52 protein-coding genes, 1 tRNA gene and 1 pseudogene (1 of these 54 only partly in view) are annotated in these 57,503 nt (G+C 74.8%); 38 read left to right on the plus strand and 16 right to left on the minus strand.

Features of this window, described 5'->3' with window-relative positions; translation table 11 throughout:
• Positions 1–38: 38 nt before the first annotated feature.
• Both KOV94_RS07555 and KOV94_RS07560 read right to left on the minus strand, forming a co-directional pair.
• Positions 39–767: a GNAT family N-acetyltransferase gene (locus KOV94_RS07555; protein WP_218051706.1), complete on the minus strand. Its 729-nt coding sequence runs from the start codon at positions 765–767 to the stop codon at positions 39–41.
• Positions 768–784: 17 nt separating this feature from the next.
• Positions 785–1,543 carry a class I SAM-dependent methyltransferase gene (locus KOV94_RS07560; protein WP_218051707.1) on the minus strand — a complete coding sequence of 253 codons (759 nt, stop codon included), beginning with the start codon at positions 1,541–1,543 and terminating at the stop codon, positions 785–787.
• Positions 1,544–1,736: 193 nt separating this feature from the next.
• Here KOV94_RS07560 and KOV94_RS07565 point away from each other — a divergent pair, with 193 nt between their 5' ends.
• Complete coding sequence (locus tag KOV94_RS07565) at positions 1,737–2,348, plus strand: hypothetical protein (RefSeq protein WP_218051708.1); 612 nt, start codon at positions 1,737–1,739, stop codon at positions 2,346–2,348.
• Between the two features lie 115 nt (positions 2,349–2,463).
• Here KOV94_RS07565 and KOV94_RS07570 read toward each other — a convergent pair whose 3' ends face one another.
• Positions 2,464–3,162 carry a class I SAM-dependent methyltransferase gene (locus tag KOV94_RS07570; RefSeq protein ID WP_218051709.1) on the minus strand — a complete coding sequence of 233 codons (699 nt, stop codon included), beginning with the start codon at positions 3,160–3,162 and terminating at the stop codon, positions 2,464–2,466.
• A 107-nt stretch (positions 3,163–3,269) separates the two neighbouring features.
• Here KOV94_RS07570 and KOV94_RS07575 point away from each other — a divergent pair, with 107 nt between their 5' ends.
• Positions 3,270–4,223, plus strand: coding sequence for an AraC family transcriptional regulator (locus KOV94_RS07575; protein ID WP_124344390.1), 954 nt, complete (start codon positions 3,270–3,272; stop codon positions 4,221–4,223).
• Positions 4,224–4,311: 88 nt separating this feature from the next.
• Here KOV94_RS07575 and KOV94_RS07580 read toward each other — a convergent pair whose 3' ends face one another.
• The 4 genes from KOV94_RS07580 to KOV94_RS07595 form a co-directional block, all read right to left on the minus strand.
• Complete coding sequence (locus KOV94_RS07580; protein WP_218051710.1) at positions 4,312–4,704, minus strand: hypothetical protein; 393 nt, start codon at positions 4,702–4,704, stop codon at positions 4,312–4,314.
• Between the two features lie 16 nt (positions 4,705–4,720).
• Positions 4,721–6,223 (minus strand): MDR family MFS transporter, encoded by a 1,503-nt coding sequence (locus tag KOV94_RS07585; RefSeq protein ID WP_124342183.1) that lies wholly within the window; start codon positions 6,221–6,223, stop codon positions 4,721–4,723.
• A gap of 282 nt (positions 6,224–6,505) precedes the next feature.
• Positions 6,506–7,075: a hypothetical protein gene (locus tag KOV94_RS07590; RefSeq protein ID WP_218051711.1), complete on the minus strand. Its 570-nt coding sequence runs from the start codon at positions 7,073–7,075 to the stop codon at positions 6,506–6,508.
• A gap of 16 nt (positions 7,076–7,091) precedes the next feature.
• On the minus strand, positions 7,092–8,240 hold the full coding sequence (locus KOV94_RS07595; protein WP_218051712.1) for a zinc-dependent alcohol dehydrogenase: 1,149 nt from the start codon (positions 8,238–8,240) through the stop codon (positions 7,092–7,094).
• A gap of 176 nt (positions 8,241–8,416) precedes the next feature.
• Here KOV94_RS07595 and KOV94_RS07600 point away from each other — a divergent pair, with 176 nt between their 5' ends.
• The 7 genes from KOV94_RS07600 to KOV94_RS07630 all read left to right on the plus strand — a co-directional run bounded on the left by KOV94_RS07600 (position 8,417) and on the right by KOV94_RS07630 (position 22,048).
• A complete protein-coding gene (locus tag KOV94_RS07600; protein WP_124342180.1) occupies positions 8,417–12,130 on the plus strand; it encodes a nitrate reductase subunit alpha in 3,714 nt (1,237 codons plus the stop codon).
• Between the two features lie 37 nt (positions 12,131–12,167).
• Positions 12,168–13,910, plus strand: a complete 1,743-nt coding sequence (gene narH, locus KOV94_RS07605; protein WP_218051713.1) for a nitrate reductase subunit beta — start codon at positions 12,168–12,170, stop codon at positions 13,908–13,910.
• On the plus strand, positions 13,907–14,614 hold the full coding sequence (narJ, locus tag KOV94_RS07610; protein ID WP_308160425.1) for a nitrate reductase molybdenum cofactor assembly chaperone: 708 nt from the start codon (positions 13,907–13,909) through the stop codon (positions 14,612–14,614). Before narH ends, narJ begins: the two co-directional genes overlap by 4 nt.
• A complete protein-coding gene (gene narI / locus KOV94_RS07615; RefSeq protein WP_124342178.1) occupies positions 14,614–15,375 on the plus strand; it encodes a respiratory nitrate reductase subunit gamma in 762 nt (253 codons plus the stop codon). Before narJ ends, narI begins: the two co-directional genes overlap by 1 nt.
• Positions 15,372–16,580 carry an MFS transporter gene (locus tag KOV94_RS07620; RefSeq protein ID WP_225916285.1) on the plus strand — a complete coding sequence of 403 codons (1,209 nt, stop codon included), beginning with the start codon at positions 15,372–15,374 and terminating at the stop codon, positions 16,578–16,580. The genes narI and KOV94_RS07620 overlap by 4 nt, the downstream gene beginning before the upstream one ends.
• 364 nt (positions 16,581–16,944) lie before the next feature.
• Positions 16,945–21,633, plus strand: coding sequence for a PDDEXK-like endonuclease domain-containing protein (locus tag KOV94_RS07625; protein ID WP_308160427.1), 4,689 nt, complete (start codon positions 16,945–16,947; stop codon positions 21,631–21,633).
• Between the two features lie 49 nt (positions 21,634–21,682).
• On the plus strand, positions 21,683–22,048 hold the full coding sequence (locus KOV94_RS07630; RefSeq protein ID WP_218051715.1) for a hypothetical protein: 366 nt from the start codon (positions 21,683–21,685) through the stop codon (positions 22,046–22,048).
• A gap of 195 nt (positions 22,049–22,243) precedes the next feature.
• On the opposite strand, the gene mscL is transcribed toward KOV94_RS07630, so the two are convergent.
• On the minus strand, positions 22,244–22,804 hold the full coding sequence (gene mscL / locus KOV94_RS07635) for a large conductance mechanosensitive channel protein MscL (RefSeq protein ID WP_218051716.1): 561 nt from the start codon (positions 22,802–22,804) through the stop codon (positions 22,244–22,246).
• Positions 22,805–22,872: 68 nt separating this feature from the next.
• Positions 22,873–23,565 (minus strand): SAF domain-containing protein, encoded by a 693-nt coding sequence (locus KOV94_RS07640; RefSeq protein WP_218051717.1) that lies wholly within the window; start codon positions 23,563–23,565, stop codon positions 22,873–22,875.
• Between the two features lie 325 nt (positions 23,566–23,890).
• Here KOV94_RS07640 and KOV94_RS21205 point away from each other — a divergent pair, with 325 nt between their 5' ends.
• Positions 23,891–24,052: a hypothetical protein gene (locus KOV94_RS21205; RefSeq protein ID WP_307720288.1), complete on the plus strand. Its 162-nt coding sequence runs from the start codon at positions 23,891–23,893 to the stop codon at positions 24,050–24,052.
• Positions 24,053–24,066: 14 nt separating this feature from the next.
• On the opposite strand, the pseudogene KOV94_RS21210 reads toward KOV94_RS21205, so the two are convergent.
• Positions 24,067–24,207, minus strand: a pseudogene (locus KOV94_RS21210) (FmdB family zinc ribbon protein); the annotation flags it as partial.
• A 209-nt stretch (positions 24,208–24,416) separates the two neighbouring features.
• Between KOV94_RS21210 and KOV94_RS07650 the strand changes: the two are divergent.
• The gene (locus tag KOV94_RS07650; RefSeq protein ID WP_218051718.1) at positions 24,417–26,990 is read left to right on the plus strand and encodes a penicillin acylase family protein; all 2,574 of its coding nucleotides are present in this window, start codon (positions 24,417–24,419) and stop codon (positions 26,988–26,990) included.
• 124 nt (positions 26,991–27,114) lie between these two features.
• On the opposite strand, the gene KOV94_RS07655 is transcribed toward KOV94_RS07650, so the two are convergent.
• On the minus strand, positions 27,115–27,762 hold the full coding sequence (locus KOV94_RS07655; RefSeq protein WP_218051719.1) for a 5-formyltetrahydrofolate cyclo-ligase: 648 nt from the start codon (positions 27,760–27,762) through the stop codon (positions 27,115–27,117).
• Between the two features lie 167 nt (positions 27,763–27,929).
• Here KOV94_RS07655 and KOV94_RS07660 point away from each other — a divergent pair, with 167 nt between their 5' ends.
• From KOV94_RS07660 to KOV94_RS07690, 7 genes are all read left to right on the plus strand, one after another.
• Positions 27,930–29,318, plus strand: coding sequence for a UTP--glucose-1-phosphate uridylyltransferase (locus tag KOV94_RS07660; protein WP_218051720.1), 1,389 nt, complete (start codon positions 27,930–27,932; stop codon positions 29,316–29,318).
• A 245-nt stretch (positions 29,319–29,563) separates the two neighbouring features.
• Entirely contained in the window at positions 29,564–30,802 is a 1,239-nt protein-coding gene (locus KOV94_RS07665; protein WP_218051721.1) for a molybdopterin molybdotransferase MoeA, read from the plus strand.
• A 128-nt stretch (positions 30,803–30,930) separates the two neighbouring features.
• A complete protein-coding gene (locus KOV94_RS07670) occupies positions 30,931–31,539 on the plus strand; it encodes a GNAT family N-acetyltransferase (protein ID WP_124342139.1) in 609 nt (202 codons plus the stop codon).
• 63 nt (positions 31,540–31,602) lie between these two features.
• Positions 31,603–32,913, plus strand: coding sequence for a SepX/GlpR family protein (locus tag KOV94_RS07675; protein WP_218051722.1), 1,311 nt, complete (start codon positions 31,603–31,605; stop codon positions 32,911–32,913).
• 50 nt (positions 32,914–32,963) lie between these two features.
• A tRNA-Ala gene (locus KOV94_RS07680) sits at positions 32,964–33,036 on the plus strand.
• Between the two features lie 149 nt (positions 33,037–33,185).
• The gene (locus tag KOV94_RS07685) at positions 33,186–33,527 is read left to right on the plus strand and encodes a PadR family transcriptional regulator (protein WP_160142843.1); all 342 of its coding nucleotides are present in this window, start codon (positions 33,186–33,188) and stop codon (positions 33,525–33,527) included.
• Positions 33,524–33,976 carry an HAAS signaling domain-containing protein gene (locus tag KOV94_RS07690; protein WP_218051723.1) on the plus strand — a complete coding sequence of 151 codons (453 nt, stop codon included), beginning with the start codon at positions 33,524–33,526 and terminating at the stop codon, positions 33,974–33,976. Before KOV94_RS07685 ends, KOV94_RS07690 begins: the two co-directional genes overlap by 4 nt.
• Positions 33,977–34,110: 134 nt before the next feature.
• Here KOV94_RS07690 and KOV94_RS07695 read toward each other — a convergent pair whose 3' ends face one another.
• Together KOV94_RS07695 and KOV94_RS07700 are read right to left on the minus strand one after the other, a co-directional pair.
• A complete protein-coding gene (locus KOV94_RS07695) occupies positions 34,111–34,557 on the minus strand; it encodes a hypothetical protein (protein WP_124342135.1) in 447 nt (148 codons plus the stop codon).
• A complete protein-coding gene (locus tag KOV94_RS07700) occupies positions 34,554–35,108 on the minus strand; it encodes an RNA polymerase sigma factor (protein ID WP_200829654.1) in 555 nt (184 codons plus the stop codon). The genes KOV94_RS07695 and KOV94_RS07700 overlap by 4 nt, the downstream gene beginning before the upstream one ends.
• Positions 35,109–35,261: 153 nt before the next feature.
• Here KOV94_RS07700 and KOV94_RS07705 point away from each other — a divergent pair, with 153 nt between their 5' ends.
• The 6 genes from KOV94_RS07705 to KOV94_RS07730 are packed head-to-tail and all read left to right on the plus strand — an operon-like array spanning position 35,262 to position 37,817.
• Positions 35,262–35,720: an Asp23/Gls24 family envelope stress response protein gene (locus KOV94_RS07705; RefSeq protein ID WP_218051724.1), complete on the plus strand. Its 459-nt coding sequence runs from the start codon at positions 35,262–35,264 to the stop codon at positions 35,718–35,720.
• On the plus strand, positions 35,717–36,106 hold the full coding sequence (locus tag KOV94_RS07710) for a hypothetical protein (RefSeq protein ID WP_225916287.1): 390 nt from the start codon (positions 35,717–35,719) through the stop codon (positions 36,104–36,106). Before KOV94_RS07705 ends, KOV94_RS07710 begins: the two co-directional genes overlap by 4 nt.
• Positions 36,107–36,108: 2 nt before the next feature.
• Positions 36,109–36,288, plus strand: a complete 180-nt coding sequence (locus KOV94_RS07715; protein ID WP_218051725.1) for a DUF2273 domain-containing protein — start codon at positions 36,109–36,111, stop codon at positions 36,286–36,288.
• Positions 36,281–36,649 (plus strand): Asp23/Gls24 family envelope stress response protein, encoded by a 369-nt coding sequence (locus tag KOV94_RS07720; protein WP_218051726.1) that lies wholly within the window; start codon positions 36,281–36,283, stop codon positions 36,647–36,649. The genes KOV94_RS07715 and KOV94_RS07720 overlap by 8 nt, the downstream gene beginning before the upstream one ends.
• A complete protein-coding gene (locus KOV94_RS07725) occupies positions 36,646–37,242 on the plus strand; it encodes a hypothetical protein (RefSeq protein ID WP_218051727.1) in 597 nt (198 codons plus the stop codon). The genes KOV94_RS07720 and KOV94_RS07725 overlap by 4 nt, the downstream gene beginning before the upstream one ends.
• Positions 37,239–37,817 carry a hypothetical protein gene (locus KOV94_RS07730; protein ID WP_124342129.1) on the plus strand — a complete coding sequence of 193 codons (579 nt, stop codon included), beginning with the start codon at positions 37,239–37,241 and terminating at the stop codon, positions 37,815–37,817. Before KOV94_RS07725 ends, KOV94_RS07730 begins: the two co-directional genes overlap by 4 nt.
• 214 nt (positions 37,818–38,031) lie before the next feature.
• On the opposite strand, the gene KOV94_RS07735 is transcribed toward KOV94_RS07730, so the two are convergent.
• On the minus strand, positions 38,032–38,307 hold the full coding sequence (locus tag KOV94_RS07735) for a GlsB/YeaQ/YmgE family stress response membrane protein (RefSeq protein WP_124342128.1): 276 nt from the start codon (positions 38,305–38,307) through the stop codon (positions 38,032–38,034).
• A 189-nt stretch (positions 38,308–38,496) separates the two neighbouring features.
• Here KOV94_RS07735 and KOV94_RS07740 point away from each other — a divergent pair, with 189 nt between their 5' ends.
• Entirely contained in the window at positions 38,497–39,480 is a 984-nt protein-coding gene (locus tag KOV94_RS07740) for a bile acid:sodium symporter family protein (protein WP_307720287.1), read from the plus strand.
• Positions 39,481–39,529: 49 nt separating this feature from the next.
• Positions 39,530–41,008 (plus strand): beta-N-acetylhexosaminidase, encoded by a 1,479-nt coding sequence (locus tag KOV94_RS07745; protein ID WP_124342127.1) that lies wholly within the window; start codon positions 39,530–39,532, stop codon positions 41,006–41,008.
• 46 nt (positions 41,009–41,054) lie between these two features.
• On the opposite strand, the gene KOV94_RS07750 is transcribed toward KOV94_RS07745, so the two are convergent.
• A complete protein-coding gene (locus tag KOV94_RS07750; RefSeq protein WP_308160430.1) occupies positions 41,055–42,980 on the minus strand; it encodes a dolichyl-phosphate-mannose--protein mannosyltransferase in 1,926 nt (641 codons plus the stop codon).
• 84 nt (positions 42,981–43,064) lie between these two features.
• Here KOV94_RS07750 and rsmI point away from each other — a divergent pair, with 84 nt between their 5' ends.
• From rsmI to KOV94_RS07765, 3 genes are all read left to right on the plus strand, one after another.
• Positions 43,065–43,973 carry a 16S rRNA (cytidine(1402)-2'-O)-methyltransferase gene (gene rsmI, locus KOV94_RS07755; protein ID WP_372449455.1) on the plus strand — a complete coding sequence of 303 codons (909 nt, stop codon included), beginning with the start codon at positions 43,065–43,067 and terminating at the stop codon, positions 43,971–43,973.
• 153 nt (positions 43,974–44,126) lie between these two features.
• Positions 44,127–45,893: an ABC transporter ATP-binding protein gene (locus KOV94_RS07760; RefSeq protein ID WP_218051728.1), complete on the plus strand. Its 1,767-nt coding sequence runs from the start codon at positions 44,127–44,129 to the stop codon at positions 45,891–45,893.
• Between the two features lie 165 nt (positions 45,894–46,058).
• Entirely contained in the window at positions 46,059–46,493 is a 435-nt protein-coding gene (locus KOV94_RS07765; RefSeq protein WP_124342125.1) for a MarR family winged helix-turn-helix transcriptional regulator, read from the plus strand.
• Positions 46,494–46,604: 111 nt separating this feature from the next.
• Here the strand turns inward: KOV94_RS07765 and KOV94_RS07770 are convergent, their stop codons facing one another.
• Positions 46,605–47,195: an isochorismatase family protein gene (locus KOV94_RS07770; protein ID WP_218051729.1), complete on the minus strand. Its 591-nt coding sequence runs from the start codon at positions 47,193–47,195 to the stop codon at positions 46,605–46,607.
• A gap of 416 nt (positions 47,196–47,611) precedes the next feature.
• Between KOV94_RS07770 and KOV94_RS07775 the strand changes: the two genes are divergently transcribed.
• From KOV94_RS07775 to KOV94_RS07815, 9 genes are all read left to right on the plus strand, one after another.
• A complete protein-coding gene (locus KOV94_RS07775) occupies positions 47,612–48,613 on the plus strand; it encodes a PQQ-dependent sugar dehydrogenase (protein WP_308160431.1) in 1,002 nt (333 codons plus the stop codon).
• A 215-nt stretch (positions 48,614–48,828) separates the two neighbouring features.
• Positions 48,829–48,996, plus strand: a complete 168-nt coding sequence (locus KOV94_RS07780) for a hypothetical protein (protein WP_200829872.1) — start codon at positions 48,829–48,831, stop codon at positions 48,994–48,996.
• Between the two features lie 20 nt (positions 48,997–49,016).
• Positions 49,017–49,934 (plus strand): PH domain-containing protein, encoded by a 918-nt coding sequence (locus KOV94_RS07785; protein ID WP_218051731.1) that lies wholly within the window; start codon positions 49,017–49,019, stop codon positions 49,932–49,934.
• Between the two features lie 55 nt (positions 49,935–49,989).
• The gene (metG, locus tag KOV94_RS07790; protein WP_218051732.1) at positions 49,990–51,774 is read left to right on the plus strand and encodes a methionine--tRNA ligase; all 1,785 of its coding nucleotides are present in this window, start codon (positions 49,990–49,992) and stop codon (positions 51,772–51,774) included.
• A 1-nt stretch (position 51,775) separates the two neighbouring features.
• On the plus strand, positions 51,776–52,726 hold the full coding sequence (locus KOV94_RS07795; protein WP_218051733.1) for a TatD family hydrolase: 951 nt from the start codon (positions 51,776–51,778) through the stop codon (positions 52,724–52,726).
• 181 nt (positions 52,727–52,907) lie between these two features.
• On the plus strand, positions 52,908–54,098 hold the full coding sequence (locus KOV94_RS07800) for a resuscitation-promoting factor (RefSeq protein WP_235843508.1): 1,191 nt from the start codon (positions 52,908–52,910) through the stop codon (positions 54,096–54,098).
• 353 nt (positions 54,099–54,451) lie between these two features.
• The gene (locus KOV94_RS07805; protein ID WP_308160433.1) at positions 54,452–55,708 is read left to right on the plus strand and encodes a resuscitation-promoting factor; all 1,257 of its coding nucleotides are present in this window, start codon (positions 54,452–54,454) and stop codon (positions 55,706–55,708) included.
• Between the two features lie 103 nt (positions 55,709–55,811).
• Complete coding sequence (gene rsmA / locus KOV94_RS07810) at positions 55,812–56,765, plus strand: 16S rRNA (adenine(1518)-N(6)/adenine(1519)-N(6))-dimethyltransferase RsmA (protein ID WP_218051734.1); 954 nt, start codon at positions 55,812–55,814, stop codon at positions 56,763–56,765.
• A protein-coding gene (locus KOV94_RS07815; protein ID WP_218051735.1) for a 4-(cytidine 5'-diphospho)-2-C-methyl-D-erythritol kinase crosses the window boundary here: on the plus strand, positions 56,762–57,503 show its 5' portion. The gene runs 203 nt beyond the window's last position; the window shows 742 of its 945 coding nt (coding positions 1–742); the start codon lies at positions 56,762–56,764; its stop codon lies off the right edge, out of view. The genes rsmA and KOV94_RS07815 overlap by 4 nt, the downstream gene beginning before the upstream one ends.

Genomic DNA, 57,503 nt, shown 5'->3' on the forward strand with positions numbered 1-57,503 from the left:
GTGCGTGACGTCGCGCCCCGCCCCGTCGGCGTCCGTGGTCAGCGGACGACGTCGGCCCACCGGTCGACGGGCCACAGGGCGTCGAGGTCGAGCGCACGGGCCGCGTCCAGCAGCGCCGACACCTGCGGGTCCGCCACCGCCGACGCACCCTCCGACTGCGCGTAGTAGTCGGCCAGGAACGCCGCGAGCGCGTCGCCCGACAGCCCCGGCGTGGTGTCGAGCCGCAGCAGCAGCATCCCGTCGACGCGCGCCGCGCCCGGGCTCAGCGACGGCTGCACGTAGGGGAGCGGGACGAGCCGCGCACCGTGCCGGCCGTAGAACCGCAGCCGCGCGACGGGGTCGCCCTGCGTCGCGTCGGCGGCCCACACACGCGGGTCGTCGACCTCCGCCACGACCAGCGAGCCCGGGGACGTCGCCGCCCACCGCGGCAGCACCTCCCGCATCAGCCGGCCGCCGAGCCCGAGGCCCCGCGCCGACGGGTCGAGCGCCAGGTACGTCAGCAGCAGCGCACGCCGGTCCGCGTACCAGGTGCCGAGCATGACGCCGACGGGCCTGCCGCCCGCGAGCACCACGTCGGACGGCTGCGCGTCCGGTCCCGTGAACGTCGCACGGACCTCGTCGAGCGTCATGAGCTCCTCGGGCCGGAACGTCGGCACGAGCAGCCGCCGGTAGACGTCCTCGACGTCGGCGTCCGTCAGCTCCGCGAGGCTCCGCTCGACGACGTCCGCGACCGTCCCGGCGGGGTCCTGAGCCGTGTCGTCCGTCATGGTCCCGATCCTCGCACTCAGCGCGTGGGCGTCCCCGCGCGACGCAGGACGAGCAGCGGCGTCAGGTAGTGCTCGGTGACACGACCGCCGAGGTCCCGCACCGCGCGTCCGGCCGCCTCGGCCTCGACGTCCGACCACTCGCTGAACGTCGTGAACAGGTCGCGCACCTGGTCGGCACCGAGGTCGACCGACCACCGCAGCTCGTCGACGTGCCGGACCGCGAACCAGCCGCCGGCGGTCAGGCGGCCGACCCACCCGGTCGTGTCGAGCTCCGCGGGCCCCGGCCGCGGCGGAACATCGCCCCGCTCCCGCACGATCTGCGCGACGCGCTCCCGGAACGGCGTGAGCGGCGCCGTCGGGTCACCGAACACGTGCCGCCACACCGCGAGGTGACCGCCGGGGACGAGCGCGCGGTGCAGCCGCGGCAGCACGACGTCGAGGTCCAACCAGTGCACCGCCGTCGCCACCACCGCGAGGTCGAACGCCGCGTCGTCCAGCGGCACGGACTCGGCCGTCCCCTCGACGACCGTCGCCTCCGGGACCCGACGTCGCAGGAGGTCGGCCAGGGCCGGACCGGGCTCGACCGCCGTCACCGCGGCACCGGCCGCGACCATCGGCGCCGTCGCGAGCCCCGACCCGGCGCCGAGCTCGAGCACGCGCGTCCCGCTCCCCAGCACGCCGAGCGCCCCCAGCCGCGACCACAGCGCGTCGGGGTAGGGCGGCCGCGCCCGGTCGTACAGGTCGGCCATGCCGTCGAAGTGCATCGGGTCGGGCACCTTCGCAGCCTAGGCGCGGCGCTGCCCGCCGACCCGGGCGCCGCCTCGCCGCGCGGCGGCCCAGGGCTTCATCGACGGGGGGGCGGCGCGCTCCCAGGACGACGGGCCGCGGCGCGCCGGTCGGGCCGCGTCCGTCCGCACCTGCGGACGCCCGTCGACGCGCGCCCCGAGGCACCCGCGGCGACACTGGGGCGTGCTCGACCGCTACGACGGCCACATCCTGGGGCTCGCGACGGCCGACGGCCGCCGGGTCGTGATCGGTCGCTGGCTCCGCTCGCCGTGGCCGCCGTTCGCGGACGTCATGACGCAGGACGTCGGCGGCCGGCGCACGCTGCTCGCGCCGCACCGCGACGTGGCCGACGAGATCGCCGCGACCTACGTCTTCGACGACGTCGTCCTCACTCCCGTGCGCGTGACCTGCGACGGGACCGCCCGTCGCTGGTTCGTCGACGCCGGCCCGCTGACCGCCGACGTCACGATCGGCGACCGCACGCCGCTCGGTCGGCTCCTCCGCGCGGTCCCGCGACCGCTGGCTCGCTCGCGGACGTTCGCCACCCTCGCCGACCCGGTCGCCCGCGCGCTGCTCCCGGGCGTGCGGACCCGGGGCAGCGCGGGCGCCGGACGACGCGAGTGGTACGGCGCGACCGACCAGCACGCCGTCGTCGACGCGCGCGTCGCCTGGGACGGTCGGCCGTGCGGCGACCTCCTGCCCGCCGTGCCGCCGGTCGCGTTCGGCTTCTCGTCCGTGCCACGCCGCCCGACCGTCACCACGGTCCGCACGACCATCGAGCGCCCGGAGCGGTAGGCGACCGGACGCCACGGGCGTGCACGCGTCCGCCCCACGGGCCGACCACCCGGCCGACGCGGACGGTCGAGCGGTCCCGCCGACCGGCCCCCGCTGCGTCGGGGCCGCCGCGACGTCAGGCCTTGCGGGCGCCCACGAACGTGAGGTCCGCGCCGATCAGCCGCCCGCTCGCGACCTCCCGCGCGTCGACGAGGCCGGCCCCCGCGAGCAGCCGGACGAGCCCGTCGTCGACGTTCGCGCGCAGGCCGTCCGCCGCGGCGGCGCCGAACCGCGGCAGGTGCGACCGCACGAGCGAGTGTCCGCCGTGCCCGTGCCCGCCGAAGTCGAGGATCGTGACGCGGCCGCCGGGCCGCAGCACGCGCGCGACCTCCTCCGCGGTGGCGTCCCGGTCGCCCTCGGGCACGTGGTGCAGCGCGAGCGCGGACACGACGTGGTCGACGCTCGCGTCGGGCAGCGGGATCGCCTGCCCGTACCCGCGCACGAACGTCAGCGGGACGCGCGCCCGCCGGGCCTTGCGGGTGGCGCGGCGCAGCGCGGGCAGGTCGGGGTCGAGCCCCGTGACGACCGTCCCGGGGATCGTGCGCGCGACGAGCAGCGCGACGTTGCCGGTGCCGCACCCGAGGTCGAGGACCCGGTCGCCGGCGCGGATCCCGGCGAGGCCGACGAGCCGCGCGTGGCGGCGCCGCACGCCGGTCACGGCGCTGAGCACGTCGTAGAACGGCAGCAGCGAGACGCGGCCGGTCGGGGGGAGGTAGGGCGTGACGGCGTCGTCGGCGAGGTCGTCGACGAGCGTCACGTCGGGCGTCGTGGACATCGGGCACCACCTGTTCCTGGTCGTCGGCGGCGTGGTAGACCGTCCGCCGGGCTGCAACCAGCGTCCGGCGCGACGGGAGCGCGGACCAGGACGGAAGTGCGGGGAGAATGCGACGTTCTTCGGCTGTCCCGGCGGCGCCGTTCACGCGCGCCCGACGCCGGGCGGACGGTGCCCCGGTCGTCGCCTACGACCGCCGTCCCGGGCGGGTCCCGATCGGCGCGCAGCTGTTCACGGGCGAGCAGATCTCGCCCCGGGCGCTGCCCGGGGGCATGCCGCACGCGCACGACTTCCTGGTGCTCGTGCACGTCGCGCGGGGGAGCGGGTCGCTGCTCGTCGACGGCCACGGCGTGCCGCTGGTCGCCGGGGACGTGTGCCTGGTGTCGCCCGGCCAGGTGGTCGGGGGCGCGACGACGGACGAGCCCGACCAGGCGCGGTCGTGGGTCGTGTTCTTCACGGCGGACGCGGTCGCGGGCGTGACGGCGAACCCGCTCGCGTGGCGGTTCCACCCGCTGCTCGCGGCCTTCGCGGAGTCGGGTACGGGCGGTCCCCGGACGCTGCGCGTGCCCGACGACGACCGTGCCGCGTGGGAGTCCCTGCTGCACGTGCTCGCCCGGGAGGCGCCCGCGCACGACGAGCCGCCGTCGCTCGCGGCCGCCGACCAGGCGGCCACGGCCGCGTTGACGCTGCTGCTCGTGTCGGTCGCGCGGCTCGCGGGACCGCCGGCGCACGGGGGCGGGGACCCGATCGTCGCCGCGGTCCTCGACGCGATCGAGGCCGGGTTCCGGGACCCGATCTCGACGCGGGACGTCGCCCGGTCGCTCGGCTACACGACCGGGCACCTCACGACCGTCGTGCGGGAGCGCACGGGCCGCACGGTCCTCGAGTGGCTCACCGAGCGGCGGATGATCGAGGCGCGCCGCCTGCTGGTCGAGACCGACCTGCCGGTCGCGCTCGTCGCGGAGCGCACGGGCCACCGGGACGCCGCCTACCTGGTGCGACGCTTCCGGGAGCAGCACGGCGTGACCCCGGCCCGCTGGCGCCGCGGCGCGCGCCCGACCTGACGAGGCGTGCGCCGCGGCTGGGGAGGACGCGCGCGACGCTCCCGCGCGCCGGTCCGGCGCGCGGCGGTCGAGCGAGCGGCGGGACGGCTCAGTGCGCGCCGAGGCCGTCGATGACGCCCGGGTCGCCCGCGAACGGGCGCAGCGCCGCCGGTGCCGGGAAGGGCAGGACGTACCGCGTGACGACGGCGTTGACGTCGCCGAAGTCGTCGGTGGTGACGACGACCCGGTCGGCGGCGACCTCGGACATCCGGACCCGCACGACGCGCCCGTCGTCGAGCGTCAGCTGCCACCGGTCGGCGAGCCAGTGCAGGCCGTGGCCGTCGAGCGCCTCCTCGGCGTCGTGCCAGTCGACGACCCCGGTGAGCTCGCGGCCGATCCGGTCGACGGCGACGAAGCCGTCGCCGTCGACGCGGATCCAGCCGAGCAGCTCACGGTCGCCCTCGCGCCGGTGCTCGATCCAGTCGGCCGTGAGCCCGCTCATCGGTGCACGCCCGCCCTCAGTGCCCGCCGCCGTGCGGGCCCTCGACCCGCTCGCGCGGCACCGCGAAGGCGAGCGGGAGCGCGACGAGCGACAGGATCGCGCCGACGAGGAACGCCGAGTGGATGCCGCCCGCGGTGGCCGCGACCTCGCTCGCACCGCCGTCGGCGAGCGCGATCGACTGCGCGGTGAGGACCGTGACGAACAGCGCCGTGCCGGCCGCACCGGCGACCTGCTGGAGCGTCCCGACGACCGCGGACCCGTGCGAGTACCGCTCGGCGGGCAGCGACCCGAGGGCCGAGGTGAACAGCGGCGTGAACATGAGCGCGAGCCCGGCGGACATCGTGAGGTGCGCGGCGAGCAGCATCCACGGCGAGGACTCCGGCTGCAGCAGGACGAAGCCCCACAGCGCGAGGCTCAGCGCGATCGCGCCGGGGACGAGCAGCGGACGCGGCCCGACCTTGTCGTACGCGCGCCCGACCGCGGGTGCGAGCAGGCCCATGAGCAGCCCACCAGGCAGCAGCAGCAGGCCGGTCTGGAGGGTCGTGAGGCCCAGGACGGACTGCGCGTAGATCGGCAGCAGGATGATGACGCCGAACAGCGACACCATGAGGCCCGCGAGCAGCGCGACGGACACCGCGAAGGTGCGCGACGAGAAGACGCGCAGGTCGAGCAGCGCGTCGTCGACGCGGGCGAGCGACCGCTGCCGCAGGACGAACAGGACGAGCGCGACCGCGCCGACGCCGAGCGAGATCCACGTGGTCGTCGCGACGCCGCCGTCGGTGATCTCGCCGAGGCCCGACAGGCCGTAGACGATCCCGCCGAACCCGAGCGCCGACAGGATCACGGACGTCACGTCGACCTTGGCGTACCGGGGCTCGGTCACGTTCGGCAGACGCATCGCGCCGAGCACGATCGCGACGACCGCGATGGGCAGGACCAGCCCGAACATCCAGCGCCAGCTGAGGACCGACAGGATGAGGCCGGAGATCGTCGGGCCGATCGCGGGGGCGACGGAGATGACGACGGAGATGTTGCCCATGGTGCGGCCGCGCGCGGCGGGCGGCGTGACCGTCATGACGGTCGTCATGAGCAGCGGGAGCATGATCGCGGTCCCCGACGCCTGCACGATGCGCCCGGCGAGCAGCACGACGAACCCGGGGGCGAGCGCGCAGATCAGCGTGCCCGTCGCGAACAGCGTCATGGCCAGCAGGAACGCGGGGCGCGTGGTGATGCGCTGCAGCACGAACCCGGTGACGGGGATGACGACGGCCATCGTCAGCATGAAGGCGGTGGTCAGCCACTGGGCGGTCGACGCGGTGATCGACAGGTCCGTCATGAGCCGCGGCAGCGCGACGCCCATGATGGTCTCGTTGAGGATGACGACGAACGTCGAGACGAGCAGGACCGTGACCGCGAGGCGGTCGCGCGGGCTCATCCCGGCGGTGGGGACGGCCGGCGCGGCGGACGACCCGCCCGAGGCGGGTTCGTCGCGGAGCTTGGCGGTGGAGGTCTCGGTCACAGGGGCACCTGGCTTCCGGGGGACGGTCGGGAGTGGTGTCGCACGCGTCGACGCGAGCGGCGTCGACGGCGGAGCGTCCAGTCTTGTCGAGGGGTCTGACACGGTCGACGCAAATACGCCACCGGCAGACGGGCCTCTTCCTGACCGACCGCCCACCACGCCACAACTCATCGGCCACCCCGCTGCTTCCCGCGACCGGCGGGCGAGCAGGCGCCCGCCACGCGTCTGCTGACGCGCGCGGCGGAGGGTCGGCGCGCCGGTCGCGAGGTTCGCGGTCCGGGGTCAGCGCAGGCGACGGCGCAGCGCGTGGACCATGAGGGCGACGCCCGCGGCGGCGAGCACCCACGGCCCGGCGACCAGGACGGGGTCCATCGCCTGGTGGCCCCGGTCGACGCGGTGCCCCTCGGCGCGCGACCGCAGGCCGCGCCGCTCGCCCTCCGCGAGCACGCCCGTCTCCGTCACGGGGTTGTCGGGGTGCGGCGTCGCGAAGGACGCGAGGTGCTGCTCGACGGCGTCCACGCGGTCGGCCGCGATGAGCAGCAGCCAGTGCGCGGCGCGGCCCTCGCTGTAGGCGGCGTACGCGTGCCGGCGGATCGCCCCCGAGAGGCCGTGCAGCGGTTGGGCGGTGCCGAAGACGGGTGTGAGACGCGCGTGCTCGATCGACCGCTCGCGCGGCGCGAGCTCGGCCTGCTGCTCGGGCTCGGTCCAGTGCGCACCGGTCTCGAGGTCGGTGCGCTCGCGGGGGTACGACGGGCGGTCGGCGGGGTTCTTGTCCGCCCCCCAGCCGGGGATGCGGGCGGCGAGCTGCTCGGGGGTCTCGGGCAGCGGGGGCTTGTCCGGGGTGTACGGCACGTCGACCTCCTGGTTGTCAGTCCTGGCCCGGCAGGACGAGCGTCTTGACGCAGCCGTCGAGCTTCGCGGAGAACATGTGGTACCCCTCCGCGATGTCGTCGAGCGGGATGCGGTGCGTGACGATGTCGCTCGGCTTCAGGTAGCCGTTGCGGATGTGCTCGAGCAGCCGCGGCCACTGCCGCTTCACGGGCGCCTGGTTGGTGCGGATGGTGAGGCCCTTGTTGACGGCGTCGCCGAACTTCACGGCCGAGAAGATCGGGCCGTAGGCCCCCATGACGGAGACCGTGCCGCCCTTGCGGACCGAGTCGACGGCCCAGTTGAGCGCGACGGGCGAGCCGCCCTGGAGCTTGAGCTTGGCGCCGGTGACGTGCTGCGTGAGGTTGCCGTCGGCCTCGGCCCCGACGGCGTCGATGACGACGTCCGCACCGAGGTACCCGGTCGCCTTCTTGAGGTGTACGACGAGGTCGTCGACCTCCGCGAAGTTCACGGTCTCCGCGAACGCGAAGGTCCGCGCCTTCTCGAGCCGGTAGTCGACGTGGTCGACGACGATCACGCGGCCCGCGCCCATGAGCCACGCGGACCGGGCCGCGAACAGGCCGACGGGTCCGGCCCCGAGGACCACGACCACGTCGCCTTCGGCGATGTCGCCGAGCTGCGCGCCGAAGTAGCCCGTGGAGCAGGCGTCCGTCAGCAGGACCGCGTCCTCGTCGGGCAGCCAGTCGGGGATCTTCGACGGCCCGACGTCCGCGAACGGGACGCGCACGAGCTCCGCCTGGCCGCCGTCGTACCCGCCCGCGGTGTGCGAGTAGCCGTAGATCCCGCCGACGGCCGTCGCGTTCGGGTTGACGTTGTGGCAGTTCGACCACAGGCCTCGTGCGCAGAAGAAGCACGTGCCGCAGAAGATGTTGAACGGCACCATGACGCGGTCGCCGACGGTCAGGTTCCGGACCGACGAGCCGACCTGCTCGACGACGCCCACGAACTCGTGGCCGAACGTGTGCCCGACGCGGGTGTCGGGCATCATCCCGTGGTAGAGGTGCAGGTCGGAGCCGCAGATCGCGGCGCACGTGACCCGTACGACCGCGTCGTTCGGGTGCTCGATCCGCGGGTCGGGCTTCTCCTCGACACGGACCTTGTACGGACCTCGGTAGACCATCGCGCGCATGGGGGCGTCCTCGGGGGCCGGCGGGGGCGCGCCCGCGGCTCGACGCTCCCGACAGGCTCGCACGGGCCCGTCGAGGTCGCAGCCCGGACGCCCGACACGCGGCGACGGAGGCCGGACGACGTGCCCGGGGGCGACTTCCGGTGGCGGCAACCTGCGGGCTCCGGCATGGTCGGGCCATGGGCGAGGGGGCTCGACTCGACGGACCCGCGACGGATGCGCTCCTGCAGGCAGGGCGCTTCTTCACGCGGTGGGACGAGACCGCCGACAACCGGGCGGTGTTCCGGGAGGGCGGCCGGCGCGGCGACGCGTTCTACCGGGACCGCTGGCGCCACGACAAGGTGGTCCGCTCGACGCACGGCGTGAACTGCACGGGCTCGTGCTCGTGGAAGGTCTACGTCAAGGACGGGATCATCACGTGGGAGGCCCAGCAGACGGACTACCCGTCGCCCGGCCCCGACCGCCCCGACTACGAGCCGCGGGGTTGCCCGCGTGGGGCGGCGTTCTCCTGGTACACGTACTCGCCGACGCGGGTCCGGTACCCGTACGCGCGCGGCGTGCTCGTCGAGATGTACCGCGAGGCGAAGGCGCGGCTCAAGGACCCGGTGCTCGCGTGGGCGGACGTCGTCGGGGATCCCGAGCGCCGGCGGCGGTACCAGCAGGCGCGCGGCAAGGGCGGGCTCGTGCGCGTCGGGTGGGACGAGGCCGTCGAGATGGTCGCCGCGGGCCACGTGCACACCATCAAGACGTACGGCCCGGACCGGTGCGCGGGCTTCTCGCCGATCCCGGCGATGTCGATCGTGTCGCACTGCGTCGGGACGCGGTTCGTGCAGCTCATCGGCGGCGTCATGACGTCGTTCTACGACTGGTACGCGGACCTGCCCGTCGCGAGCCCGCAGATGTTCGGCGACCAGACCGACGTCCCGGAGTCGGGCGACTGGTGGGACGCGACCTACCTGATGATGTGGGGCTCGAACGTCCCGGTGACGCGCACCCCGGACGCGCACTGGATGGCGGAGGTCCGCTACCGCGGCACGAAGGTCGTCACGGTGTCGCCGGACTACGCGGACAACACGAAGTTCGCCGACGAGTGGCTGCCCGCGCAGGCGGGGACGGACGCGGCGCTCGCGATGGCGATGGGACACGTCGTGCTGCGGGAGTTCCTCGTCGACCGCGAGGTGCCGTTCTTCCGGGACTACGTGAAGCAGTACACCGACCTGCCGTTCCTGGTGACGCTCACGCCGCACGCCGAAGGGGGCTACGTCCCGTCGAAGTTCCTGCGCGCGGCCGACCTCCCGGACGCGGTCCCCGGGGCCGAGGGCGACGACTGGAAGACGGTCCTGCTCGACGCGGCGACCGGGCGGCCCGTCGTGCCGAACGGGTCGATGGGCTTCCGCTACACGGAGTCGGGCGAGGGGCGGTGGAACCTCGACCTCGAGGGCGTCGACCCGGCGCTCAGCGCGGCCGACGCGGGCGCGACCGCGGCTGAGCCCGTGCCGGTGCTGCTGCCCGTGTTCGACCAGCCCGACGGCTCGGGCTCGGTGCTGCACCGCGGCGTGCCCGCACGACGCGTCGGCGACCACCTCGTCACGACCGTCTACGACCTCATGCTCGCGCAGTACGGCGTCGGGCGGGACGGGCTCCCGGGGCAGTGGGCGGCGGGCTACGACGACGCCGACACCCCGTACACGCCCGCGTGGCAGGAGGCGATCACGTCGGTCCCCGCGGCGGCGTGCGCGCGGATCGCGCGCGAGTTCGCGGCGAACGCGGAGAAGTCGCGCGGCCGGTCGATGATCATCATGGGCGCGGGCATCTGCCAGTGGTTCCACGGCGACGCGACGTACCGCGCGGTGCTCGCGCTGCTCGCGCTCACGGGGTGCTTCGGGCGCAACGGCGGCGGCTGGGCGCACTACGTCGGCCAGGAGAAGTGCCGCCCGCTGACGGGGTGGCTGTCGCTCGCGAACGCGCTCGACTGGTCGCGCCCGCCGCGCACGATGACCGGCACGTCGTACTGGTACATGCACACGGACCAGTGGCGGTTCGACGGGTACCGCGCGGACGCGCTCGCGTCGCCGCTGGCCGAGGGGCACCTGGCGGGGATGCACACGGCGGACACGATCGCGCAGTCGGCGCGGCTCGGGTGGATGCCGTTCTACCCGCAGTTCGACCGCAACCCGCTGGACCTGGCCGACGAGGTGCGGGCCGCCGCCGACGCCGGGGAGGCGCCCGACGCCACGGCCGCGCTGGTCGAGCGCATCGCGGACCGCCGCGTGCGCTTCGCAATCGAGGACGTCGACGCCCCCGAGAACTGGCCGCGCACGCTGATCCTCTGGCGCGCGAACCTGCTGGGGTCGTCGGCCAAGGGCAACGAGTACTTCCTGCGCTACCTGCTCGGCACGCACTCGAACGTCACGGCCGAGCCTGCCGACGTCCGGCCGCGCGACGTCACGTGGCGCGACGGCGTGCCCGAGGGGAAGCTCGACCTGCTGGTGAGCGCGGACTTCCGCATGACGTCGACGACGCTGCTGTCGGACGTCGTCCTGCCCGCGGCGACCTGGTACGAGAAGTACGACCTGTCGTCGACGGACATGCACCCCTTCGTCCACGCGTTCACCCCGGCCATCGACCCGCCGTGGGAGGCGCGCTCCGACTTCGACGCGTTCCACCTGGTCGCACGCCGGTTCTCCGAGCTCGCGCGCACGCACCTCGGCACGCGGTACGACGTCGTGAGCGTCCCGGTCCAGCACGACACCCCCGGTGAGGCGGCGGGGCACGTCGGGGGCCGGGCGCGGGACTGGGCGGGCGGTGACATCGCGCCGCAGCCCGGCGTGAACCTGCCGCTGCTGCAGGTCGTCGAGCGGGACTACACGGCGGTCGCGGACAAGCTCGGCTCGCTCGGGCCGCTCGCCGACACGCTGGGGTTCACGATCAAGAACGTCACCTACCGGCTCGAGCACGAGGTCGAGCGGCTCGGTCGGCTCAACGGCGTCATGCTCGGCGGCGCGGGCGACGGGCGGCCGGCGCTCGACACCGACGTCAAGCTCGCCGAGGCCATCCTGTCGCTGTCCGGCACCACGAACGGCGAGCTCGCGACGCAGGGCTTCCGGTCGCTCGAACGTCGGGTGGGCAAGCCGCTCGCGGACCTCGCGGAGGGGTCGGAGGAGAAGCGGATCACGTTCGCCGACACCCAGGCCCGCCCCGTGCCCGTCATCACGTCGCCCGAGTGGTCGGGGTCGGAGACGGGCGGCCGCCGGTACGCGCCGTTCACCGTCAACGTCGAGCGGCTCAAGCCGTGGCACACGCTCACCGGCCGCATGCACTTCTTCCTCGACCACGACTGGATGACGGACCTCGGCGAGGCGCTGCCGATCTACCGCCCGCCGCTCGACCTGCACCGGCTGCTCGGCGAGCCACGGCTCGGCCCCGACGGCGACGCGCAGGTCACCGTGCGGTACCTGACCCCGCACAACAAGTGGTCGATCCACTCCGAGTACCAGGACAACCTGCTGATGCTGTCGCTGTCGCGCGGCGGGCCCGTCTGCTGGGTGTCGGTGCAGGACGCGGCGATCATCGGGGCCGCCGACAACGACTGGATCGAGTGCGTCAACGCGAACGGCGTGTTCGTCGCGCGGGCCATCGTGAGCCACCGCCTGCCGCAGGGCGTCGTGTTCGTGCACCACGCGCAGGAACGGACCATCGACGTCCCCAAGTCGGAGAAGACCGGGCGACGCGGCGGCATCCACAACTCCGTGACGCGCCTGCTGGTCAAGCCGACGCACCTCGTCGGCGGCTACGCGCAGCTGTCCTACACGTTCAACTACCTCGGCCCGACCGGCAACCAACGGGACATCGTGGCGACGATCCGCCGCCGCTCGCAGGAGGTGGAGTACTGATGCTCGCCGCACCGGAGGTCCAGGGAGGACCCGGCTCATGAGGGTCATGGCGCAGATGGCGATGGTCATGAACCTCGACAAGTGCCTCGGGTGCCACACGTGCTCGGTCACCTGCAAGCAGGCGTGGACGAACCGCGCGGGCGTCGAGTACGTGTGGTTCAACAACGTCGAGACGCGGCCCGGGCAGGGCTACCCGCGGCGCTACGAGGACCAGGAGCAGTGGCGCGGCGGCTGGACGCTCAACAAGCGCGGCCGGCTCACGCTCAAGGCCGGCGGCCGCGTCAAGAAGCTCCTGACGATCTTCGCGAGCCCGGTCCAGCCGAAGCTCGAGGACTACTACGAGCCGTGGACGTACGACTACGAGAAGCTCATCGACGCGCCGCTCGGCGACGACTTCCCCGTCGCGCGCCCGAAGTCCCTCATCACCGGCGAGGACACCAAGATCCGGTGGTCGGCCAACTGGGACGACAACCTCGGCGGCACCGCCGAGATGGGGCACCTCGACCCGATGGTGGCCAAGGTGCGGGCCGAGTCCGAGGACAGGATCCGGTTCGAGCTCGAGCGCACGTTCATGATGTACCTGCCGCGGATCTGCGAGCACTGCCTCAACCCGTCGTGCATGGCGTCGTGCCCGTCGGGCGCGATCTACAAGCGGGCCGAGGACGGCATCGTCCTCGTCGACCAGGACCGCTGCCGCGGCTGGCGTCAGTGCGTCACCGGCTGCCCGTACAAGAAGATCTACTTCAACCACAAGACCGGCAAGGCCGAGAAGTGCACGTTCTGCTACCCCCGCGTCGAGGTGGGCCTGCCGACGGTCTGCTCGGAGACGTGCGTCGGGCGGCTGCGCTACATCGGCCTCGTCCTCTACGACGCGGACCGCGTCACGGAGGCTGCGTCGGTCCCCGACGACCAGGACCTCTACGAGTCCCAGCTCGACCTCATGCTCGACCCGACCGACCCCGCGGTGATCGCCGCCGCCCGCGAGCAGGGCATCCCCGCCGACTGGCTCGACGCCGCCCGCCGCTCGCCCGTCTACGCCCTCGCCAAGACGTACCGCGTCGCCCTGCCCCTGCACCCCGAGTACCGGACCATGCCGATGGTCTGGTACGTCCCGCCGCTCTCGCCCGTCGTCGACCTGCTGCGCGAGCAGGGACACGACGCCGAGGACCACGGCAACCTGTTCGGCGCGATCGACGCCCTGCGCATCCCCGTCGAGTACCTCGCCTCGCTGTTCACCGCGGGCGACACCGACGTCGTCACCGGCGTCCTGCGGCGGCTCGCGGCCATGCGCGGCTACCTGCGCGGCATCACGCTCGACGAGGACGCCGACGAGCGCATCCCCGCGTCGGTCGGCATGACCGGGCAGCTCATGTACGCGATGTACCGGCTGCTCGCGATCGCCAAGTACGAGGACCGCTACGTCATCCCGAAGGCCCACGAGGAACGCGGGCACGAGCTCGAGGAGCTCGGCTGCTCGCTCGACTACGACGAGGGCCCGGGCATGTACGAGCAGGCGCCGTTCGGCGAGGCGTCCGGCCGGCCCGTGCCCGTCGCGGTCGAGACGTTCCACGCGCTCAAGCAGCGGCAGACGTCCGACCGGCTCGCGACACCGTCCGAGATGCACGGGAGGGTCAACCTGCTCAACTGGGACGGCAAGGGGACACCGCCCGGGCTGTTCCCGTCGTCCGGCGGACGGGCCACACCACCCGGACCGGGCGCGACCGGCGGGGCCGACGACGGGCCGGGCGTCGACCCGGGCGTCACGGGGACGCGGTCGTGAGGGGGCCGGTGGTCCGGGGGCGGCGCGCGTCGACGGCACGCCGGACGTCCGCGCGCGTCGTGCACCAGGCGGCGTCGTGGTGCCTCGCGTACCCCGACGACGACCTCGTCGACCGGCTGCCGCTGCTCGTGGCCGCCGTCGACGAGCTGCCCGCCGGAGCCGCGCGCGACGGGCTCCGCGGCTTCCTCGACCACGCCGCGACCACGCCGCTCGCCGACCTCCAGCGCGCCTACGTCGACGCGTTCGACCTGTCGGGCCGCCAGACGCTCTACCTGTCGTACTGGACCGACGGCGACACCCGCCGCCGCGGCGAGGTGCTCGCCGCCTTCAAGGCCCGGTACCGCGCGTCGGGGATGCTCGTCGACACCCGGGGCGAGCTGCCCGACCACCTGCCGCTCGTGCTCGAGTACGCCGCCGTCGCCGACCCCGTCGACGGGCCTTCGCTGCTCCAGGAGTACCGGCCGAGCCTCGAGCTCGTCCGGCTCGCGCTCGTCGAGGCCGGCAGCCCGTGGGCCGGCGTCCTCACCGCGGTGTGCGCGACGCTGCCCGGCGAGTCGCCGCGCGACCGCGCCGCGGTGCACGCGATGGCGGCGGCCGGGCCGCCGCGCGAGTCCGTCGGGCTCGACGCCGCCGACCCTCGGCTGCTGCCGCTCGCGGGGTCTGTCCCGGCGGGTGCTGACGGGCCGACCGGAGGAGGGCGCTGATGGACGTGCTGCTGTGGGGCGTCGTGCCGTACCTCGCGATCGTCACGCTCGTCGGCGGGACGATCTGGCGGTACCGCTACGACCAGTTCGGCTGGACGACCCGCTCGTCGCAGCTCTACGAGTCCCGGCTGCTGCGCATCGGCAGCCCGCTGTTCCACTTCGGGCTCGTGTTCGTCATCGTCGGGCACGTCGGCGGCCTCGTGATCCCGCAGTCCTGGACCGACGCCGCCGGGCTGTCGCAGGAGGCGTACCACGCGATGGCGCTGGTCATCGGGGGGATCGCCGGCTTCTGCACGCTCGTCGGCGTCGCGATCCTCGTCTACCGGCGGCGCCGCACCGGACCCGTCTTCATGGCGACGACGAAGAACGACAAGACGATGTACGTCGCGCTCGTCGCCGCGATCGTGCTGGGACTGTGGACCACCCTGAACTCCGTCGGCGCCGGCCACGAGGCGCACAACTACCGCGAGACCGTCGCCCCCTGGTTCCGGTCGTTGTTCGTGCTGCAGCCCGACGTCGCGTCGATGGCCGCGGCGCCCGCGTCGTTCCAGTGGCACACCCTCGTCGGCCTCGCCCTGATCGCGATCTTCCCGTTCACGCGCCTCGTGCACGCGTTCACCGCGCCGTTCCACTACCTGTTCCGCCCGTACATCGTCTACCGCAGCCGCGACGCCCGGCCGACCCCCGGCGCGAGCGCACCCCGACGCGGGTGGGACCCCGTCGGCACACGTGACCGCGAAGGATCGGGGAGACGCCGATGACGACGACCGCCGCGACGACGACCCGCGTGTCGGGCCGCACGCTCAACCTCGTCCTCGCGACGTGGACGTTCGCCATCACGTTCTGGGCGTGGAACCTCGTCGGCCCGCTCGCCGCGCGCTACACCGAGGAGCTCGGGCTGTCGGCGACCGAGAAGTCGCTGCTCGTCGCGACCCCCGTGCTCGTCGGCGCGATCGGGCGCATCCCGGTCGGCGCGCTCACCGACCGCGTCGGCGGTCGTCGGATGCTCGGCATCCTGTCGCTGATCTCGATCGTCCCCGTGCTGCTCGTCGCGTTCGCGGGGGAGCAGGAGTCGTACGCGCTGCTGCTGCTGTTCGGCTTCCTGCTCGGCATCGCCGGCACGACGTTCGCGGCCGGCATCCCGTTCGTCAACGCCTGGTACGAGCCCGCTCGCCGCGGCTTCGCGACCGGCGTCTTCGGCATCGGCATGGGCGGCACCGCGCTGTCGTCGTTCTTCACGCCGCGCATGGTGAACTCGTTCGGCTACGTGACGACGCACGTGCTCGTGGCCATCGCGCTCGCGGTGACGGGCTTCGTCGTGCTGTCGGTGTCGCGCGACGCGCCCGCCTGGAAGCCGTCGACGCAGCCCGTCGTCCCGAAGCTCCGCGCCGCGATCAAGCTGCCCGTCACCTGGCAGATGTCGTTCCTCTACGCCGTGACGTTCGGCGGCTTCGTCGCGTTCTCCACCTACCTGCCGACGTACCTGTCCGACGTCTACGGCTACGACCTCGCCGACGCCGGCGCACGCACCGCGGGGTTCGCGATCGCGGCCGTCGTCGCGCGCCCGCTCGGCGGCATCCTGTCCGACCGCGTGCACCCCAAGCCCATCGTCCTCGTGTCCCTCGCCGGCGCCGCGATCATGGCCGTGCTGCTCTCGTTCAAGCCCGTCCCGGAGATCCCCGCAGGCACCGAGTTCGTGCTCATGGCCTTCTTCCTCGGCATCGGGACGGGCGGCGTGTTCGCCTGGGTCGCCCGTCGTGCACCCGCCGACCGGGTGGGCTCGGTGTCGGGCATCGTGGGTGCTGCGGGTGGCCTCGGCGGGTACTTCCCGCCGCTCGTCATGGGGGCGACCTACGACGAGGCGACGCATTCCTACACGGTCGGTCTGCTGCTGCTCTCGGCCACCGCGGTCGTCTCGTTCCTGTTCGTCCTGCTGCGCCTGAAGCGCGAGGACCGGGTAGCGTGACGGGAGGCGTCGAGGAGCGCGCACACCGGCAGACCCGATCGTGTGAAAACCGCCCGACAGCCTGGCCTGGACGTTTGACCAAGAGCCCCCTCATGCCGCACACTCGTACTCGACGGTGCGCATCGCCTGCCCCCTGCGCGGTGCGCACCGTTGTGACTTCCCAGGAGCGGGACGGGTCTTCGGAGCCGTCCCGCTCCTGTCGTCTGCGGGCACGTCCCCGACGGGGCCGTCGCGACGGGAGAACCGCATGACGACGGGGGAGAGCCGCGGCACGACGTCCCCGGGCGCGGGCACGACGACACCATCGGGGGAGCCTCGGCGCGCCACGCCGCCGACCGCAGACCCTGCCGTTACCGTTCCTGGGGTGACAGTCCCCGCGCGCTCGTCCGGCACGGGTCCCGACCAGGCTCCCGCGACCGACGCGACCCCGAACGCCCCCGTCGCCCTCGTCGCCCCGCCGACCCGGGCCGACCTCGTCGACCGCGCGGTGGAACGCTGGCGCGAAGGCCTGGTCGAGGCCGCCGGCGGGTCGACCCTCGCCGACATGGAGCTGCTCGGCGACGCCGCGCTCGACCTCACCGCCGCCCACCCCTCGGGGATGGCCCAGCTCTTCGCCGGCCGTCCCACGCGCCTGTCCAACCTGGTCCGCGAGGGCGCCGCGCTGTCGACCGCGCGCCGTCGTGCGCGGGCCGTCGCGTCGCGCGCCGCCGTCTACGAGCAGCGCTACGGCATCGCCCCGACCGCGCTCGCGATCGGCGTCGCGACCTGGACCGAGCGGCCCGCCGCCCGCGACGACCACGACGACGTCGACGCGCTCGCCGTCGCGACCCGGCCCGCCGAGCCCGCACCCCGGTCGGCCACCCAGGCCCGCACCGTCCGCGCGCCCGTGCTGCTGCGACCCGTCACGCTGCGCGCCCGCGGCACCGGCGAGGCCGACTACGAGATCGCGCTCGAGCCGACGCTCGACGTCAACCCCGTCCTCGCTCGTGCCCTGCGCACCCGCGGCGCCCTGCTCGACCCGGGCGCGGTCGCGCGCGGCACGTTCGAGAGCGGCGGCTTCGACCCGCGCGGCGCGCTCGCGCGGCTGTCGTCGCTCGGGGAGGCCGTGCTCGACGACTTCCGGCTGACCGAGAAGGTCGTCGTCGGGACGTTCGTGCACCCCGGGCAGATCCTCGTCGACGACCTCGACGCGCTGTCCGCGGCGCTCGACCAGCACGAGGTCGTCTGCGCGCTCGCGGGCGTCGACGTCGACCGCGAGCGGCTCGTCGTCCGCCTGCCCGAGCCCGTCGCGGGCGACCGCGACCCGAGCGTCGAGCGGGGTGTCGGCGACCTCGACCCCGCGCAGCAGCACCTGCTCGACGCGCTCAGCACCGGTGCGCACCTGTTCGTCGACGCCCCGACCGGCGCCGACGTCACCGGCACGCTCGCCGCGGTCGTCGCCGACGCCGCCGCGTCCGGCCGCACGGTCCTCTACGTCCCCGGCCACCGCCGCGGCGCCACCGCGCTCGCCGCCCGGCTCGACGAGCTCGGCCTCGGCGACCTCCTGCTCGACGTCGCCCCCGAGGCCGGCTGGCGCACCGCCGCCGCGCGCCGCCTGCTCGGCGCGATGACCCTCGACGCGCCCGCGGTCGACGGGCAGAGCCTGCACGTCCTGCGCACGCGGCTCGTCGAGCACCGCGAGCGGCTGCGCGCGTACGTCGACGACCTGCACGCGACCCGCACGCCGTGGGGCGCGTCCGCCTACGACGCGCTGCAGCAGCTCGCCCGGCTGACCTCGACGCGTCCGGCGCCGCGCACCACGGTGCGCCTCACCCCGGACGTCGCACGCGTGCTCGACGCCGAGCGGCGCGCGGCCCTCGGTGCGGACCTGGTCCGGGCCGGCGAGCTCGGCGCGTTCGACGTCCGGCCCGTGGACACGCCCTGGTACGGCGCCGACCTGCGCACACGCGCCGACGCCGACGTCGTCGTGCGACGGATCTCGCGGCTGCTCGACGGCGCCCTGCCCGCGCTCGTCGAGCGCACCGCGCAGGTCGCGGCCGACACCGGGCTCACGCAGGCGACGTCCGTCGCGTCGTGGGCCGAGCAGCTCCGGATGCTCGACGGCGTCCGTGGGGCGCTCGACGTCTTCCTGCCGATCGTCTTCGAGCGGACCGCCGCCGACCTCGTCGCCGCGACCGCGACACCGCAGTGGCGCACCGAGCGCGGCGTCGACATGGGCTTCTGGCTGCGCCGGCGGCTGCGGCGGCAGGCCCGCGACATGGTCCGCCCGGGCCGTCCCGTCGCCGACCTGCACGCCGCGCTGCTCGACGTGCAGGCGCAGCGCGAGATCTGGCAGGCGCACTGCCCCGCGGGCGGCTGGCCGCGGCTGCCCGACGGGCTCGAGCACATCGAGGAGGAGCACCAGGCCGTCGCCGAGGACCTGCGGGCCCTCGACGAGGTGCTCGCGTCGACCCCCGGCGGCGCCGGGCTCGCGCAGCTGCCCTTCGCCGCGCTGACCGAGCGGCTGTCGCGGCTGCGCGCCGACACGAGCGCGCTCGACACGCTGCCCGACCGCACCGGTCTGCTGCACCGGCTGCGCGCCGCCGGGCTCGGGGAGCTCGTCGACGACCTCGCCACGCGCCGCGTCGACCCCACGCTCGCCCCCGCCGAGCTCGACCTCGCGTGGTGGAGCACGGTCATCGAGCAGATCCTCACGCAGGACCCCACGCTCGCCGGCTACGACGGCACCGCGCTCGGCGACCTGTCCGCGCAGTACGCCGCGCTCGACCGCGCGCACGTCGCGAGCCTCGCCGGACCCGTCCGGCAGGCCGTCGCCGCGCAGACGCAGGAGGTCCTGCGGCAGAACCGTGAGCAGTCCGAGTCGCTGTTCGTCGAGCTCGTCGAGGAGCGGCTCACGTCGCTGCGCGACACCATCGCGCGCCACCCCGACATCGCGCGCCGCCTGCGTCCCGTCGTCGCGGCGAGCCCGATGCTCGTGCCGCAGGTGCTGCCGCCGTCGCGCACCGTCGACCTCGTCGTCATCGACGCCGCCGCGCACCTGCCCGTCGACATGGCCGTCGCCGCCATCGCCCGCGGCCGGCAGGTCGTCGTCGTCGGCGACGCCCGGTGCGCCTCCGGCACCGCCGTGCGCGAGCTCGCCGCCGTCCTGCCCGTCGTCGCCCTGCACGCCGAGACGTCGCGCCGCGACCCGTACCTCACCGCGTTCCTCGCCGCGCACGGGTACGAGGGCGTGCTGTCGCCGACCCCGCTGCCCGAGCACCGCCCGCTCGTCCGGCTCGACGTCGTCGACGGCACCGGCATGCCCGACGCCGCCACCGGCACCGTCGCGTCGACGCGGGCCGAGGTCGAGCACGTCGTCGAGCTCGTGCTGCACCACGCGCTCATGCAGCCCGACGAGTCGCTCGCCGTCGTCACGCCGTCCGCCGTGCACGCCGACGCGCTCCGCGACGCGATCCTCACCGAGGTCCGCGGCAACCCTGCCGTCGCCGCGTTCTTCGACGGCGGGCGCGCCGAGCCGTTCGTCGTCACCGACCTCGCCAACGTCGCGGGCCTGCGCCGTGAGGCCGTCATCCTGTCCGTCGGGTTCGGTCGCACCCCGCACCGCCGCGTCCTGCACTCCTTCGGCGTCGTCGGCGAGCCGGGTGGCGACGCCCTGCTCCTCGACGTCCTCGGCGCCACGCGGCACCGGCTCACCGTCGTGTCCTGCTTCGGCGCCGACGACCTCGACCCCGAGCGCGTCCGCGCCGCCGGTCCGCGGCTGCTGCGCGACCTGCTCGCGTTCGCCGGGTCCCGCGGTGCCGGTGCCACCGGCGACGACGTGCGGCTCGTCGCGCCCGGTCCGCGCCCTGACGCCGACATCGACCTGCGCGCCGCCGACGCGGCCGAGGCGTCGGGCGGGACCGCCGGCCGGTCGGCGTCGGCGTCGTCCTCGGCGTCGGCCGGGGTCGCACGTGGCGCGACGCACGACGCCGGCGAGCCCGACCGGCTGCTGCTCGACCTCGCCGAGCGGCTCTGGCGGCACGGCCTGACTGTCGAGGTCGACTACGGCATCCCCGGCGGAACCCGCATCCCCATGGTCGTCGGGCACCCCGACGCGCAGGACCGGCTGCTCGTCGCCGTCCTCACCGACGACGAGGCCTACGTCGGCGAGCCGTCGGTGCGCGTCCGCGACCGGCTCCTCGCCGACCGGCTCGAGCGGCTCGGCTGGACGGTCGTGCGCGTGTGGTCCGCTGCGGCGTTCCTCGACCCCCAGGCCGAGGTCGACCGCATCCGTCGCGCCGTGCACGGTCGCGTACCCGCGCCCGCGATCCCGCGCAAGGCGCCGCTCGTGCTCGGCATCCCGTCGTCCGTCGACGAGACCGACGAGGTCGAGGAGCTACCGCCCGTCACCGCGCCCATCCGCATCTCCGTCCGCGCGACCCTCGCCGCGCGCCGCGCGGCCGGCGCCGACGACGTGGACGCCGCGACCGCCGACGAGGACCCCGACGCGAGGACCGAGGGCCGCGACCGCGACGCGAGGACCTGGGGCGACGACCCCGACGCGAGCGACGACACGCGCGACTCCGAGGGCGCCGTCGCCGGTCACGACACGGTCGACCCGGGAACCAGCGGCGTCGGTCGTGACGCGGACGTCGCGGTCGCCGGTCACGACGCGGTCGACTCGGACGACCCGACGACCGACTCCGGACGCGCCCCGGTCGACCAGGCTGCGCCGGCAGGGGCCGGGACGCACGCGGCCTCGGGCGAGGCGGGTGTCGCGCGGGTCGACGGTGAGTCGTCGACCGCGTCAGAGCCCACGACCGGTGCCCACCACGTGCAGCTCACGCTCGCCGGGGTGCCCGGCGCACCGCGGCCCGACGTGCGCAAGGGTCTGCCGATCGGCGCCTACAGCGACGACCAGCTCGACGAGCTCGTCGCGTGGCTCCGGTCGGACGGGGAGGACCGCAACCGTGAGCAGCTCGCCGCCGCGCTCCGCGACGAGCTCGGGATCACGCGCCGCTCCTACCGGATCGACACCGCCGTCCGCTCGGCCGTGAGCCGCGCCCTGCGCTGACGCACCGGGGTCTGCCGGGCAGAGCTGCGCCGGGTGGGATCATCGTGCGGTGAGCGACAGCCCCGAGGACCTGGCCCGGACGGAGGCCGTCGACGGTCCAGGTCGGACGCCGACCCCGGCCGTGCGTGCGGTCGCCGGAGCGGCGTCCGGGCGGTCGCCGCGTGCCCCGCGACGCGCCGTCCGACGGGCGGGGACCGTGGGCACCGACGAGTCGGTGCTGCGTTCGACGCTCCCGGCGGCGCCGTCCGACGGCCAGGACCACGCCGCGTCTCCCGCGACACCGGCGCAGCCCGCTGACGCGTCCCACGACCCGGCCGTCCCGCTGCGTGCCCTCGACGACACCGACGTCGGCTGGGGCCACGACGTCGACTCGAACGACGACCGTCTGCTCCGCGACCGCCCGCCGCACTGGTGACGCGCGCGAGCACGCCGCGCGCGACCCGCGCTCGTCGGTGCCGCCGGTGAACCACGCCGCCGTCTGACGGGTGGGGACGCGGCCCGCGCCGGTGCGCTCGTCTGGGGCGGCGACAGCGGTGGCCGTCGCCCATTCAGCGTCGGTGGGCGGTGTCGCCTGTCGCAGCGTCGGTGAGCGGGTTCGCCCGCAGTGGTGTCAGGCGATCGGAGGAGGCGTCGCCGGGCCGCTGCCCGGCTGGAACGTCGGGGGAGTGCCGGGAGCCGTGCCGGTCCCCGGAACCGCGCCGGCGTCGTTGGCCACGGCAGGGCTGGGGCGGGCGGCGAGCAGGTCGCGGATCTCCTGGAGCAGCAGGATGTCCTCGGCCGGCGCCTTGGGCTCCTCCTCCTCGCCACGCTTGCGCCGCGCGGCCAGGGCGTTGAGCGGCAGCACGATGACGAAGTACACCGCCGCCGCGGTGATGAGGAACTGCAGCAGCGCGTTGAGGATGACCCCGATCGAGAACGTGGCGCCGTTGATCGTGAAGCGGCCCAGCGCGGACAGGTCCGGCTCGCCGAAGATCGCCGCGATCAGCGGGCCGATGAACCCGTCCTGGAGCGCGGTGACCACGCCCGTGAACGCCGCGCCGATGACGACGCCGACGGCGAGCTCGATCGCGTTGCCGCGCGAGATGAAGTCCTTGAAGCCCTGGAACACCTTCGGCAGCCCGCGCAGGTGCTCGCCGGCGCCCCGCAGGCCCTTGTTGACGGTGTCGGTCATGTGTGCCCCCGGCAGCTCACGGCGTGCGTCAGGGCCGGTCGGAGGGGCCCTGTCGCTGGACTGGACGATCATGGCACGACCACCGCAGAGAGCAAGGCGGTCGCCGAGGCGCCGGCAAGCGCGCGCGCCTCGTCGGGCGTGACGGCGAGCAGGACGGGTGGCGCCGGGCCGGCGTCCGCCCCGAAGGACACCACGTCGGGCGGGGACTCCTCGGTGGGCGTCGGCAGGACGAGGGCACGCGTCGCGACGACGCGCCCGTCGCCCTCGTCGGGAGTCGCCGCGAGGACGTCGACGCGCATCCCGGGCCGCAGGAGCGCCGCGGCCGCCTCGTCGGCGAGGCGCACTGCGGTGACGACCGTGCCGGGTGGGCCGGTCGCGTCCGACGCCACGAGCACGCCCGGGACCAGCGGGGTGCCGGTCGCGAGGTCCACGGCCGTGACCCGTCCGACGACTGCGTCGGCGTCGGCCGGGACGTCGTCGGGTGCGACGGTCACCGGCACGGCGCGCACCGTCAGGTCACCGTCGGCGAGCGTCGCACCGGCGTCGAGGGACCGTGCGGCCACGACGAGCTCGACCGTCGGTGGCGGCGGGGGCCGCAGCGCGCCGACGACGCCGAGAGCGGCCACGGCGAGGGTCAGCGCCAGCAGTGCAGGACGAGCCCGCCACAGCAGGACACGCGCGCGCAGCGCGACGGGTGCGCGGCGACGCGCGAGCGGTGGCGGGCGGTCCGGTCGGGACGGGTCACGTCGGTCGAGAGACACGTCCGCGACGCTACGGACGCACCGTCGGAGCCCTGGTGGTGCGGGACGCCGTCGGTGCGCGTCCGCGCGCGAGGGCGGGCTGTGGACGGCTCGCGACCCGACGGGGACGGCCCGTCCGGATGCGGCCCGACGTGCGGTGCACCCGGAGCGACGGCGAGATGTCGGGCGGCCCGGCACGTCGTCCGGCCCGACCTCGTGCGTCGCGGGCGGGTCGACGCGAGGCCCGCCTCGCGAGGGCCAGCGTCGGATCCTGGCGGCCGGCGGCACCGCTCGCCGCGACGGTCGCCGCCGCGGCCGTCAGGACGAGGCGGCGGGTGCCTTGCTCGTGGTCGACGTCGACGAGGTCGTGCTCGGGGCGCTGGTCGACGCGCTGCCCGAGGAGGAGCCGGACGTGGACGACGACGAGGGGGAGCCGGACGACGAGGGAGACGAGGAGGACGTCGTCGACGAGGACGTCGACCCCGACGAGCGCGCGTCGTTGCGGTAGAACCCCGAGCCCTTGAACACGACGCCGACGGCCGAGAACACCTTGCGCAGCCGGCCCTCGCACTCGGGGCAGACGGTCAGCGAGGCGTCGGAGAACGACTGCTGGATCTCGAAGGCGTGACCGCACGCCGTGCACGCGTAGGCGTAGGTGGGCATCGGGGCTCCTGGACGAGGTCGACGGGCCGGCCCGGCGGGACGCCCGGGTGGCCTGGCACTCACATGGATCGAGTGCCAATCCTAACGGCACGCGCGCCGACTGCATTCCGCGGGTACCCGGACGCGGACCTCGCGGAGCGCCGCCGCTGGTCATCCCCAGGTCTGGTGTGCTGCCACCCCGGGCCCAGACGGACAAGTACCCTCGCAACGTGTCCCGCCTGCGCCTCGTCCGGGTCGCGTTCGCGACCGTCGCCGTCGTCCTGGTCCTCGCCCTGGTGGCGACGGCCGTGGGCGTGGTCGTCGTCCTGCGCCGTCCGCTGCCCGAGGTGTCCGGCGAGCTCACGCTGCCCGGCCTCGAGGGCGAGGTGACGGTCACCCGCGACCCGCGCGGCGTGCCGACGATCACGGCGTCGACGTCCGAGGACCTGTTCCGCGCGCAGGGGTACGTCACGGCCCAGGACCGCTTCTTCGAGATGGACTACCGCCGGCACGTCACCGCCGGACGGCTGTCGGAGCTCGTCGGCGAGAACGAGGACGCGCTCGCGGCGGACAAGGTGATCCGGACGTTCGGCTGGCGGCACGTCGCGGAGCAGGAGTGGGACGTCGTCGAGCAGTCGACGCGCGACGCGCTCCAGGCGTACGCCGACGGGGTCAACGCGTACCTGGCGGACCGGGACCCCTCGCAGATCGCGGTCGAGTACACGGTCCTCGGGGCCCGGACGAGCACGCCGGCCCCCGAGAAGTGGGACCCGGTCGACTCGCTCGCGTGGCTCAAGGCGCTCGCGTGGGACCTGCGCGGCAACTACGACCGTGAGCTGGCACGCGCGCGGACGTTCGCGTCGGTGCAGGACGTCGCCCGCGTCGAGCAGCTGTTCCCCGCCTACCCGCAGGATGTGAACCAGCCGATCCTCTCGGCGGAACAGGTGGGCCAGGGCGCGACCACGACGGCGGCGACGACGGGGCTCGACCTCGCGGGCGACGACCTGCAGGCGGCGCTCGCGTCGGCGCAGCGGGCGCTCGACGCGGTGCCGCACCTGGTCGGCGACGGCGAGGGCGTCGGGTCGAACTCCTGGGCGGTCTCGGGACGCTACACCGAGTCCGGCGCGCCGCTGCTGGCGAACGACCCGCACCTCGGCATCTCGGCCCCGGGCATCTGGGCGCAGGTCGGCCTGCGCTGCGCGGAGGTCACGGCGGAGTGCCCCTACGACGTCACGGGGTTCGCCAACGCGGGCATGCCCGGTGTCGTCATCGGGCACAACGCCGACCTCGCGTGGGGCCTGACGAACCTCGGCGCGGACGTCACGGACTTCTTCCTCGAGAAGGTCGACGACGACGTGACCGTGCGGGACGGCGGCACCGCTCCGATCCGGCACCGGCGCGAGGTCATCCACGTCAACGGCGGCCGGTCGGTCGAGCTCGACGTCCGCGAGACGGTGCACGGCCCGATCGTGTCCGACGTCCTCGACGTCGACGCGGTCGAGGACGCGCCCGTGCCCGACGGCGCGCCGGGCCGCCAGTTCGAGGTCGCGCTGGCCTGGACGGCGCTGCAGCCGGGCCGGACGGCCGACGCGCTGCTCGCGATGGCCACGGCGCGCGACGCGGACGACGTCGCCGCGGTCGCGGCGCTCCTCGAGGTGCCCGCGCAGAACATCGTGTTCGCGACGGTCGACGGCCACATCGGCTACCAGGCGCCGGGCCGGATCCCGGTGCGGACGTCGGTGCTGGGCGGTCCGGTCCCGTCGGACGGCACGTGGCCGCGGCCCGGCTGGGACAGCGCGTACGACTGGCAGGGGTTCGTCGACCCGGCCGACATGCCCCGCACGCTCGACCCGGCGGAGGGTTTCGTCGTCGCCGCGAACCAGGCCGTGACGCCGAGCGGCGTGGGCCCGTTCCTCACCGACGACTGGGACTACGGCTACCGCTCGCAGCGGATCCGCACGCTGCTGACGGAGCGGCTCGCGACGGGCGAGCCCGTGACAGTGGCCGACATGGCGGAGATCCAGTCGGACCAGCGGAACCCGTACGCCGACATGCTGGTGCCGACGCTGCTGTCGCTGCCGATCGAGGACGAGTTCGACGACGACGGCCAGGAGCTGCTGCGCGACTGGGACCGCGTGTCGTCGTCCGACTCCGCGGCGGCCGCGTACTTCGCGGCGGTGTGGAAGACGATCCTGACGCTCGCGTTCGACGACGACCTGCCCGACGACGCGTCGCCCGCGGGCGACTCGCGCTGGCTCGAGGTCGTGCGACGCCTCGTCGACGACCCGTCGTCGCCCTGGTGGGACGACCGGTCGACGCCCGCCGTCGTGGAAGGTCGCGACGAGATCCTCACGCGCGCGATGGTGTCGGCCCGCCGACAGCTCACGACGCAGCTCGGCCGCGACGCCGAGGACTGGCGCTGGGGCATGCTGCACGTCGCCGCGCCCGAGCACCCGGTGCTCGGCGGTGAGTCGCTCCCGGGCGTCCTGCGGCGCCTGGTCAACCCGTCGCCGCTGAGTGTCGGCGGCGGCTCGGCCATCGTCGACGCGACCGCGTGGGACGCGAGCACGCCGTCGTACGCGGTGACGGCCGCGCCGTCGATGCGGATGGTCGTCGACCTGGGGGACCTCGACTCCTCGACGTGGGTGAACCTCACCGGCACGTCGGGCCACCCCGCGAGCGTGCACTACACCGACCAGTTCAAGGCGTGGGCGACCGGGGAGACGTTCCCGTGGCCGTTCACGCAGGCCGCGACGGAGGCCGACGCGACGGATCACCTGACGCTGCTGCCGTCGACGGACTGAGGCTCCTCGTCCCGCAGGCGGGCCGCTGCACCGAGGCGGCGCGCCCGCGCCGACCCGTCGGGCCCGTCAGGCCCGCCCGACCGACCCGTCGGCTCCGTCAGGCCGGCCAAACCCGTCGGGCCCGTCAGACCGTGCCCGGCCCGACGGGTCGCCAGCCGTCCGGGGTCGCGACACCGTCGACCAGACGGTCGTGCGGCTCGCGCGGCAGGGGACGCGTCTCCGCGTCGTACAGCTCCTCCGGGAAGACGATCGCGATGACGGGCGCCCCGGGCCGCGCGTGCTGCAGCGCCCGGTCGTACCAGCCGCCACCCTGCCCCAGCCGTGCGCCCGCGGTGTCGACGGCCAGCGCGGGGGCGAGCACGACGTCGGCGTCGGCGAGCGCGCCCGCGCCGAGCGTGGGCCCGCCGGGCTCGGGCGGGCGGCCGGGTGCACGTTCGCGCAGGTCGTCGGCGCCCGCGTACTCGGCCCAGTCGCGTTGCAGCCCGGAGCCGAGCACGGGCAGCAGCAGGCGGACGCCGCGGGCCGCGAGCGCGTCCAGCAGCGGCACGGTGCCGGGCTCGGAGGGGCGGGCAGCGTAGAGCGCGACGCAGGTCGCCTCGGACACGGCGGGGATCGCGGTGACGACGTCGGCGAGCGCCTGCGCGGCCGCGTCGCGTCGTCGGGGGGAGCGCGTGTGCCGTGCGTCGCGGATCGAGCGCCGCAGCCGCTCCTTCACCTCCTCGACCTCGTCGCCCTCGGCGGCGTGCGGGTACGGCTGGGCGACGCTGCTCATGGGTCCAGTCTGGCCCACGGTGCGCGCGTCGGGGGCGCGTCGCGGCCGTGAACGTCGGCGGGGCACGCGTCCCAGCACATGACGGGAGCCCGAACGACGGACCAATGTCACGGGTCGCGTGACGCCCGCCACTGCGCTCTCGCACCCGGTCGACCTAGCATCGCAAGATGAGCGCCCACGGACTCGCACAGGCCCAGCGCAAGATGACCGACGGCGGGGTGCACCCCACAGCCGTCGACGTGTTCACCCGCTTCTACGGACTCCTCGAGTCGGGGGAGACGGGGATGATCCCCGAGAGCGGCGTCCGGCCGCTGACCGACGTCCCGCACCTGGCGGACCTCGACGTGGGCGACGCGGCCGCGCGCGACGCGCTCGCCGTCACGGCCGTCGTCAAGCTGAACGGCGGCCTCGGCACGTCGATGGGCATGGACCGCGCGAAGTCGCTGCTCCGGGTGCGCGACGACGCGACGTTCCTCGACGTGATCGCCGGGCAGGTCCTCGCGGCGCGCGAGGCGACGGGGGCCCGTCTGCCGCTCGTCCTCATGAACAGCTTCCGGACGCGCGACGACACGCTCGCGGCGCTCTCCGGCTACGCGGACCTGGTCGTCGACGGCCTGCCGCTGGACTTCGTGCAGAACCGTGAGCCGAAGCTGCGCGCCGACGACCTCACGCCCGTCGAGTGGTCCGCGGACCCCGACCTCGAGTGGTGCCCGCCCGGGCACGGCGACCTGTACACGGCGCTGCACGCGTCGGGCGTGCTCGACGCGCTGCTCGACGCGGGCTTCCGGTACGCGACGGTGTCGAACTCCGACAACCTCGGGGCGTCGCCCGACGCGCGCATCGCGGGGTGGTTCGCGGCGACCGGTGCGCCGTTCGCCGCCGAGGTCGCGCGCCGCACGCCCGCGGACCGCAAGGGCGGCCACCTCGTCGTCCGGGAGTCCGACGGCCGGATCGTGCTGCGCGAGTCGGCGCAGACCCCGAAGGACGACGCCGACGCGGCCGGCGACATCGACCGGCACCGGTACTTCAACACGAACAACCTGTGGCTCGACCTGCGGGCCCTGCACGCCGAGCTCGACCGCACCGGCGGCGTGCTCGACCTGCCGCTCATCCGCAACGAGAAGACCGTCGACCCGTCCGACAAGACGTCGACCAAGGTCGTGCAGATCGAGTCGGCCATGGGCGCGGCGATCGAGGTGTTCGACGGTGCCGCGGTGCTCGAGGTCGACCGGTCCCGCTTCCTGCCCGTCAAGACCACGAACGACCTGCTCGTGCTCCGCTCGGACGTCTACCGGCTCGAGCCCGACCACCGGCTCGTCGCGCAGGTCGAGGCGCCGTTCGTCGACCTCGACGAGGACCACTACAAGGTCATCGCGGCGTTCGACGCGCGCGTCCCCGCGACCCCGTCGCTCGCGCGGGCCACGTCGCTCCGCGTGCGCGGCGACTGGACGTTCGGCAGCGGTGTCGTCGTGACCGGCGACGCGGTGCTCGACGACCCGGGCGCGCCGTCGCAGGTGCCGGACGGCGCGACCGTCGGACCCGACGGGCTCGCCTGACCCCTTCCTGACCGCCCCGAGGGCCGTCGACGGTGCACCGCGCCGCCGGCGGCCCTCCTCGCGTCGGTGATCGTCCGCGACGGTCGGCTGCGGGTTCCGGTGGCCCGCCGGGCGTCGGCGGCGCGTGTCGGGCGGCCGCGCCCTCCAACCTGGCTGCGGCCCGCGCGATCGCGGCCGTCCCGGGACATCCGACACGGGCGGGTCACCCGGCGGGCGCGCGTGCGCGGGCAGGGCAGAATGCGCGCATGAGATCGGTCCAGGACCACCTGGCCGCGGTGCTCGCCGCGGTCGGCCCGGTCGCGCCGCTCGACGTCGTCCTGCACGACGCCGTCGGCTGCATCCTCGCGGAGGACGTCGTCGCCGGTCGGGACCTGCCGCAGCAGGCGCTCGCCGCGCGCGACGGGTACGCGGTCGCCGCGCACGACACCGCGGTCGCGGCCGGGTACGCCGCGTCGCGCGCCCTGCCCGTGGCCCACGACGTGCGTCCCGGTCTCGAGGCGCCGCTGCGCCTGGTCCCCGGGCAGGCCGTGCGCGTCGCGTCGGGGGCGCCGCTGCCGCTCGGCGCCGACGCCGTCGTCCCGCTCGAGGAGACCGACCGCGGCACCGCGCAGGTCGCGATGCAACGGCCCGCCGTCGCGGGCCAGCACGTCCGGCCCGCCGGGGCCGACGTCCGCGGTGGGGAGAAGGTCCTCGCCGCCGGCACGCGCCTCGGCGCACGCCAGCTCGCGCTCGCCGCGTCGCTCGGCCGCGGCCGGCTGCGGGTGCACCCGACACCGCGCGTCGTGCTGCTGTCGGTCGGTGACGAGCTCGTCGAGCCCGGCACGGTCGGGGCGCGCGACGGCGCGACGTTCGAGGCCGACGGGCACGCGCTCGAGGCCGCAGTCCGCGACGCCGGGGCCAACGCCGTGCGCGTCGGGATCGTCGCGGACGACCGCGCGACCTTGCGCGAGGCCCTCGACGACCAGCTCGTCCGTGCGGACATGGTCGTCGTCACCGGCGGGCTGTCCGAGCTCGCGCACGACACCGTCAAGGACGTGCTCGCGCCGCTCGGGACCGTCCGGCTCGACCAGGTCGCGATGACCCCCGGCTTCCGGCACGGGTTCGGCTCCGTCGGCGACGAGCTCGGCCGCGACCGCGCCGTCCCGATCTTCGCGCTGCAGGGCCACCCCGTCGCCGCGCAGGTGTCGTTCGAGGTGTTCGTCCGCCCCGCGCTCCGGGCCATGGCCGGCCACACCGAGCTCTTCCGCCCGTCCGTCGCGGCCGAGGCGACGAGCGGCTGGGTGTCGCCGCCCGGGCTCCGCCAGTTCGTGCCGGCGACGGTCCTCGGGTCGCCCGACGAGGGCTACCGCGTGACGCCCGTCGGCGAGCCGTCCGCGCCCACCGTCCGTGACCTGGCGCACGCGAACGCCCTCGCCGTCGTCGGCGAGCAGGACCTCACCGTGCACCCGGGGCAGATCGTCCACTGCCTCGTGCTGGAGGGCTGAGGTGCAGCGCAGCGGACGGTGCGGGCGCGCGCAGCGGCACGCGCCGGGAGCGGAGCGGGACCTCGGCCCGACCACGGGAGTCGAGGGATGAGGCCGGCCTTGGGTGCAGAGGGGCAGGGCGGTCGCTGATGGCGGTGGGATGGCCTGCCGTCCTCCAGGACGGGCCCGTGCGGCTGCGGCCGCTGCGGCGGCGTGACCAGGACACGTGGATGGAGCTGCGGTCGCGCAACGCGGGCTGGCTCGAGCCGTGGGACGCGACGAGCCCCGAGCCGCCGCCGGCGGTGCGGCCGACGTTCGGCGCGTTCGTCCGCACGCTGTCGGCCCAGGCGCGGTCGGGGGTGACGCTGCCGTTCGCGGTCGACTTCGAGGACCGTCTCGTCGGCCAGCTCACGGTCGCGTCGATCGCCTACGGGTCGCTGCGGTCGGCGAGCATCGGCTACTGGGTGTCGGAGCACGTCGCGGGGCGCGGGATCACGCCGACGGCGGTCGCGCTCGCGACGGACCACTGCTTCGGCGTCCTCGGCCTGCACCGTGTCGAGATCAACATCCGCCCGGAGAACCGGCCGTCGCTGCGGGTCGTCGAGAAGCTCGGCTTCCGCGACGAGGGGCTGCGCGAGCGGTACCTGCACATCCAGGGCCGCTGGTGCGACCACCGGACGTTCGCCCTCACGACGGAGGAGGTCCCCGAGGGGCTGCTGGCCCGCTGGCGAGCGATCCGTGGAGCCTCAGCGGGGTGACGCGCCACCCGACACGCCGATATGGTCCCGGCGAGTCCGCGGAACGCCCCCTACCGTCGTGACGTGGACGATCTCGCAGGCCTCGTCGCCTTGGCGCTCGTGGCTCTGTGGGGGGCCTACCTGGTGCCGCACAAGCTGCGGCACCGGCAGCAGCTGCTCGAGTCCCGGGCTGACGACCGGTTCTCGGAGGCGCTGCGCGTGGTCGCCGTGAGCGAACGTACGGGCCGGCTCCGCCGGTCGGGGACGTTCCGACGGTCGCGCGAGGCGCCTGCGGTCGGATCAGCCGACTGCGGGACGACGAGCGGCGGATCGCCGGGGCTGCTGACCCCGGGCGCAGGGCTCCCGGTGCTCCATGCCGGGCCCGGGACAGGAGGTGCCACCGTGGACCGACCGACGGCGACGCAGGACAGGATCACCGCGGACGCGGCCCGTCGTGCCGCGCAGGCGCGCGCAGCGAGAGCGGCTTCGGTCGCGCGCCGTGCTGCCGCCGCACGGCGCCGTGCCGTGCTCGCAGGGGTGCTGGTGGTCGCGACGATCGCCGGCTGGACCATCGCGGGCCTCGCGCCCGCCGTGACGTGGGTCGCCGGTGCCGTGCCGAGCGTGCTGCTCGGCGGCGTGCTCGTGCTGGGCCGTCGTGCCGTGCTCGCCGGTCGCGCCGCCGATGCGGCGTGGGAGGCCCGCATGGCCGACGAGCGCCGCGTGTCCGGCGGTCCGCGGACCGGCGCGATGCGTGCGGTCGCGGAGGCGTCGCGCACGTCGTCCGCCCCGGCGTCCGCGCCGACGCGTGCCGTCACGGGCGCGCAGCCGACGGTCCGTGCGTCCTCGTCCGCGCCCGCGCAGAAGGCGTCGGTCGCGGAGCGCGCCTCGGACGAGACCCAGCAGCACGTCGAGACGCACGACGTGCGCGTCCCGCACGCGATCGTCACCGGCCGCGCCGTGCACCCGTCGGAGGCGAGCACCGAGGTGTTCGCGCGCATCGTCGAGGACCGCGGCGAGGCCGAGGCTCCGGCGCGGCACGCGTCGACCGGGCAGACGCCCGTCGTGCGGACCAGCGTCGCCGACCGGTCGAAGGCGACGCGCGACGCGGACGCCGACGATGCGACGCGCACCCCCGCCGAGGACGAGGACGGCGCCTGGTCGCCCGTGCCCGTCCCGCGCCCGACCTACACGATGAAGGCCACCGCGCCGCGCCGTGAGCCGGCCCCGCTCGAGGACGCCGACGCGGCGGCCGGTGCAAAGGCCGCCGTCGTGGGCGACACGGTCACCGAGCCTGTCGCGCAGGTCGTGGCCGAGGTCGCGGAGCCTCCGGCGGCGACCACCGGCAGCATCGACCTCAACGCGATCCTGGCCAAGCGCCGGGCCGCGGGGGAGTGACCCGATTTCACGAACGACCCTGGCGGGGTGCTAGTCTGTAGCCCGCTCGCGGGGCTGTGGCGCAGTTGGTAGCGCGTCTCGTTCGCAATGAGAAGGTCAGGGGTTCGAATCCCCTCAGCTCCACCGCACGACGAAGGCCGGACCCATCAGGGTCCGGCCTTCGTCGTTTCTCCGGAACCGAGCGGCGGGACCACACCCTCTGTGCTGAGCCGTCGGCGTCTGGACCGCCATACGGTTGCGTGCGATGCATGGAACCGCCTACCGTGTACTGCATGGAACCAACCCCCGCGTCGGTCCTGACGCAGCTGCGCAAGGGCACGGTCGACTTCTGCGTCCTCGCCTGCCTGCGTTCCGGGCCCGCGTACGGGTTGGAGATCGCCGACCGCCTCCGGCAGGACAAGGTGCTGTTCGACAGCGACGGCACCCTCTACCCGCTGCTGTCGCGCCTGCGTCAGCAGGGGTGGGTCACGACGACGCTCGAACCGTCGCCGGTCGGCCCGCCCCGCCGGTACTACCGCCTCACGCAGTCCGGGGAGGCCGCCTTGAAGGTCTTCATCGAGACCTGGGGGCGCTTCGCCGCCGACGTCACGACCACGATCGAGGACCACTCATGACCACGACACGACTGCCGGACCTCCTCGAGGCCTATCTCGCCGACCTGGATCGCGCGCTGGTCGGCACGGACGCGCGCGAGCGCGCCGAGACGATCCAGGCGATGCGCGAGCACGCCTCCGAGGTGATCGCGCGGGACGGAGCCTCGGACGCGACCGTCGAGCGGGTCATCACCGAGCTCGGGTCCGTCGAGCAGATCGCGGCGAGCGCCACGCCCGCCGGGCCCGCGCCGGCGTCCGTCGCGTGGGGGGATGTCTGGCTGCTGGTGTGCGCCGTCGCCAGCCTCGCGCTCTTCGTGTTCCCCGTCGTCGCGGTCGGTGCGCTGATCTGGGCCATCGTGCGGCTCCGGGGGAGCGCCGGGAGCAGGGCGCTTCAGCGGGCGGCCCTGGTCGTGTCCGTCGTGTCCGTCGTGCTCGCCACCGGGCTCGTGATCTCGCACTGGGTGAACTGACTGGCACGCACTGCTGGCGGACCTCGAACTGCGCCGGCTCCACCGCATTCCGAAGGCCGGGCCCCCCAGAGTTCTGGTTTCGGCGTTCGCGCTCCCGTCGATCCGGCGCGCGGCTCACGCTCCGGGTTGCGGTGTCACAGGGTCCGAGGATCGTCCGTGACGTCCTGGACCGAGACGTCGACCTGCACGAGGGCGACGGGCGGGGTGTCGAGGCCCAGGGTCGCGGCGACGGCGTCGGCCGCCCTCGCGCGGATGCGCGTCGCGAGGGGAACCAAGGGCGTGCCGTACAGGGCGACGACCTCGACGGTGAGGCGGTCGAGCGCGTCGTCGGACGTGGTCGTGCAGGTGATCCGCAGGGCTGCGGCGTCGCCCAGGCCGTCGAGGGCGGCGCGCACCTGGGCGACGAGCACGGTGCTGGTGACCCACAGCTCACCGTCGACGGAGCTGCCGCGGACGGGCGCGGCGGGGCGGAAGGCGCGGACGGCGGCGGCGACGACGTCGTCGCGCAGCCCGACCCAGCCCGCGTCGGTGTGCTGACGCAGCGCTCGGGTCGCCTGGTCGAGAACCTGCTCGCCGTTCACCGCCACTCCTCCATCCGCTTGACCAGGTGCGCGCGAGCGCGGTGGAGCTGACCTCGCACGGTACTCGCGCTCGTCCCCGAGATCTGGGCGATCTCCTCGTAGCTCAGTCCTTCGACCTCGCGCAGGAGCCACGCGGACCGGGGTCCTGCGGGCAGCTCGCGGAGCGCCGCGTGGAGCGCGCCCAGCAGGTCGGAGCGTTCGAGAGACCGCTGCGGGTCGGCCACGCGCAGGTCGACCCTCTCGTCCGGGCTGAACGGGAGCGGGAGCGCGCCGCGTGCCCGGCGGCGCTGGAGCGAGCGGACCTTGTGCGCGGTGATCGAGAACAGCCAGGTGCGCAGAGACGACCGGCCCTCGAACTGCGGCAGGGACGTCCACGCGGCGGCGAACGCCTCCTGCACGCAGTCCTCGGTGTCCGCGGGGCTGTCGAGCATGCGCCGCGCGTAGCGGTAGAGGGCCGGGCCGTGCCGGTCCACGATCGCCCGGAACGCGGCGTGGTCGTGCAGCGCCGCACGCCGGGCCAGCACCGCGTCGGGCGCCCCCTCGTCGTCCACTCCTCGCACACTCCCGTGGTGACGCGGGCCGCGCATCCGGAACGGATCTTCCTGACGCGCGTGACGAATCCGGCGCAGCGGCGACCAACTGTGCGTCACCGTCGCGGCACTGCCGGCTCCGGCCCGCCGTGGCACCCGTCGAGAGAGGCCACCATGACCGAGTCCTCCGCCAAGACCGTCACCACCTCGCCGGTCGCGTCCCGCCAGAGCGCGCTCGTCACGCCCGAGGGGACCACCACGATCGCCGACACCGTGGTGAGCAAGATCGCCGGCATCGCCGCGAGCGAGGTGTCCGGCGTGCACGCGCTCGGCGGCGGCGCCGCCCGGGCGATCGGCACGCTCCGCGAGCGCATCCCCGGGGCCCGCACCAACCACTCGCAGGGCGTCTCGGTCGAGGTCGGCGAGACCGAGGCCGCGGTCGACCTGGACCTCGTCGCCGAGTACGGGGTCTCGATCACCGACCTCGCGAACGGCATCCGCCGGAACGTCATCAGCGCCGTCGAGCGGATGACCGGCCTGCACGTCGTCGAGGTCAACGTCGCGGTGAACGACGTGCACCTGCCGCAGGACGACCCGCAGCCCGCACCGCCGCAGGAGCAGCGGGTCCAGTGAGCGACCTGACCACACCGGGCCGTGGACATCCGGTCGACGAGCAGGTCCGACCGGGCGGGTCGGGTCGTGTCCTCACCGACGTCCCCGAGCCGGGCTCGCTCGCCGAGGTCGTCGCGGCCGTGGTGCTCGCCGTCCCGGGCGTCGTGCGGCTGCACGGCGGGCCGTTCGGCGGGCTCGGCACCTACCTGCCCGGCCGTCGCGTGACGGGCGTGCGGGTCGACGACGACGGCACCGAGGTCCACGTCGTCGTCTCGGCGACGCAGCCGGTCGCCGCCACCGCCGCCCGGGTGCAGCGGGCCGTGTCCGCGGTCGCGCCCATGCCCGTGCGGGTGCACGTCGACGACCTCGACGACCCCGCCGACCCCGCCGACCCGACCGAGGAGTGACCATGTCATCTGCTGCCATCGGCCTGTTCGCCGGCCTCCTGCTGGCGCTGATCGCGGCCGTCGGGGGCTTCGCGATGTTCCTGCTGGCCCTCGTCCTGGGGGGCGTCGGTGTCGCCGTCGGGCTCGCCGTCGACGGGCGCCTCGACGTGACCGGTGCGCTGACGGGCCGGCGCCGTGGCTGAGCCGGACGCCGGCGCGCGCGGCTCGCTGACCATCTCCGACCGGGCCCTGACGGCGATCACGCGGCAGGTGGCCCTCGAGGTGCCCGGCGTCGCCTCGGAGGAGCACGCCGGCACCGTCGAGCGCACGCTCGGTCGCGGGTTCCCGCGGGTGTCCTGGCACCGCACGGGCGACCACGCGTCCGTCGACGTCGAGATCGCGCTCGTGTGGCCGTCGTCGGCCGCGCACGTCACGGGTGCCGTGCAGGACGCCGTCGCGCGCGAGCTCGAGCGGCAGGCCGGTCAGAAGGTCGGGCGCGTCGACGTGCGCGTGCGGGACGTCGTGCGGGCCTCGGCCGCACGACCGGTGGCGAGGGTGCGATGACTCAGGTCGGGTCGCCTTCGACGTTCGCGCCCGCCCGGGACGCGAGCAGGACCGCGCGCGCCGGTGTGCTCGGGATCGTCCTGGCCGTCGTCGTGGTCGCGCTCGGCGTGCTGTGCGTGCGCGACGCGCTCGCGGCGGACGGGCGGATCGACGGCGAGCCGTGGCTCGCGCCCGTCGTCGACGGGCTGGACGGGCTCGGGCCGTCCGTGGCCGTCGCCGCGGTCGGCGTCGCCATCGCGCTGCTCGGGCTGTGGCTGGTGCTCGAGGCGTTCGGGCGGCGCCGGCGGACTCGGCTCCCGGTCTCGGCCGACGCGTCGGCGCGCGGCGCGTCGAGCGGTGTGAGCATCGGGGTCGGCGACGCCGCGCGGCTCGCCCGCGTGGCCGCGCTCGACGTCGACGACGTGCTCGACGCACGGGCCACGGCGACCCGCACGGCGGTGACCGTCACGGTGACGGTGCCGCCCGGTGCGCGGGTCGTCGAGCCCGTTCAGGCCGCCGTCGCACGTCAGCTCGCACCCCTGACGACGCCCCTGGCCGTCAAGGTCGTCGCCCGCGTCAGCGACGCCCTGCGCACGGGAGGGGTCGGCGCATGAGGCGTTCGGTGCTCGCGGTCGACCGGGTCCTGCTGCTGCTGCTCGGGCTCGTGCTCGTCGTCGTGGGCGTCGCCGCGGTCGGGTGGCAGGTCGGGTTCCTCGCGGACGTCTGGCCGTCCGCACCGCGCCGGCTCGCGGTCGACACGGGGAGCGTGACGGGGGAGTCGGGCTACCCGCTGCTGCTCGCGCTCGTCGGGGTCGTGCTCGTCGTGCTCGGGCTGTGGTGGCTGCTGGCGCACCTGCCGCGGCGGTCCGTCGGGCCGCTCCGGCTGCCCGGCGGTGACCGGCCGGGCCGGCTCGTCGTCGACCCCGGTCCGGCGGTCGCGACCGCGGCCGGCGTGCTCGCGGAGGACCGGGACGTGCGGTCCGCGCGCGGCGCGGTGCTGCGGGACCGCGGGGAGACGGTCGTCCGGCTGCGGACGACCGTGGAGCCCGGGGCGGACCTGCCGGGCGTCGTGGCGGCCTGCGACCGCGTGCTCGCCGACCTCGCGCACGTCCTGCCGACCGAGCGGCTCCGCTCGCGCGTCGAGATCAGCGTGCTCCGCGAGCCGACGTCGGGCCCGCGCGTGCAGTGAGGTCACGCCTGCGTGTGAGGAGAGGTCGCGCCCGCCCGTGAGCTGAGGGCGCGCCCGCGCGTGCCGTGCGCGGCGCCCGGCTCGCGTGCGCGACCCGCGCGCCCCCGCCGCTCGTCCCGCGCAGGGACGGCTGAAGGGCCCGGACCGAGATGACGGTCCGGGCCCTTCGAGGCTGGTGCGGTGGTGCTGTCGCGCCGGGGCGGGCGCGGCGCCGTCAGAGGATGCTGCGGCGGCGGCGGCCGCTGCCCGCCACTGCGGCGACACCGATCGCGGCGAGGCCGATCTGCAGGAACAGCTCGATCCAGTCGACGCCACCGGTGTCCCGGACACCGATGAGCGTGGCGAGCCAGGTGCCGACCAGGGCGGCGACGATCCCGACGACGATGGTCAGCAGGATCGAGATGCGCTGCCGACCACGCACGACGAGGCGTCCGAGGATGCCGATGATCGCACCGATGATGATCGCGCTGATGATGCCTTCGGGGGTCATGTACAGCTCCTTGACATATCGGGGTTCATTCCGGTAGCCGGAAAACTAGAGCCGATCGGGTGAGAGCGCGCGGCGAGCGGGTCGCGGGCGACGCACGTCACCCGACAGAGTGGTCGAAAACGGGGCAGAAGGGTGCATCGGGACGTCCTCGATGCGCTCGCATCCTGGACGCGCGGGCATGATGGGCCGGTGCCGCGCCCCGACCGTCCCCGCCTTCTCCAGATCGCGCGGGGGTGGGTCGACCCGCTCGTCGTGATGATCGTCGCGGTCCTCCTGCTCGGGCTCTTCGTCCCCGCGCAGGGCGGGTTCGCCGACGTGCTCGCCACGGTCCGGACGTGCGCGATCGTGCTGCTGTTCTTCCTCTACGGCGCCCGCATGCCGACGCGCGAGGTGCTCGACGGCCTGCGCAACTGGCGCCTGCAGGGCTCGATGCTCGCGGCCACCTACGTGCTCCTGCCGGTGCTCGGCCTGCTCGTGCAGCTGCTGCCCGACGCGGTCCTCGCCCCCGACCTGCGCCGCGGCGTGCTCTACCTGACGCTCCTGCCGTCGACCGTGCAGTCGTCCGTGGTGTTCACGTCCGTGGCCCGCGGCAACGTCGCCGCCGCGATCACGGGCGCGACGATCTCCAACGTGTCGGGCATCGTCGTCACGCCGCTCATGGTCGGCGTGCTCATGACGGCGACCGGCGGCGCGCACGGCGGGTCGCTCACCGGGATCCTCCTGCAGCTCCTGCTGCCGTTCGCCGTCGGGCAGGTCGTGCAGCCGTGGATCGGCGGCTGGGTACGCCGGCACGCGCGGATCACACGGTTCACCGACCGCGGCACGATCCTGCTCGTCGCCTACACGTCCGTCAGCCAGGCGTCCGTGTCGGGCGCGTGGGACGACGTCACCGCCGTCGCGCTGCTCGTCCTCGTCGTCGTGTGCGCGCTCGTCCTGGCGGGCGTGCTCGCGGCCTCGTGGTGGGGCGGCGCACGCCTCGGGCTCGACCGGGCCGACCGCGCGGCGCTCGTCATGGTCGGCTCGACCAAGTCACTCGCGACCGGCCTGCCCATGGCCGCCGTGCTCTTCACGCCCGTCGTCGCGGCGGGCGTCGCACTGCCCGTCATCGTCTTCCACCAGCTGCAGCTCGCGACGTGCGCCGTGATCGCCCGCCGCATCGCCCGCGTCCAGTAGCGTGCCCCCGGCGCCCGTCCCCGGCGCCCGCCCCCGAGAAGGAGACCCGGTGCGGAACGTCGCCGTCATCCCCCGTCCCGTCCTGCTGGAGAGCACGGGGGAGGAGCCGTTCGTCCTGTCGGCGCCGACCATCCTGGTCGTCGACAGCGCCCCCGAGCTCGTCGCCGTGGGCGTCCTCGCGGCCGACCTGCTCGGACGCCTGTCCGGGCGGCCCGTCGAGGTGCGCTACACCGAGGGCGGCGCGCGCAGCGTCGTGCGGCTCAGCGTCACCGACGACCTGCCGGCGTCGGACGAGGCGTACCGCGTCGTCGTCACCCCCGACCGCGTCGACCTGCAGGCGCGCACGCCCGCGGGCCTCGTGCGGGCCGTCGTGACGCTGCGGCAGGTCATCCAGGACATGGGCGACGGCCGGCTCACCATCGCGCCCGTCCGCATCGAGGACCACCCCCGCTACACGTGGCGCGGCCTGTCGCTCGACGTCGCGCGGCACTTCTTCACCGTCGACGACGTGAAGTCCGTCATCGGGCTGCTGGCGCACTACAAGCTCAACGTGCTGCACCTGCACCTCACCGACGACCAGGGCTGGCGCGTCCACCTGCCGTCGCGCCCGCACCTCACGCGCGTCTCGGCATCGACGTCTGTCGGGGGCGGCCCGGGTGGCTTCTACAGCCCGGCGCAGCTCGCCGAGATCACCGACTACGCGGCGTCGCGCGGCATCCGCGTCGTCCCCGAGATCGACGTGCCCGGGCACGTCAACGCCGCGACGCACGCGTACGGCGAGCTCACGCCCGGCGGCGAGCCGACCGACGAGTACACCGGCATCGAGGTCGGGTTCAGCCGCCTGCACGACGACCTGCCCGCGACCCACGGGTTCCTGCGCGACGTGTTCACCGACCTCGCCGCGATGACGCCCGGCGAGTACGTGCACATCGGCGGCGACGAGGTCCTGACGATGGACCACGACGAGTACGCGCGGCTCGTCGGCTTCGTGTCGTCCGTCGTGCGCGACGCCGGCAAGAAGGTCGTCGGGTGGCAGGAGATCGCGTCGACGCCGCTCGAGCCCGGGACGGTCGTGCAGTACTGGGACATCAACGCCGACCCCGCGCCGTTCGTCGCCGCGGCGCAGGCCGGGGCCCAGGTGCTCATGTCGCCCGCGTCGAAGGCGTACCTCGACATGAAGTACGACGCGGGCACGCAGCTCGGCCTCGAGTGGGCCGGGCACGTCGAGCTGCGCGACTCCTACGACTGGGAGCCGTCGACGCTCATCGCGGGCATCCCCGCCGAGGCCGTCGTCGGTGTCGAGGCCGCCGTCTTCTCGGAGACCCTGACGAACCTCACCGAGCTCACGTCGATGCTGCTGCCGCGGCTCGCCGCCGTCGCGGAGGTCGCGTGGACCGCGCCCGAGCGTCGCGACTGGGACGACTTCGCCGCGCGCGTCGCGCAGCACGGGGTGTTCTGGGACCACGTCGGGTTTGCCTGGTACGCGAGCCCGCAGGTCACCTGGCCGGAGGGCCCTGCCGCGGGCTGACCTGGCGGCGCCGTCGGGCCAGCCCTGCGGCGTCAGACGCGCCGCGTCACACCCACTGGCTCATCCACATGTGGCTGTGCCAGAAGTCGTACGGGATCACCATGCCCGACCAGATCGGGTAGAAGAACACGCTCACCGCGACCACCAGCGCGAGCAGCGCGCCCACGCACCAGATCGCGACGCGGCGCTGCTTCGCGCCCAGCTCGTCCTTCGGGCCGATCACCAGCCCCAGCACGTAGGTGAGCGTGAGGACGACCCACGGCAGGAACGCGATCGAGTAGAACGTGAAGATCGTGCGGTGCGCGTACAGGAACCACGGCAGCCAGCCCGCGACGATGCCCGACAGCACCGCGCCGGCGCGCCAGTCGCGGAACCGGAGCAGCCACACCAGCGCCACGAGGATCGCGGCCGCGCCGCACCACCACAGCACCGGGTTGCCGAGCGCGGTGATCGCCTGCGAGCACTGGTCCGCGCCGCACGCGTCGACGGCCGCCTGCCCCTGCAGCCCCGACACCTCGGTCGGGTAGTAGAACGACGTGGGCCGCCACTGCACGATCCAGCCGAGCGGGTGCGCCGCGTACGAGTGCGGCGTCTCGAGGCCGTTGTGGAACGCCCACATGTCCTGGTGGTACTTCCAGAGCGAGCGCAGCGCCGGCGGCAGCCACTCGACGCCCTGACCGGGGTTGAGCGCCGCCCACTGCCGGTTGTACGCGTCCGTCGACGCGAACCACGACCACCACGACCCCAGGTACGTGACGACCCCGAGGCCGACCATCGCGACGCCCGCGACCACGCCGTCCCGCAGCACGCCCGAGCGCGCCCAGTGCCGCACCCCGACCGTGCGTCGGGCGGAGAGGTCCCACGCGACCGTCATGAGCCCGAAGACGGCCAGGAAGTAGATGCCCGACCACTTGGTGCCGATCGCCAGCCCGAGCAGCACCGCGGCCGCGAGGCGCCACCAGCGCCAGCCGAGCCGTGGCCCCCACCCGAGGTCGTCGCCCGCGTCGATCACGACCGCCGCACGTTCCGCGAGCCGTCGTCTCGCCTGCTCGCGGTCGATCAGCAGGGCCCCGAACGCCGCCAGCACGAAGAACGTCAGGACGGGGTCCAGCAGGCTGATGCGCGACATGACGATCGCCTCGCCGTCGACCGCGAGCAGCAGACCCGCGACCACCCCGAGGGCGGTCGACGCGAACAGCCGCCGCGCGATGCGCGCGATCATCAGGACCGACAGCGTGCCGAGGATCGCGACGGACAGCCGCCACACCGCCGACGAGTCCGGCCCGCCGCCCAGCTGGATCCCCAGCCCGATGACCCACTTGCCGACCGGCGGGTGGACCACGTACGACGCGACCGTGCCGAGGCCGCTCGTGTCGCCCGCCTCGAACGCCGGGTTCGGCTCCGCCGACCACTGCGCCTCGTAGCCGCGCGTGACCAGCGACCACGCGTCCTTGACGTAGTACGTCTCGTCGAAGACGAGCTTGTGCGGGCGGCCCAGGTCCCAGAACCGGGCGATGCCCGCGAGCACGGTGACGGCGATCGGCCACAGCCAGCCGGCGAGGCGGTCGCGCGGGTTCGCGTCGAGCGCCAGCCGGTCGGCGCCGAGCAGCGTGCGCAGCAGGCGCTCGCGCGTCGGGAGCGGCGGCTCGTCCTCGGCGTGCTTCACGAGGTCGACGCGGTACGGCTCGTCGTCGCCGTCGCGCTCGTCGTCGTCCCGCTCGACGGCGACGCCGGGGCCGGGGGTGGACGCCCGGGTGCTCCCGTGGGGCGCGACCGGCGTCGGGACGCCGTCCGCCGTCGGCCCCGCGGGGAGCGGCGGAGCGGCGGTGGGCGCGCTCTCGTCGTCCCGGGCGGCGGGGTCGGTCGTCGTGACGGTGGCCGGGGCCGAGCCGGGGCGAGCCGCGGGCGCGTCGCCCGAGGGCGCGTCCGGGTGGTCCGGGAGCGCGGCGTCGTCGTCTCGCGTGGGCGGCACGACGGTCATCGTAGGGGTGACCCCTGTGGCCGTGGCCAGGGGCGGACGAGGGGTGGACGCGCGACGGATGGCAGGCTGTCGGGCGTGACCGGACCCGACGCACCCGACGCCGCTCCCCGCACCGTCCCGTGCGGCGACGCCCCGGCGTCCGTGACCGGCGGGCGGTTGGTGCTCGCGGCCACCCCGATCGGCAACACCGACGACGCGTCGGCCCGCCTGCGGACGCTCCTCGCGGAGGCGGACGTCGTCGCCGCCGAGGACACCCGTCGGCTCCGCGCGCTCGCGGCCCGGCTGGGCGTCGAGGTGCGCGGGCGGGTCGTGAGCCACCACGAGCACAACGAGGCCGAGCGGGCCGCGGACCTCCTCGACGTCGTCGCGGGCGGCGGGACCGTCGTGGTCGTGACCGACGCGGGCATGCCCGCGGTGTCCGACCCCGGGTTCCGCGTCGTGACGGCCGCCGTCGCGGCGGGCCTCCCCGTGACGGCCGCGCCCGGGCCGAGCGCCGTGCTGACCGCCCTCGCGCTGTCCGGCCTGCCCACCGACCGGTTCTGCTTCGAGGGCTTCCTGCCGCGTAAGGCGGGGGAGCGGGCGCGTGCGCTCGCCGACCTCGCCGACGAGCGACGGACGATGGTGTTCTTCGAGGCGCCGCACCGGCTCGACGACGTGCTCGACGCGATGGTCGAGGCGTTCGGCGCCGAGCGGGCCGCCGCGGTGTGCCGCGAGCTGACCAAGACGTACGAGGAGGTGCGGCGGGGTCCGCTGCGGGACCTCGCGGCGTGGGCGCACGACGGGCAGGTGCGCGGCGAGATCGTCGTCGTGGTCAGCGGTGCGGACCGCCCGCAGGCGGCGTCGACGGCGGACCTGGTCGCCGAGGTGCTCGCGCGGGCCGACGCGGGCGAGCGGCTCAAGGACGCGGTGGCCGACGTCGCGACGGCCGCGGGCGTCGCGAAGCGCGACCTGTACGCCGCGGCTCTCGCAGCCCGCTCCCGCTGACCGCACCCGCTGACTGCCCGCGCGCGGCGCTCCGGCTGCGGTCCCGGTGCTGACGGATGCTCTCGCTCCTGCGCGCGACATCGATGTCGCGTCCGAGGGACACTCGCACGCCGTCCGACGCGATCGCGGGTCGAATCGTTACGATGGGCGCTCGTGACCGCACCCCTCGAGGACGCGTACGACGGCGCGCACCCCGTCCGCACGCTCGTCGGCCTCTACTCCGGCCAGCGCCGCCGCCTCGCCGCCGCCGCGCTCGCGTTCGCCGCCAAGCACTCGCCGATCTGGGTCATCCCGGTCCTCACCGCGGACGTGATCGACGTCGTCGTCGACCACCGCCCGCTGCACGACCTGTGGTGGGCCGCCGCGCTCATGCTGCTGGTCGTCGGGCAGAACCTGCCGATGCACTGGCTCTACGTCCGCGCGTTCTCGGTCGCGGTCCGCACGGTCGAGACGAACCTGCGCATGGCGCTGTCCCGCCGCCTCCAGGAGCTGTCGATCGGCTACCACCGCCGCGTCAGCGCGGGTGTGCTGCAGGCGAAGATCGTGCGCGACGTCGAGAACGTCGTGGAGAGCAGCCGGCAGGCGTTCGACTCGGGCATGTCGGCGACGACGACGCTCATCGGCGCGGTCGTCGTCACCGCGGTGCGCGTCCCCGAGTTCCTGCCGGTGTTCGCGCTCGCGGTCCCGGCGGCCGCGGGGCTCGTCGTCGCGATGCGTCGACGCATGACCTCGCACAACGCCGCGTTCCGCGCCGAGGTCGAGCAGATGTCGGCCCGCGTCAGCGAGATGACGCACCTGGTCCCGATCACGCGCGCGCACGCCCTGGAGCGCGACGAGCTCGACCGGATGGGCGCGACGCTCGTGGGCGTGCGCGACGCGGGCATCCGGCTCGACGTGACGAACGGCTGGTTCGGCGCGCTGTCGTGGATCCTCATGCAGATGCTGTCGGTCGGCTGCCTCGTGGGCGCGGCGTGGGTCGCGTGGAACGGCATGTTCGACCTGTCCGCGGGTGACGTGACGATGCTGTCGAGCTACTTCGTCGCCCTCACGGGTGCGGTGACCGCGCTGATGACCATCGCCCCGATCGTCACCAAGGGGCTCGAGTCGGTCCGGTCGATGGGCGAGGTGCTCACGGAGCCCGACCTCGAGCGCAACGCGGGCAAGGCGACGGTCGACGACGTGCGCGGCGAGGTCGTCTTCGACGGCGTGCGGTTCGCGTACGACGACGCCCCCGACGAGCCCGCGGTCGACGGCCTCGACCTGCACGTGCGGGCGGGCGAGACGATCGCGCTCGTCGGGCCGTCCGGCTCCGGCAAGTCGACCGTGCTCAACCTCGTCATCGGCTTCCTCGCTCCCACGGGCGGGCGCCTGCTGCTCGACGGCCGCGACATGGCGACGCTCGACCTGCGCACCTACCGCCGGTTCCTCGCGGTCGTGCCGCAGGAGTCGCTGCTGTTCGAGGGGACCGTGCGCGACAACGTCACCTACGGCAGCCCCGACCTGTCCGACGACGCGGTGCTCGCCGCGCTGCGCGACGCGAACGCGCTCGAGTTCGTCGAGCAGATGGGCGGGCTCGACGCCGTCATCGGCGAGCGCGGCGCGCGCCTGTCGGGCGGTCAGCGGCAGCGGCTCGCGATCGCACGCGCCCTGGTCCGCGACCCACGCGTGCTCGTGCTCGACGAGGCCACGTCCGCGCTCGACACCGCGTCGGAGCGGCTCGTCCAGGAGGCCCTGGGGCGTCTCATGGCGGGCCGGACGACGTTCGTCGTCGCGCACCGCCTCTCGACGATCCGGGGCGCCGACCGCATCGCGGTCCTGCGCGACGGCCGCCTCGTCGAGATCGGCACGCACTCCGACCTGGTCGCCGCCGGCGGCGCGTACGCGGCGCTCGACGCGCAGTCCGCCCCGCCTGCCGCCTGAGCGACCGGCCCCCGCCGTGGGGCGCCGGCCGGCCCCGCCACCGACCGACCGCGCGGACCGGCCCGCGCGATCGGTCGCCCCGCGCGACCTCCCGCCGCGACCTCCGACGTGACGCGCGGCGTGCCGACGGGCACTATCGGGAGAGGACCAGGTGGGGAGGATCCGATGTCGCAGGCGCGCCCGATCGGCTACTGGGTCAAGCTCGTCGACCGGCTGCTCGAGGTCGGCCTCGACGCCGAGCTCGCCCGGGACGGCCTGACCCGACGGCACTGGCAGGTCCTGTCGGTCGTGCAGGAGGAGGGGCCGGTCGACGAGCTCGCGGTCGCGCGGGCCCTCGCCCCGTTCGACACCGCGGCCGGGGAGCCCGTCGGCACCGCGGAGCTCACGCTGCTCGTGTCGCGCCGATGGGTCGTCCGCGACGGCGGCGGGTACGTGCTCACCGACGACGGGCGCGACCATGTCGCGGCGCTCGCCGAGCGGGTGGCCGGGTTCCGCGAGCGCATCGCGGAGGGCGTCACGGCCGACGACTACGCGACCACGCTCGCGGTCCTCCAGCGCGTCGCGACCAACCTCGGGTGGGCGTCGCAGGACGAGGACTGACCGAGACCACCGCGAGGGCGCCGTCCGCCCTCGGAGGTGGCCACGAGGGCGCTGCCCGCCCTCGGAGGTCGCCACGACGGCGCTGCCCGCCCTCGGAGGTCCTGTCCGCCCTCAGAGGTCCGACGACGCGACGAGCTCCGCCCCCGCCGCGCGCATCTCCTCGCGTGCCGCCGCGCCGAGCTCCGCGGTGACCGGCGCGGTGAGGTCGGTGAGCACACGCGTGCGCAGGCCGAGCCCGACGGCGTCGATCGCGGTCGACCGCACGCAGTGCGACTCGGCGAGCCCGACGACGTCCACGTCGGTGATCCCGCCGTCGGACAGGATCTGCGCGAGCCCGCGGCCCTCGCCGTCGACGCCCTCGAAGCCCGAGTACGCGGCGGCGTACTGGCCCTTCTTCACGCTGGCCTCGGGGACGATCGCGGACAGCGCGGGGTGCAGGTCGGCCTCGGCCGTCCCCGCGACGCCGTGCGGCGGCCAGGTGTCGACGTAGTCGGGCTCGTCGCTGAAGTGCGCGCCCGGGTCGACGTGCCAGTCCTGCGTCGTGACGACGAGGTCGTACCGCGCACGGTGGTCCGCGATGTAGAGCGCGATGTCGCGGGCGACCGCGTTGCCGCCCTCGACGGGCAGTGCGCCGCCCTCGCAGAACGTGGGCTGCACGTCGACGACGACGAGTGCCCGGCGCGTCGGTTCCGCGGTGCTCATGGTGACCTCCTCGTGCGCTGACGTCCGGCGTCCAGCCTCGCACGCGGGGTGGCGGGCGGCACGGGTGCGTGCTCGTCTGGGGCATGACCTCCACCGGGCCGCGCACCCCGCACCGGCGATCGCTGCACGGTCGCGACGGGTGCGCCGCGCGCGACGGGTGCGCTTCGCGCGACGGACGCGACGGACGCGACGGACGCGACGGACGCGACGGACGCGACGGGCGCGACGGGCGCGACCGGCGCCACGGGCACGCACCGCTCGCGCTCGCCGTGGCCGTGGTGGTGCTCGCGGCCCCGGCCTGCACGGCGGACGGGGATGTGGGCACCGCGGTCACGCCGACGGGCGCGTCCGGCGGGGCGGCGCCGACCTCGCCGACCGGGCTGCCGGGTCCGTCGGGACCGGCGACGGTCGAGGTCGTGGAGGTCGACGACGTGACGACCGGGCTCGACGTGCCGTGGGGGCTCGCGTTCCTCGCCGACGGCTCCGCGCTCGTGACGCTGCGCGACGAGGCGCGCGTGGTGCTCGTCGCACCGGACGGCGGGGTCCGGGAGGTCACGGGTCCGGGCGCGGACGCGCTCGCGGACGTCGTGGCGCCCGGCGGCGAGGGCGGGCTGCTGGGCGTCGCGGTGCTCGCCGAGGACGCCGGCACCGCCGACGTCGCGCTGTACGCGACCACGCCCGACGACAACCGGGTGCTGCGCGGCACGCTCGACGGCACGACGCTCGGCGCGCTGACCCCGGTGCTCACGGGCATCCCGCGGGCCGGCAACCACGACGGCGGTCGCCTCGCGGTCGGACCCGACGGGTACCTGTACGTCACGACGGGTGACGCCGGGCAGCCCGGCCGCGCCCAGGACCCGTCGTCGCTGGGCGGCAAGATCCTGCGCGTGACGCCCGACGGCGCACCCGCACCGGGCAACCCGGACCCGGCGTCTCCCGTGTGGAGCCTCGGGCACCGCAACGTGCAGGGGATCGGGTGGTCGTCGGACGGGCGGATGTTCGCGGCCGAGTTCGGGCAGAACACGTGGGACGAGCTCAACGTGGTCGAGCCCGGCGGGAACTACGGCTGGCCGGTCGTCGAGGGGGCGGGCGGCGCGGACCAGGGGTTCGTCGACCCCGTGGCGACCTGGCCGACCCGCGACGCGTCGCCGAGCGGGCTCGCGGTGACCGACGAGGGCGTCTACCTGGCCGGGCTGCGCGGCGAGCGGCTGTGGCGCCTCCCGCTGCTGCCGCCGGTCGACGGCGACGCGCGCGCCGGGCTGGGCACGCCGCAGGCGCTGCTGGCCGGCGAGCACGGCCGGCTCCGCGCGGTCGCACCCGCGCCGGACGGGTCGCTGTGGGTCCTGACGAACAACACCGACGGTCGCGGCGACCCGCGCGACGGCGACGACCGGGTCCTGCGCGTCGTCGTCCGCTGACGTCGACACGCCACGGCGCTGAGCGCGACACGCCGACCGATTCACCCGGTTCGCGCCACGCGGGGGGCCGCTCCCGTGGACCGGAGTGTCCGGTCAGTACCCTTTGCCGCGCCGGGACGCGTCGGACGGCCTCGCGCCGCCCGCCCCGGACCGACCCCGGCCGACCCGGTCGGGGCCGACCCGCCCGACCCGACGCCCGACCTGCGAGGACCCGCATGCCCCCGAAGCTCAAGACCACGCTGTTCTGGATCGTCGCGATCTTCCTGGTGTACGCGATCGTCACGAGCCCCGACCGCGCCGCCGACCTCGTCCGTGCGCTGTGGGACATGATCACGGGCGCGTTCGCGAGCTTCGGCCGCTTCTTCGCGGGCCTCACCGAGTAGCCGACGCCCCGCCGCACGCCATGACGACCCCCGACGCGATCGTCCGCAGCCACCGGAACATCCGGCGGTACGTGCTGCCGGGCGAGCGGGTCGTGTTCAGCGCCCGCTCCCACTGGGGCAAGCTCGCCGAGCCCGTCCTCACGACGTTCGGCGGCTTCGTGCTGCTCGCGTTCCTGCTCGTGCCCGGTGCGGGCATGGTCGTGGGGGAGCAGAACGCGGACTGGCTGTGGCTGCTGTTCCTGCTGCTGCTCGGCCGCCTCGGCTGGAAGGTCCTGGACTGGCGCAACGAGTGGTTCGTCGCGACCGACAAACGGATGCTCCTGCTGTACGGCCTGGTCACGCACAAGGTCGCGATGATGCCGCTCGTGAAGATCACCGACATGCGGTACTCGCGGTCGCTCGTCGGGCGCGTGCTCGGCTACGGGGAGTTCCTGCTCGAGTCCGCGGGCCAGGACCAGGCGATGCGACGCATCAACTGGGTCGCGCACCCCGACGCGACCTACCGCGAGCTGTGCGCCACGATCTTCACGCCCGGCAGCGCCGGCGCCCAGCCCGCCGCGCGGCAGCCGGGCTTCACCGCCGGGGGCTGGCCTGCGCAGCCGGGCGTGACCACGACCGCGGGCTGGCCCGCGGCGACCGGCGCGCCCGTCCCGACGGGCTGGCCGGTGCAGGGTCCGGTCCCGGCTCCCGTGCCGGCGCCGGTGCCGTCACCCGCGGCACCGTGGCAGCCCGTCCCCGGCGGTGCGACGGTGCCCCCGTCGCCCTCCGACCGGGCCGGTTCGCCCGCGCGCGAGCCCGCGTACCGGCCCGGCGACACGCAGCCGATCCGCATCCCGCCGGCCGCGCGCGACGACCGCGGCTGGGACGTGTCGGGCGACCGTGCGACGTTCGTGCCGGTCGAGGACGCCGAGGCGCGCGACCGCCTGTACGACGACTGACGCGTGCTCGGAACTGCGACGACCCGGTCCGACCCGCTCACCTAGGATCGGGCGCATGTCCCGCATCCTGTCGGCCGTCGCGTGGCCCTACGCGAACGGCCCCCGCCACATCGGTCACGTCGCCGGCTTCGGCGTCCCGTCGGACGTCTTCTCCCGCTACATGCGGATGGCGGGCCACGACGTGCTCATGGTGTCGGGCACGGACGAGCACGGGACGCCGATCCTCGTGCAGGCGGAGAAGGAGGGCGTGAGCCCGCAGGCGCTCGCGGACCGCTACAACCGGGTCATCGTCGAGGACCTCGCGCAGCTCGGCCTGTCGTACGACCTGTTCACGCGGACGACGACGCGCAACCACTACGCGGTCGTGCAGGAGATGTTCCGCACGGTGCACAAGAACGGGTACATGGTCGAGCAGCAGACCATGGGTGCGATCAGCCCGAGCACGGGCCGCACGCTGCCGGACCGCTACATCGAGGGCACGTGCCCGATCTGCGGCTACGACGGCGCGCGCGGCGACCAGTGCGACAACTGCGGCAACCAGCTCGATGCGATCGACCTCATCAACCCGAAGAGCCGGATCAACGGCGAGACCCCGAAGTTCGTCGAGTCGACGCACTTCTTCCTCGACCTGCCCGCGTTCGCCCAGGCGCTCGAGCAGTGGCTGAGCACGCGGCAGGGCTGGCGCCCGAACGTCCTGAACTTCAGCCTCAACCTCATCGACGACATGCGTCCGCGTGCGATGACGCGGGACATCGACTGGGGCATCCCGGTGCCGCTGCCGGGCTGGGAGGAGAATCCGAACAAGCGCCTGTACGTCTGGTTCGACGCGGTCATCGGGTACCTTTCGGCGTCGATCGAGTGGGCACGCCGGTCGGGCGACCCGGAGGCGTGGCGCGGCTGGTGGAACGACCCCGAGGCCCTGTCGTACTACTTCATGGGCAAGGACAACATCACGTTCCACTCGCAGATCTGGCCCGCGGAGCTCATGGGCTACGACGGTCGCGGGTCGAAGGGCGGCGAGCCCGGCGTCTACGGCAACCTCCAGCTGCCGACGGAGGTCGTCTCCAGCGAGTACCTCAACGTCGCGGGCGAGCAGTTCAGCACGTCGCGCGGGGTCGTCATCCTGGTCCGCGACATGCTGTCCCGCTACCAGCCGGACGCGCTGCGCTACTACCTGTCGGTCGCGGGCCCGGAGACGCAGGACGCCGACTTCACGTGGGCGGACTTCAAGCGCCGCACGAACGACGAGCTCGTCGCGGGCTGGGGCAACCTGGTGAACCGGACCGCGAACATGATCCACACGAACTTCGGCGCGATCCCCGAGGCGGGCGCGCTGCAGCCGGTGGACGAGGCGCTGCGCGCGACGACGGCGGCCGGGTTCGGCACGGTCGGGAAGCTGCTCGGCGAGCACCGCAACCGGGCCGCGATCGGCGAGGCGATGCGCGTCGTGCAGGAGGCGAACCGGTACCTGTCGGAGACCGAGCCGTGGAAGCTCAAGGCCGACCGCGAGCGTCTCGGCACCGTCCTGCACACGGCCGCGCAGGCCGTCGCGGACGCCAACACGATGCTCGCGCCGTTCCTGCCGTTCGCCGCGCAGAAGGTGCACGAGACGCTCGGCGGGTCGGGCACGCTCGCGCCCATGCCGCGGATCGACGAGGTCGAGGACCTCGACGACGCGTCGCGCTCGTACCCGATCATCACGGGCGACTACGCGGCGACCCCGCGGTGGGCCTCGGTGCCGCTGGTCCCGGGCGCGGCGGTCGACAAGCCGGTGCCGGTCTTCACGAAGCTCGACGACGCGATCGTCGAGGAGGAGATCGCGCGCGCCGAGCAGGCCTGACGTGGCACGCACGCGCGACCGCGGCTGGCCTCCGCCGCCGGAGCCGCTGCCGCTGCCGGTCGTCGACAACCACACGCACCTCGAGTCGGTGCTGGGGTGGGTGGCCGACGGCTGGCAGCGGGCCGCGGACGGCGCGGCGGTCGACGACGCCCCCGCGCCGACGCTCGACGAGCACCTGGCGCGGGCCGCGGCCGTCGGTGTGGACCGGATGGTGCAGGTGGGCTGCGACTACGAGTCGGTCGTGCTGACGGCCGACCTCGTGCAGGCGCACCCCGCGCTGCTCGGGGCCGTCGCGATCCACCCGAACGAGGCCGTGCTGCACGCGGGTGTCCGGGAGGTCGCGCCCGACGGGCTCACGCCGGACCCGCGGTCCGTGCACGAGGACGTCCCGCTCGACGAGGCGCTCGCGCGCGTGGCGGCGGTCGCGCGCGCGACGCCGCGGGTGCGGGCGATCGGGGAGACCGGGCTCGACTTCTTCCGTGCCGGCCCGCGGGGTCGCGAGGTGCAGCGCGAGGCGTTCCGGGCGCACGTCGCGCTGGCCAAGGAGCTCGGCCTGGCCCTGCAGATCCACGACCGGGACGCGCACGCCGAGGTCGTCGAGGTCCTGCTCGCGGACGGTGCGCCCGAGCGGACGGTGTTCCACTGCTTCTCGGGCGACGCGGGGCTGGCGCGCCTGGCGGTGTCGCACGGCTGGTTCCTGTCGTTCGCGGGGCCGGTGTCCTTCGGTGCGAACGACGACCTGCGCGCGGCGCTGCGCGAGGTCCCGCCCGGGCTGCTGCTGGTCGAGACCGACGCGCCGTACCTCACGGTGCACCCGTTCCGGGGCCGGCCGAACGCGCCGTACCTGCTGCCGGGCACGGTCCGCACGGTCGCCGAGGTCACGGGCCGGTCGCTCGAGGACGTGTGCGCGGGCGTCTCGGCGACGGCGGAGCAGGTCTACGGTCCCTGGTGACCCCGGGGTCGTGTCGTCACGGGCGGTGCGCGCGCACGTCGGCGGGCGTCCGGGGTCCGGCCGTGGGTGGTCGGCCGGGTCACGGATCGGTTACGGTCGGACAGGCGTCCACGTCGGCCGCCGCAGGGTGGTCCGCGAGGGTCGCCCGAGCCGTCCCCTCCCGGCCCGAAGGACTCACCGCGTGCGCCCTGCCCACCCGCCCGTGACCGCTGCGCGGTCGCGCGCGCTGCCCGCCCTGGCGCGGGCGGTGGTGCTGGCGCTCGTCGTCGGCGTGACCAGCGCGTTCGCGGTGCTGCACAAGGAGGTCACGCTCGACGTCGACGGTCGGTCGGTCGAGGTGCAGGCGTTCGGCCGGACGGTCGCGGACGTGCTCGAGGGCAGCGACGTGCAGGTCGGCGAGCGCGACCTCGTGGCACCCGGGCTCGGGGACCCGATCGCGCGCGGCGGGCAGATCGTCGTGCGGCACGGTCACGAGCTCCAGGTCGAGGTCGACGGCGAGGAGCGGACGGTCTGGAGCACGGCGCTCACCGTGGGTGAGGCCGTCGACGGTCTCGGCCTCCGCGACGGCGAGGTGCGGCTGTCGGCGTCCCGCAGCTCGGCGCTCGAGCGCGGCGACGTGCTCCGCGTCTCCACCCTCAAGACGATCCACCTCGTCGTCGACGGCCAGGTCATCGACGGCCTGAGCAGCGCCGCGGTCGTGCGTGACGCGCTCAAGGACGTCGGCCTCGTGCTGAACGAGGGCGACAAGGTGTCGGTGCCGCTCGACGCCACCGCGGTCGACGGCCTCGTCGTGCTGGTCACGCGGGCCGGCACGGGCGGTGAGACGCTCACCGAGGCGATGCCGTTCGAGACGCAGGAGGTCGAGGACGCGACGCTCGTCAAGGGCAACAAGGTCGTCAAGACCAAGGGCCGTGCGGGCGTGCGCACCACGACGTACGAGCTGCAGGTCGTGGGCGGCGTCGTGGTGGGCCGGACGCCGATCACGTCGGTGGTCACCACCCCGCCGGTGACGCAGGTCGTGCGCGTCGGGACCGCGGAGCTGCCCGACCCGTCGTCGATCGTCGTGGACCCGGGCTCGGCGCAGGCGCTCGGCAAGGAGATGGCGGCGGCTCGCGGCTGGGGCGACGACCAGTTCGCGTGCCTCCTCGCGCTGTGGAACAAGGAGAGCCGCTGGCGCGTCAACGCCGAGAACAGGTCGTCGGGGGCGTACGGCATCCCGCAGGCGCTGCCCGGTTCGAAGATGGCGACGGTCGGCGCGGACTGGCAGACGAACCCCGCGACGCAGATCACCTGGGGTCTCAACTACATCAGCGCCCGGTACGGCACGCCGTGCGGCGCGTGGGCGCACAGCCAGGCCAAGGGCTGGTACTGACCCTCGGGGCCGCACGGCTCTGACCTGCGGCGACGTCGAGGTGTGACCTCTTTCACCCCTGTCGCACCCCGGCACGGGGTTGGAGATCTGTCACGGTTCCGTTACGGTCGCGTGTCGGTCCTGCCCGTCCGGGCCTCCGTGTGCATCCGACGCACGGCGGTCGTGACGGCGGCGCGGGACCCGCCCGACGGCTCGGACAGCAGCCGTCACGACGGCCGGATCGGGGATCCGGGACCGGTGGGGACGGCCTGAGGGTCGCCCTCCCGCGTGCGCCACGTGCCACGCGCCCACCGGGTGCCCTGCGAGGGCGCGACCTGGACCCCGTGCCCGGGCACGACGACGGCTGGAGCCCCGTGACCTTCACGACCCGATTCCGCAGTCCCTTCGCGCGCACCAGCGCCGAGTCCCCCCAGACCCCGGGGGACGAGACCCCGACCGCCACCGACCGTCAGGGCGCCGCGACGAAGGGCCTCCGGTCCGGTCGTCGACTGGTCCCGCTCGTCGCCGCCGCCACGGTCATCCTCGTGGGGGGCGCGACCGCCGGCTACGCCCACGCGAACAAGGCCGTGACGCTCGACGTCGACGGCGAGGTCGTGCGCGTCACGACGTTCGCCGGCTCCGTCGACGGGCTGCTCGCCGAGCACGGCGTCCAGCTCGGCGAGCGTGACGTCGTCACGCCGAGCGGTGCGCTCACCGAGGGCACCGACGTCGTCGTGCGCCACGCGCGCCAGGTGACCGTCTCCCTCGACGGCACCGAGAAGCCGGTGTGGACCACCGCGATCACCGCCGACGAGGCGCTCGACACGCTCGCGTCCCGCGCGAGCGACGTCGCCCTCGTCGCGTCCCGCTCCGCCGCCGGCGGCCGCCCCGAGCTCGCGCTCGACCTGACGCTGCACGGCTCCGCCGACGTCCTCGTCGACGGTCAGACGCTGCAGACCCCGGACGGGGACGCACGCGTCGCGCAGGTCCTCGGCGAGCTCGGCATCACGCTCAACCCGCTCGACCGGGTCTCCGTCCGCCAGTCGCCCGAGGGGCGCGTGCAGGTCGTCGTGAACCGCGTCGCCGTGCAGGAGGTCGCCTCGACGCACGCGGTGCCGTTCGCGTCGAGCACGCAGGAGGACGCGACCCTCTACACCGGCCAGCGCAAGGTCGCCGTCGCGGGCGTCGCGGGCGTGCGCACGCTCGTCGAGCGCGTCACGACGGTCGACGGCGTCGAGACGGCCCGCGAGACCGTGTCGGACCAGATCACGCAGGCGCCGGTCGACGAGATCGTCAAGACCGGCACCAAGGCCCGCCCGGCGCCCGCGCCCAAGGCGACGTCGTCCGGCTCGACGGCCGCCGCCGGCCCGATCACGGCGGGCGGCAGCGCCGACTCGCTCAACTGGGCCGCGCTCGCGAAGTGCGAGTCCGGCGGCAACCCGTCGGCCGTGTCGTCGACGGGCAAGTACCACGGGCTCTACCAGTTCTCGGTGGCGACGTGGCAGGCGGTCGGCGGCGCCGGCCTCCCGTCCCAGGCCAGCCCCGACGAGCAGACCGCGCGCGCGAAGATGCTGTACAACCGCTCCGGTGCGGGCCAGTGGCCCCACTGCGGGAAGTACCTGTTCTCCTGACGCGCTCCTGACGCGCACCTGACGCCGCGCGTCCCGACGCCCGCCGCCCCGCCCGGGGTCGGCGGGCGTCGGCGTCCCCGCGCGAGCGCCTAGGCTCTTCGCCATGTCGACCTCGCTGCTCGGGCCCGCGGAGATCCGGGCGCTCGCCGAGCGCGCCGGGGTGCGACCCACCAAGACCCTCGGGCAGAACTTCGTGCTCGACGCGGGCACGGTCCGCAAGATCGTGCGGCAGGCGGACGTCGGGCCGGGCGAGCGTGTCGTCGAGGTCGGCCCCGGGCTCGGGTCGCTGACGCTCGGGCTGCTCGAGGCGGACGCGGACGTCGTCGCGGTCGAGATCGACCCGGTCCTCGCGCGACTGCTGCCCGGCACGGTCGCGGAGCACGTGCCAGGGCTCACGGTGGCGCAGGCCGACGACGTGGACGGCTCGCCCGTCGTCGTGCTGCGCGACGCGGACGGCCGTGACCGCCTGACGGTCGTGCTGCGCGACGCCCTCGAGGTGCGCGAGCTCCCCGGGAAGCCGCCGGTCGCGCTCGTCGCCAACCTCCCGTACAACGTGTCCGTCCCCGTGCTGCTCACGTTCCTCGAGCGGTTCGACTCCCTCGAGCGCGCGCTGGTCATGGTGCAGGCCGAGGTCGCCGACCGCCTGGCCGCACCGCCCGGCAGCCGCACGTACGGCGTGCCGTCGGCGAAGGCCGCCTGGTACACGCACGCGCGCCGCACGGCGACGGTCGGCCGCAGCGTGTTCTGGCCCGTGCCGAACGTCGACTCCGCGCTGGTCCGGCTGGACCGCCGCGAGCCGCCGAGCACGACCGCGGCCCGCGAGGAGGTGTTCGCGGTCGTCGACGCGGCGTTCGCGCAGCGGCGCAAGATGCTGCGCCCGGCCCTCGCGTCGCTCGCCGGGTCGGCCGACGCCGCGCAGGCCGCACTCGTCGCCGCGGGCGTGGACCCGCAGGCCCGGGGCGAGCGGCTCGACATCGAGGCGTTCGCGCGCATCGCCGAGCAGCTCGCGTCCCCCGCGGGCGCGGGTCCTGGCGGACCTGGCACAGTGGAGCCGTGACGCTGACCCCCGTGGCCCCGCTGCCCGAGCACGAGGTCAGGGTCCGCGCGCCCGGGAAGATCAACCTCTCGCTGCGCGTCGGGCCGCGCGACGAGGACGGCTACCACCCGCTGTCGACGGTGTTCCAGGCGGTCGGCGTCTTCGAGGAGGTCGTCGCGACGCCGTCGGAAACGTTCGAGCTCACGGTGAGCGGACCGCAGGCGGAGGTCGTGCCGACCGACGACGGCAACCTCGCGCTCCGGGCCGCGCGCCTGCTCGCGGAGCGCGTCGGGATCGACACGGGCGTCCACCTGCACGTCGTCAAGGACGTCCCCGTCGCCGGCGGCATGGCGGGCGGCTCGGCCGACGCCGCCGCCGCGCTCGTCGCGTGCGACGCGCTGTGGCGGACCGGCCTGAGCCGCGACGACCTGCTGGACCTGGCCGCGAACCTCGGGTCCGACGTGCCGTTCTCGCTGACCGGACACACCGCCGTCGGGTCCGGTCGCGGGCACCTGCTCACGCCGGCCCTCACGCGCGGCGAGTTCCACTGGGCGTTCGCCGTGCAGCACCGCGGCCTGTCGACGCCCGCCGTGTACCGCGCGTTCGACGAGCTGCACGGGCACGACGCCCTCGCCGAGCCGGACCCCGAGGCCGACGTGCCGCTCATGCAGGCGCTGCGGGCCGGCGACGCCCGCGCTCTCGGTGCCGCGCTCCACAACGACCTGCAGATGGCGGCCCTCGAGCTCGACCCCGGGCTCG

It is taken from the genome of Cellulomonas algicola (genome assembly GCF_019024305.1).
GTDB lineage: Bacteria > Actinomycetota > Actinomycetes > Actinomycetales > Cellulomonadaceae > Cellulomonas > Cellulomonas algicola.

Excerpts from the sequence above, each read along its gene's own strand:
- KOV94_RS07555 (WP_218051706.1), bottom strand. The coding sequence starts at position 767 with ATGACGGACGACACGGCTCAGGACCCCGCCGGGACGGTCGCGGACGTC.
- KOV94_RS07570 (WP_218051709.1), bottom strand. The coding sequence starts at position 3,162 with ATGTCCACGACGCCCGACGTGACGCTCGTCGACGACCTCGCCGACGAC.
- KOV94_RS07575 (WP_124344390.1), top strand. The coding sequence starts at position 3,270 with ATGCGACGTTCTTCGGCTGTCCCGGCGGCGCCGTTCACGCGCGCCCGA.
- KOV94_RS07580 (WP_218051710.1), bottom strand. The coding sequence starts at position 4,704 with ATGAGCGGGCTCACGGCCGACTGGATCGAGCACCGGCGCGAGGGCGAC.
- KOV94_RS07595 (WP_218051712.1), bottom strand. The coding sequence starts at position 8,240 with ATGCGCGCGATGGTCTACCGAGGTCCGTACAAGGTCCGTGTCGAGGAG.
- KOV94_RS07600 (WP_124342180.1), top strand. The coding sequence starts at position 8,417 with ATGGGCGAGGGGGCTCGACTCGACGGACCCGCGACGGATGCGCTCCTG.
- narH (WP_218051713.1), top strand. The coding sequence starts at position 12,168 with ATGAGGGTCATGGCGCAGATGGCGATGGTCATGAACCTCGACAAGTGC.
- narI (WP_124342178.1), top strand. The coding sequence starts at position 14,614 with ATGGACGTGCTGCTGTGGGGCGTCGTGCCGTACCTCGCGATCGTCACG.
- KOV94_RS07620 (WP_225916285.1), top strand. The coding sequence starts at position 15,372 with ATGACGACGACCGCCGCGACGACGACCCGCGTGTCGGGCCGCACGCTC.
- mscL (WP_218051716.1), bottom strand. The coding sequence starts at position 22,804 with ATGACCGACACCGTCAACAAGGGCCTGCGGGGCGCCGGCGAGCACCTG.
- KOV94_RS07655 (WP_218051719.1), bottom strand. The coding sequence starts at position 27,762 with ATGAGCAGCGTCGCCCAGCCGTACCCGCACGCCGCCGAGGGCGACGAG.
- KOV94_RS07660 (WP_218051720.1), top strand. The coding sequence starts at position 27,930 with ATGAGCGCCCACGGACTCGCACAGGCCCAGCGCAAGATGACCGACGGC.
- KOV94_RS07665 (WP_218051721.1), top strand. The coding sequence starts at position 29,564 with ATGAGATCGGTCCAGGACCACCTGGCCGCGGTGCTCGCCGCGGTCGGC.
- KOV94_RS07670 (WP_124342139.1), top strand. The coding sequence starts at position 30,931 with ATGGCGGTGGGATGGCCTGCCGTCCTCCAGGACGGGCCCGTGCGGCTG.
- KOV94_RS07685 (WP_160142843.1), top strand. The coding sequence starts at position 33,186 with ATGGAACCAACCCCCGCGTCGGTCCTGACGCAGCTGCGCAAGGGCACG.
- KOV94_RS07690 (WP_218051723.1), top strand. The coding sequence starts at position 33,524 with ATGACCACGACACGACTGCCGGACCTCCTCGAGGCCTATCTCGCCGAC.
- KOV94_RS07705 (WP_218051724.1), top strand. The coding sequence starts at position 35,262 with ATGACCGAGTCCTCCGCCAAGACCGTCACCACCTCGCCGGTCGCGTCC.
- KOV94_RS07715 (WP_218051725.1), top strand. The coding sequence starts at position 36,109 with ATGTCATCTGCTGCCATCGGCCTGTTCGCCGGCCTCCTGCTGGCGCTG.
- KOV94_RS07725 (WP_218051727.1), top strand. The coding sequence starts at position 36,646 with ATGACTCAGGTCGGGTCGCCTTCGACGTTCGCGCCCGCCCGGGACGCG.
- KOV94_RS07730 (WP_124342129.1), top strand. The coding sequence starts at position 37,239 with ATGAGGCGTTCGGTGCTCGCGGTCGACCGGGTCCTGCTGCTGCTGCTC.
- KOV94_RS07735 (WP_124342128.1), bottom strand. The coding sequence starts at position 38,307 with ATGACCCCCGAAGGCATCATCAGCGCGATCATCATCGGTGCGATCATC.
- KOV94_RS07765 (WP_124342125.1), top strand. The coding sequence starts at position 46,059 with ATGTCGCAGGCGCGCCCGATCGGCTACTGGGTCAAGCTCGTCGACCGG.
- KOV94_RS07770 (WP_218051729.1), bottom strand. The coding sequence starts at position 47,195 with ATGAGCACCGCGGAACCGACGCGCCGGGCACTCGTCGTCGTCGACGTG.
- KOV94_RS07780 (WP_200829872.1), top strand. The coding sequence starts at position 48,829 with ATGCCCCCGAAGCTCAAGACCACGCTGTTCTGGATCGTCGCGATCTTC.
- KOV94_RS07785 (WP_218051731.1), top strand. The coding sequence starts at position 49,017 with ATGACGACCCCCGACGCGATCGTCCGCAGCCACCGGAACATCCGGCGG.
- metG (WP_218051732.1), top strand. The coding sequence starts at position 49,990 with ATGTCCCGCATCCTGTCGGCCGTCGCGTGGCCCTACGCGAACGGCCCC.
- rsmA (WP_218051734.1), top strand. The coding sequence starts at position 55,812 with ATGTCGACCTCGCTGCTCGGGCCCGCGGAGATCCGGGCGCTCGCCGAG.